Origin of the sequence: Desulforhopalus sp., from assembly GCA_030247675.1 — a bacterium.
Taxonomy (GTDB): Bacteria; Desulfobacterota; Desulfobulbia; order Desulfobulbales; family Desulfocapsaceae; genus Desulforhopalus_A.
In genome coordinates this window covers 173014-217052 of sequence record JAOTRX010000010.1, presented here as the reverse complement: position 1 = coordinate 217052, position 44039 = coordinate 173014, and the positions used below count along the sequence as shown (strand labels likewise).

Genomic DNA, 44039 nt, shown 5'->3' with positions numbered 1-44039 from the left:
CACCCAGAAGTTCACGTTCTTCTTGGGTGAGTGTCACAATGTATTTGTTCATAGTCGAACCTCCTTGGTTGAGTATGAACAAAGTATAACATTATATTACGACATTTCAAGGTTGACGTGACACTAGTGCAAAATGCCGTGATCAAGTTCTTTACCGTAACAGGCCAGTATCCACCATCACTGGACAACCTTGTTCCCAGTTATCTTTCAGAACTACCTAGTTTTGGTACCGCTTTTGAACTTGCTTGGGAACCACCCCAGGTTAAACTCAAACGGCCTAAAAGAAAAAAAATTGTTCAGTAATCACTAATCAGTAATCGGCAGTAACTCTTCGATTTACCTAAAGAACATTAAGATAAATTCTAGGTTACCTGAAAATTCTCGCTAATAGATCCAATCCATATGGGTTTCTCTACCCCCGATCCCCCTTACGGATCACCTCACAAAGCTCATCGGCCATAGCAGTAATTTCATCCAGCTTTTGGCCTTCAACCATCACCCGGATAACCGGCTCTGTACCGGATGGACGAACGAGGATCCGCCCGCCCTTGCCGAGTTTTTGCTCCAGTTTCTGCACCGTCTCGGGAAAACCCGGGATAGAGGCAGGCGCGATCTTACTGGACATCCGGACATTCTTTAAAATCTGCGGAAAACTCTCCATGACCGTGGCCAATTCCGACAATGGCTTTCTTCGCTTTTTCATGATCGCCAGCAGCTGCAGTCCGGCAAGTATCCCGTCGCCAGTGGTGATGTGATCGAGAAAAACCAGATGGCCGGATTGTTCACCGCCAAACGAGAACCCCTTGCGCCGCATGCACTCTACGACATAGCGGTCCCCAACTCCGGTGCGCACTAGGGTCCCGCCCATGCGCTCCATCGCCAGCTCCAAGCCCATATTGGACATGATGGTAGCGACCAGGGTCTTCTTTTTCAGGCGCCTTTGGTGCAGCAATTCTTCCGCGCAAATCGCCATAATATGGTCGCCATCGACGATCTTGCCGTGTTCATCACAGACAATGAGCCGGTCACCGTCGCCGTCCAGGGCGAGACCAATATGAGCACCAAGCTCCTGGACTTTTCGTGCCATGATCTCGGGATGCAGGGCGCCACAATCCTTGTTAATGTTTCGGCCGTCCGGCTCAACGCCGAGTTTTGTGACCTTGGCGCCAAGCTCTTGAAAGACATGCGGGGCTACCCCATAGGTTGCGCCATGGGCACAGTCGAGGACGATATGAAAACCATCGAGGGTGTACTGTTTAGGAAAGGTGTTTTTAAGAAAAACAATATACCGCCCTTTGGCATCCTCGATCCTGGTTGCCTTGCCCACCTCGTCGGCGACAGGCCTTAGGGCTGCCATCTTTTGAGAGAAAATCAGATCTTCGATATCAAGTTCCACTTCATCGGGCAGCTTGAAGCCGTCGCTTGAGAAAATCTTGATGCCATTATCCTGAAAGGGATTGTGCGAAGCGGAGATCACCACCCCGGCATCAGCGCGCATTGAAGTGGTAATAAAAGCAATGCCAGGGGTCGGGAGAGGGCCAACCAGCAGGACATCAACACCCATCGAGCAGATGCCGGCAGCGAGGGCGTTTTCAAGCATATAGCATGACTGCCTGGTGTCCTTGCCAATGACAATCCGGTGCCCCTTTACCTTGTCTTTGACTAAAAAAGCAATGGCTCGCCCTACCTGCATGGCGATTTCTATAGTCATGGGGTAGACATTGGCTACCCCCCGTATCCCATCGGTTCCAAATAGTTTTCTCATTGAGTTAATACTTAACCTTGGTAGCAGTCTTTTTAATTTTTATCGGCGAGGTCTTGTTCACCGGAGCCTTTTCCTCATTCTTCGTTTCGATAATCTTTACTTGCGACCACTGAGAATCAGCGGCCTTCTTCCCTTCCCCAACCGTCGTCTTCACCGGCTCAGGCAAATTCTGACCAGTCACAGCTCCGTTGCCACCGATCATACGTACCACATCCGGATCAACCGTAACGATTTCAACGGGAACATCCAAGTCAGCTCTTGGCACTATACGTACCTTCATGGCCGCATCGCCATCTCGCTTTACGGCAACCGCCGAAAGCAAGGTCTTGAGATCGATTTTCCTGTCGAGAATCACCTTCGGGACATGCGCAACAACTTTAACCTGGGAAGGCTGAATTTCGATATTTTGCAACTCCGGCAAGGTATTTACCCTCAAACCCTCGAAGGTTATCGTTACCGTCTCCAAACCTATCACCAGATCAGTTGTGACCGAGGTTTCGCCGATCAATTCAACAATTGCCGGGTCGAGATCAAGCGGTACCTGCAGTTGCATTGATTGCTTGACACCGTCAAGGTTGATGGCCTTTGTGAAAAACCGGTCAACTTGCGAGAGAATTGTATGCGGGCCGGCAATGGTAATAAGCTCTGGGTCAGTTTTCAGGGACTTTATTTGATAGCCGTTGGCGACCCGGCCTACAGTTCGTGCCTCGACTGGAAACTGTTTCTGAACAAGTTTGTCGAGTGATAAGATCATTGAAGACGGCTGGACCCGCTGCACCGTGACTCCACGGATAACAGGTATGTGTTTATTATCATTTTCGATAACCATCGTACCCGGCGTTGCCGCAGAAAGATCGACCTGGCGGGTTATCGCCCGGCTAGCCATCTCCATGATGAGAGAGCGTGGGCCGCTAACCGTCACCTCAATTTCTTTTTTATATTGATTTGAAATGACCAGGTCACGCGGGAGGTTGATAATCTCAATCGGCACCATGACATTTTTATTTATTCTGTCCTCGCCACCTACGAAATACCAAAGAACAATAGCCAATACCAAAGAGATAAACTTTAAGAGCCAGTCCTTCGACATGAGACGGGTCAATTTTTTGGGCTCGAAGAGCTTGGCAAGTATCTCTTTCATCGTTTGCTCAACAATGTTTTCCAAGACTGTGATGGACCATTGTTAACAATGAATATGGCCCGCAAACTGTTGGTAAGGCTTATTTCGTCTTCGACTGTCGTTAAAGCCCCGTGACGAACTATCGATATCTCCTGGGTTTCCTCCGACACAACCATGACAACTGCATCGGTTTCCTCGGTCAATCCGATGGCGGCCCTGTGCCGGGTGCCATAACGCTTGTTGATGTATGGGTTTTGGGTAAGTGGCAAAATACATCCGGCATGTTGAATCCTGCCTTTGCTGACAATTACCGCACCGTCATGGAGTGGAGAAACCGGCATGAATATTGAGATTAACAGCTCTTTTGAAAGGCGTGCGTCAAGCTTGAACCCGGACTCGATAAAATCACCGAGATTGGTATCTCTCTCAATGACCACCAGGGCCCCGATACGTCTTTTAGCGAGATAAAACAAGGTGCGGATGATTTCTTCAAGATCCTTTTCGGCAACGTCGGTTTGTTTCAGAAAAGGTGATTTGCCTACCCGGGTGAGGGCCCGGCGAATATCCTGCTGAAAAACAATAATTACAATCATCAGAATAGAACTGAGAAAGGTCTGCATGACCCACTTCAAGGCTGCCAGATCCAGGACGCTTGCAAAAAAATAGACAATTGTCAGGATGCCGAGGCCTACCACCATCTGCACGGAACGCGTGCCACTGATGATGGAAATGAGTTGGTGGATAACAAAGGCCACCACCAGGATATCAAGTAAATCCTGCCAGCGGAGATAGTTTAAAAAATCTATCATCGGCGGTTTTGTTTTTACCTCAAGTTAACGCAATTTAGACGACAGATGAATCTTTTATCCTCTACGATAAAGGAGACTATAGCACAGCTCTTTTCAGGAGAAAAAGTGTTTTTCTGCGAGATTCTAAGGTTTATTTTTTAATTTAGGCGGTTTTGACCCTTGAAAAATATAGGCGGTAAGTGCATATCTTTAATTTACAGATTCGCGCCGATGCGATAAGTATACTTTCCTTATTTTTCAGAAATCCATATCAAGGATTCCCCTGCTCCGCTGCAAACCGTCATCCATGATTAACTTGGTCATTTCAAGGCCGGCAACGGCATAAGGAGCCGTAAAGGAAATGGTGAGAATGTTCAAGTTATTTCCTTACGAATCCTAAATAAAAAAACATCGCTATTTGGTAGCAATTGATATGCCTGATCGTTTTGGAAAAATCTCCATCCATAACCCCGCCACCGCTTCTCCTCCCGCTCAAGAGGCAGAAAAACCCAGTCCGGTCCCGCCGCATCATTCGGCCAAACTCAAGAAAAGAGGACTTCCTCAACGAAGAAATCCAGCCATACTGTGGCTTGGGGCCGTTTTGATAGCCTTTGGGCTATACAATGCTCTCGGTTTTCTTGCTGTTCCGTACTATTTGACCAACACCATACCAGAAGATTTCAATAAAAAAACCGGGATGGTCTTCGATCCTGGCCAGATATCCTTTAATCCCCTCACATTTCAGTTTAGCACCGAAAATGCCAAAATTCTTGATGAATCAGGGGCGCCGCTTGCTGCTTTGCAATCCTTATCCGCCGATCTTGCCCCCTTTTCCCTGCTGCGCATGGATCTTGTTTGCAACACGGTTACCCTTACATCTCTTGATCTCAATGTTACCAGGGAACAGGATGGATCGTATAATTTTGACAAACTGATCCGCCCCAAGCAAGATGGACAAGCCACTGACATCCTTAATTTCTCGGACCTCCCTTTTCTATTCTCCCTCAATAATATTGCCCTGAAAAATGGCAAGATACTCTTTCTTGATATACCAACCGGCAAAACCCATTCCATTGAAAATATCCAGCTGGAGTTACCGACATTTTCCAACATCCCTTTCCAGGCAAACCAATATTTACGTCCCAGCTTCTCCGCGGTCATCAACGGCAGCCCTGTTGAATTCTCCGGACAGGCACATATGGGAGACGTCGAAGGTGAGAAAACCGCTCTTACCTGTAATCTGCACGGCATAGATATCCCTGTTTATGCCGAGTACTTTCCTCAGAACCTTCCGCTCATATTCACCGGGGGAAAAGCCGATGGCAAAATCAATCTAATTTTTGATCCAAAATCACAACAGGATGATAAGCTCGCTATTGACTTCGAACTGCAGCTTACCGGCATTGAACTGCAAAACAGCGAGGCGACTGTCGTGATGAACGTTCCGCTAACAGCAGTCAACGGCCAGCTGAAGCCTATCGCCAAAACTATGGTTTTCACAAATGTAGTGTTCAGCGAACCGGTAGTGCAATCCGTCGGCAGTACATTTTTGTCGAGCCTTAGCGGAATATTTAAGCAACCAAAGACAAACCCGACAACAGATCCTGCTCAAACCGGAACTTCTTTCTCAATCACCGTTGGCGAACTGCTCGCCAAAGACGGCACTTTTCATTTCTGGAAAGAAAAAGGTGCCAAGCATCCGGAGGCAAAGTGGACCAATCTGCAGCTGAGCGCAAAAGATTACCCATCTTCCTCACCGGCTGACAGCAAAAAGGAGCCCGGAACCTTTTTGCTGACTGGCGATAAAGCCGGCACGCCATCTTCCTTTTCCTGGCAAGGAAGTTTCGCTGTACCCGAAAGCATTGGGGGCATCCTGACAGTTAGCAAGGTGGACCCCAAGGACCTCCTGATGGCTATGAGTGATAGTGCCAATCCGCAATTAGCTATCACCGGAGTCGCCGGCCTCAAAGGACAACTGACATTATCCCGCAATCAAGACCCAAATACGGCCATCGCCTACAAATTGGCCGATTGTGAACTTACTGTACAGGACTTTCAACTGCTTGAAGACAACTTGACCGTTCTCTCGGCACCATTATTAAAAATTGGTTCTCTGGCAACAGTTTATGAGACTATTCATTTTGGCGACGTCTCACTGGGAAACGCTTCAATACTCCTGTCGACCCACAATCTTCCCAATATCTTCAAACAATTTACTACCGGCAAATATCTGGTTCAGGATATTGATTTCAATGGGCAGGTGACCTTGCTCTCTGATGAAAAAGGCCGGCAAAAAACCATATACCCTGACGTTTCGTTGCAAATAAAAGACCTTGATACCCCGGAGAAGGCCAAAGAAAACTTCTCCATCGCGGCAAAAACTCCTTCCGGAGGTGCTATTCAAGGCCAGGGTGATATGCGGCTCTCCCCTTTTTCTCTTGTGGTCAACACCGAATTCAATGGTTTTGCCGCCTCGGATATATTACCCCTACTATCAAGCGCTTCACTGCTCAACAACTTGACCGGCGTTCTTACAGGTAAAGGATCATTAAGCCTGCCGAAGAAAAATTTTACTGGTGAATTGCAGCTTGCCAAGGCGTCCATTCGAAAAGGCCAGGAATCTATCTTTTCTACCAACGAAATCATATTTGACGGCGTCAATTATACTTCCGATCCATTCCTGCTTGAAATCGCTTCGACGACCATCAACCAACCGCAATTCTCTTGGCAGATAGGTGAAAATGGCCTGGCCCCGATGCAGCATTTTGCCTCTTTCTTCCAGCAGAATCTGGCTATTTCTCAAGATGCCCCCAAGGAGTCAAGCGAGCAAGCAAAGGCCCCTGCTTCACAAATTGCACTTAGAGAAGTAATTTTCAATCAAGGCAATCTCCTCGTGCACGACAACAGATTGAAACCAAAATGGAAGGGCGATGTCTCCGAATTTTCCGGGAAAATTAAAGACGTCCAATTCCCGGTCAATGATGGCAAAAGCGAGTTTTCTTTTACCGGCAAACTGCAAAACAATGCATTTACTCTTAAAGGTGCCATGGATGTCTTCACCAAGGAACGTAACGGCAAGTTCCAGTTCACGCTGGACAGCTTTCCCTTGGCATCCTTTCACCAACAACTTTCAGCAAAAACAGACGTGAATACCAAGAGTGGACTTTTTAACTTGCAGCTCGACTGTGAGGTAAAAGAAGGCAGATTCCAAAACAGCGGTTCTCTCCTTTTTACAGGCGTTAAACCCATTTCCGAAAAGTCTGACTCGGCCCTCCCCCTGGCCCTCCTTACCGATTCCGACGAGAAGTTTCGCCTCGACTTTGATTTTATTCAGAGTGACCCTCCCGGAAAATCAGTGTTTCTTGAGGAAATTCTCGCCCTTTTCCATACAAAAATAGTAAAGGCCTCCGCATCTCCCTTGCTTCTTTTATCCGGAGATTATGCCGATCTGCTTGGCAACGAATTAGCCGAGTTCGAACCCGGCCAAGCCGAACTCACACCAAAAGCTAGAGAAGTTCTTGCCCGGTACGCCGAACTCCTGAATACCCACCCCCGGCTTGGGTTAGAATTTTCGGGCGGTGTCGATAAGGTCATTGACGGCCCTGCCGTCAAAGAACAGCTGGAGGCAGCGGAACAAAAGCGAGTAGATATAGAAAACCAGAAACGCTATGAGGCCTGGCAAGAAGAAAAGGTGCTCTTTGAACAAAAAGTGGCCGAACTGCAGAAAAAGCAGGCAGTGAAAGGCAAAATTGCCGAAAACAATATTCCACCAGCAGTACTGAAGAATTTTATTCCGCTCCAACCCAAACAAATAACTGTAGACGAGGCGACGCTTCTCGACTTGGCGAAAAAGCGTGGCCAGCTCTTGTATCAATTCCTCACCGAGCAGCTCGCAATTCAACCTGAACGCCTTGCCGTCATTCCTGTTAAACGACTTGCCAATGCCCACAATGGACCACCTTCAGGAAATGGCATCAAAATAGCTCCAGTGGCAATAAAATGACCTCCCATGCGCTACAACAATATCCGACGTTTCTGTGTTAGTAAAACTCCCTTGATATCGAATTCATGGATCATTCTGAAAATTTTGTCGCAGCGTTTCTCTCTCTGCAAATCGTCCAAAGCCTGTTAAGCTGGCTTGCCGGTATTTCGCTGGCAACTTTTTTTCTCAGTCTCATTCTGATACCCTATATAGTCAGTAAACTCGATCCTGAGTGTTTTTTGACCTACTGTAAAGAAAAAAGCTCCGCGCAAAAACTCACTTTCCTCTCCCTGCTCATCTTAATTTTGAAGAACATCGCCGGCTTTATTCTCTTGTTAGCTGGTATTGCTATGATCTTTTTGCCAGGGCAGGGACTCCTAACCATATTGCTTGGAATCCTCCTCCTTTCCTTTCCCGGTAAACGTCACCTCGTCATGTATTTGATAAGCTCTCCCAAAATTCGTCATAGCCTTGACTGGATAAGGAAAAAATGCGGCCAACCATCTTTTATATGGCCTGAGCCATAAAATTCCCACCACCAAACAAGAACCGTCCCGGCACCGCCTCCACGCCATCCCGAATATTTCACAAAATAGTTTCATATTTACAAGATGATAGCCTTATAATAAGCCCTTTCATCTCGGCCTAATTTCGGAAAAGAGAAATTTTTCGCAATTCTGGAAAATGCTATTCTTTTTCTCACCCAGGGCTTATAATGGGTGTGATATTCCCGTAAAAGGGGCTTAAAAACAATAAACACATTTTCTCGCGCTCACAGTCGTTATGGAAAAAGGCACACCTGAAGACATTCAACGAGTAGTCGGCAATCAGCGAGTTCTCCTTGATACCGTTCCGGAAATAGTTCTCCTCATGAGAGAAAACCATGGAATTGAGTATATGAACCCAAGTGCCGTGGACTTCTTCGGCGACCTTTGCGACCAGGATATTCATGACGATCCGGAAAAACAAAATGCAATTGCTACACTCTTAAAAATTGTCACCCAAACGATTTTAGAGGATCGTATCGGCAGTACCTTAGAAACAAATTTTCACCAATCGCACCTTGAATATACCCTGGCCCCCTTTAAGGGATACAGGGGAGACCTCCTCTATTGGTTCTTTATTAGAGATCTCACCGATTATAAAAAGCAACTTGAAGAACTTTCCCGGTTCCACAATAGCATTGAGACAATATTATCACATAAAATCAATGAATTAAAAGAAAGTGAGCGAACCAGACTAAAATTAGCCAATGAACTGAATTCGTTAAAAGAGCATCTTCAGGAACAATCCACCGAAGGGAAAATGGTTGGTTCGAGTAGAGCTCTCAGTGAATTGCGGGATATGGTCTTTCAGGTAGCGAAATCAGACGCAACCATTCTTATTACCGGTGAATCGGGAACCGGGAAAGAGCTCGTCGCCAACCTTATCAGGGAAAGCAGCAATAGAAACAACAAGCCTTTTCTCAAGATCAACTGCAACACTATTAACGATTCGCTGCTTGAAAGTGATCTCTTTGGCCATGAAAAGGGGGCTTTTACTGGAGCAGATTGTAAAAGAAAGGGCAAGTTCGAGGTCGTTGATGGCGGCACAATCTTTCTTGATGAAATCGGTGATATCAGTCCGAGAATGCAGGCTGCTTTGCTCCGAGTTCTGCAGGACGGAGATATTATTCGGGTTGGCGGAAACATACCAACAAAAGTCGATGTCAGAGTTATTGCCGCAACCAACCTTGATCTGAGTTCAATGGTGCATAATGGCACCTTTCGCTTAGATCTTTTCTATAGGCTAAACATCATCAATATTTCCATTCCGCCATTACGTGAACGAAAGGAGGATATTATTGATCTCACCACCCACTTCATTAGAAAGTATCGCAAGGCCTTCAAAAAGGACATTAATTTTCTTCCCCAGTCGATCTTAGACCGTCTCCTCCTGCATGACTGGCCGGGGAATGTACGAGAACTGGAGAATGTCATTCAACGTGCCGTTCTTATGGCAAAAAACAATATAATCACCGAGAACGAACTCTTTTTTGACAGCCCCTCAGGTAAAAAGAATCAGGGCTCTCAGAAAGATTATTTACAGCGCGTTGAAGGCCAGTCTCTAAAAAATCTCATCGCCGACATTGAAAAGGATATCATTTTATACGCCCTCGAAAAGAATCATGGCAACGTACCTTTGACGGTAAAACAACTGGATATTGGCAAAACAGCTTTCTATGATAAAATGAAACGCCACAACATCTCCCCGAAGTCACTAAAATGACCGCATCTCTGGCTCATTTTATGCTAGGACGAAACATATCAGGGGGATCGTGAGACTATTTCCATCTCATGGGAAAAAGTGCCATGGCCATAAAATATTATCACCATACCGAGAACTGTCCGTTTTGGTCGGAACTTTCAGCAAAATGTCGAGTCTGTAAAGGCGGCCTTTTTATTCCTCTCGATAATCATATCGAGCTGTACTGCAAAACCCCCGACTATCCCTTATGTCTGCAATATGATGTCCACAAGGAAAAACACTTTAAAATCATAGATAATAAATCTATTACACCCGACAATCGGAGGAAATTTGTCCGATTTGATGTCCGATTACAAATAACCTTGATAAAACACGTTCAATCCGGACAGATTGGTACACACAGTTCCACCTTCGCTAAAACCATCGATCTCAGCAGTGGCGGTATGCGCCTGACTACAAGCAATCCCCTCACCAGCAAGTCCGTTGTTCAATTTTCTTTTGGCGATTCATTTCCCAAAAGCCTGCAGAATTGTTCCGGCAAAGTAGCTTGGTGCAACAAGGAGATTGACGATCCTGGATATCAGGCGGGAATTTCCTTTAATGACGAGCAGCTCATTGAGGCGATAGGCCAGCACCTGGGGTTATTTCACTACGAAATGTAGCACACCAACAACCTCAAATCCTTACCTCCCAGACTATTTGGCCCTCATTCTAATGGCTAGCTATGAGTGCTTCGCCGACAACTTATGCACCATAACAATAAGCAAAAGAACCGGGACCCCCATCACAGCAGTCAACAGGAAGAATTTTTCATAGCCAAAGGCAGAAACCATGGTTCCTGAATACCCTCCCACCATCTTCGGCAACAGGGTCATCATGGAACTGAAGATTGCGTATTGTACGGCCGTAAAAGACACATTGGTAAGACTGGACAGGAATGCGACGAAAGCTGTCGTAGCGATCCCGGCGCTGAGGTTGTCGGCGCCGATAACGATAGTAAGCAGGGTCAAGTCATTTGCGGCACCGGCGAGCAGCATAAATAAAAGATTCGTCGCGGCGGAAAGGAACGCTCCCAAAAATAAGATCCTCTGCACCCCGAAACGGATGGTTAGAATACCGCCTAAAAATCCACCCGCCAGTGTCATACCCAAACCAAAGGATTTGGTGATGCCGGCGATGGCCGTTTTGCTAAACCCCATATCGAGATAAAAGACATTGGACACAACACCAAGCACAATATCAGAGAGCCGGTAAAATCCAATCAGCAAGAGAAGAAGTACAGCTGTCTTTACGCCATAGCGGATAAAGAATTCCTGCACCGGCGTCCAATATGCCTGGAACACCATATCTTTATTAAATAGGCCGGTCACAACTACCACCCAAGCAACCAGCCCACCTGCGCCTGCTGCCAGGGAAAAGCGTAAAAATTCAGAAAAAAATGAGGTTACACCTCCCTCGGCAGCAACAAAAAATGGGTAGACTTTGCCAATATCCGCAAACCAGATGCCTGCTCCAAAAAAAGTCAGGGCAAAAGCCAACAACACCAGGGCGAATAACAACACAAGCCGTAGATATTCAGCAACTGAGTAGCGGTGCCGATCGACACCTCGGGGTGACAAGGGTTCGGCAATACAAAGAGTGGTAATCACCCCGCAAATCATGACTGCCGCCATGGCAAAATATGTTATCCGCCAGGCGTAATAGCTATATCCATCGCCACCACCTATATAATCGGCAAGGAAAAGCGAGCCTGCCCCCGCCACCAGCATACCTACGCGATAGCCGGCAATATACATCGACGAAAGCAGCGCCTGAAGAGTTTGCTCAGCGCTCTCAATCCGGTAAGCGTCGATGACTACGTCCTGGCTAGCTGAAGAAAATCCAAGAAGAACGGCAGCCATGGCCATGAAAGTAAGATTATGCGGGTTGTCTGCCGGATTCACCAACGCCATCCATAGAATCGCGACGATAATGCAGAATTGCGCCAGTATCAGCCAGGACCTCCGCCGCCCAAGGGTAATGGTAAGAAATGGCACTGGCAACAAATCTATTATCGGTGCCCATAAAAACTTAAAGGAATAGCCAAGGGCTGCCCAACTGAAAAAAGTCACCGCAGATCTGTCAACCCCAGCCTCCCGTAGCCACACTGACAGGGTTGAGAAAATTAGTAATATGGGAACCCCAGCGGAAAACCCAAGAAAAAGCATAGCAATGGCCTTTGGGTGTCCCCAGGCTTTGAAGCTATCACCCCAAGAGCGAATTTCTAACTCTTCTCGGCTCATTGTTGCCTTTCCCTTGTAAGAAGATTATGCTATTTTATCTGGATAATATGTAATTTTGACTTCACCTTATCGCTTGAGCTGTACTTAATACAAGAATTCCGAACTGTCCACATCCAGTTCTACTGATGATGACCATACAAATTCACAACACCTTGACCGGGAAAAAAGAACCCTTACGACCCATCGAAGAGGGCCATGTCAAACTGTATGTCTGCGGCATAACTTCCTATGACTATTGCCACATAGGCCATGCCCGTTCGGCACTCGCCTTTGATATGATCGTTCGCTATCTGAAATACCGAGGATTTAAAGTCACCTATGTCCGTAATTTCACAGATATCGACGATAAAATAATTACCCGGGCCAATGAACAAAGAACCACCTCCGAAGAACTTGCCAACCGGTTTATCAATGAATTTTATACCGACATGGATAGACTAGGGATCGATCGCCCGGATATCGAGCCGAAAGCCACTGAGCATATCGGAGAGATGATTAAACTTATCGAAGAACTCGTCGCCGAGGGGAAGGCCTATCCATCAGGCGGGGATGTATATTATATAGTCGATAGTTTCCCGGAATACGGCAAGTTATCTAAAAGAAATCTCGAAGATATGCAGGCCGGAGCGCGAGTTTCGGTAAACGAGCAAAAACACCATCCTATGGATTTTGTTCTCTGGAAAGGATCCAAGCCCGGCGAGCCCACATGGGACAGCCCATGGGGACCTGGCCGGCCTGGCTGGCATATCGAATGTTCGGCGATGAGCCGAAAATATCTCGGAGAAACCTTTGACATCCATGGCGGCGGACAGGATCTCATCTTCCCCCACCACGAAAATGAGATAGCCCAGAGTGAGGGTGCAAATAAAAAGCCTTTCGTAAATCTTTGGATACACCATGGTTTTGTCACAATTCGTGACGAGAAAATGTCTAAATCTCTGGGGAACTTTTTAACTATCCGGGACATCCTCAATCACTACCATCCTGAGATCCTCCGCTTTTTCATCTTCTCCACCCACTACCGAAATCCACTGGATTTTTCCGAGTCGGCTATGCAGGATGCTACTTCCGGCCTTGAAAGACTCTACGATTGCGTGGCGGCTATTGATGCTCTAAAACCTGAGACAGGCCTTGTTGATGCCCCAAGTGTGATTTCTGACAAAGATCACCAGCTGCTTGGTGAAATCGAGGTTCGCTTTCAACAGGCTATGGATAATGACTTCAACACCGCCCAGGCCCAGGGCATTTTCTTTGATGCAGTCAAGATGCTCAACCGTATTCGTCAGAAATTACTCGCTGTCCCGGCAGCCAGCGATATCGAACAGTTGCAAAAAAGTGTGGCAACGCTGAAGATGCTTGGCAACGTTATGGGGCTGCTGCGAGAAGATGCTCAACAATTTCTTGCCGCGAGAAAATCCAAATTGATCTCTGAGAGCGATTTTGACGTTGCCGCCATCGAGGCGCTGATTGCCGAACGCAACCTCTGCCGGCAAACTAAGAACTGGGCACAAAGCGATGCCATCAGAGACCAGCTCCTGAAAATGAATATTGAGCTGATGGATGGTCCAGGCGGAACCACATGGTCGGTAAAACTGAGTTGACGGGTTTGTCCACTCAAACGAAATGTATACCCCAGCGGTACAAATACCAATGAGGAGCCGTTAAGAGAAACCAATGAGACAGCCCGCAGTTGCCGACCGTTTCTATCCGGGATCGCCGGAAGCACTTGCCCTCACTCTCGCTGAACTCCTGCCGGCAAGTCCTCCATCCGGAAGACAAAAAGCTTTAGCTGTAATATCTCCACATGCCGGTTATATGTACTCCGGCGCACTTGCAGCTACTACATTCGCTTCAGTTGCTATTCCCGAAACGGTGATACTGCTCGGCCCAAATCATCGGGGCCTCGGTGTTCCAATCGCACTTTCAACTACCACTTGGAACATGCCCCTGGGTAGTGTACCGGTTGATCAGGAGATGTGCACACTTGTGCTCAAACATTCACAACTGGTGAAAGTGGACGAGTTGGCCCATAAACATGAACATTCTCTGGAAGTTCAGATTCCATTTTTGCAAGTGCTCCAGAAAAAGCTACGCATTGTGCCCCTGACAATTTCCCACATTTCCTATAAGGATTGCCAAGCACTGGCCGAGACACTATCCATGGCAATCCACGAATCGTCCAGGGATGTCTTGATAGTTGCCTCCAGCGACATGAACCATTACGAATCGCGAAAGACCACAGACAAGAAAGACGGCCTCGCCCTGCAATGTATCCAGCGAATGAATCCCTTCGATCTCTACAACACCGTAATTGAAAATCGCATCACCATGTGCGGGGTAATTCCCGCAGTGATAGCCATCCTCGCCGCCAAGGCACAAGGCGGCAAAGAGAGTCGCCTTGTCGGCCACACTGATTCAGGGTATGTATCAGGAGACATTGGCCAGGTGGTAGGCTATGCGGGAGTGGTAATAAATAGCTGAGTTGAGCTGCTTATCTGAGTAAACGAAACTTAGGCCCTTGCGGTAAAAACTGAAATTCGCTTGACACACATTCCCAAATCTTTTATAAATCCGCGACCATTTGGAAGAGTTGGGGGATGGTCTAATGGTAAGGCGGCGGACTCTGACTCCGCTTATCGAGGTTCGAGCCCTCGTCCCCCAGCCACGACGATTCAAGCACCTGTTGGTTTTCCGACAGGTGCTTTTTTTGTTTTTCTATGTCTTTTAGCCCCTCCCCGGTCCCTAACAAAGTTGACAACCGACAAAACAGCCCCTTCTTTGGAAATAGGTTTGTAAGGCTTCTCCTAAAAAGCTATACTTCTTACATATCTCGACAAACTCACCAGAGGCAATATATGTATCTGCCACTCACTGCTAAAAATGAGTTTATCACAAGGAGCAGGAACATGAAAAAAGCGCTAAAAATGGTTGTCACAATTGCTTTCACGTTGGCTCTCTTTGCCGTCACAAGACAGGTAATTGCCGAAGAAACTGACTATTTGCAAAAACTAAGCGCCCCCGACTACGATACAAGAATTGGCGCCCTGAAATCCCTCGAGGACTCTCCCGCCGATTCTCCAGAAGTATATGATTTTATCAAAACAAAGCTTATTAATGGGTTTGCGCTAAAAAGAGGCAAGCATCACACCAATGAAATGTCCTGGATTTGTACGGCACTGGCCAGCACAGGTGATGAACAATACCTGCCAATACTGAAGCAGGTTGCCGAATCTGAGTACAATAAAAAGTTGCGTCGGCATTGCAAGGAAAGCATTACTTTACACAAGGAAGTTGCGCAGAAGCTTGGGGGTGCACCAATTACTGGTTATTCGAAAGTAATGAGCAGAAACATCCGTATGCTGCAATCCGGAAGGTCTTCATGGATGCGGACTTCTGCGATCAATATCGAAAAATCAGAGGAGCGTACTGAGCAAGTCTTCGACATGGTCCGTGACACTCTCTTGGCGGAAGTCACACGTATCGGAGGCGATGATTCTTTATTGAGTGATGTAAAGCGATTTAAGAGAATGTATGAAATTGATACTCTTGGCTATTTGTGCCATTGCCTAGGAACCTCAGGAAAAGCAAAATACAAAGCTGATCTAGAAAAGGTTATCGCTGCAACTGTTCATGTAAACCTGAAGTCTCACGCAAGAAAGGCGATAGCCGCCCTGCCGAAGAAATAAAGTTGCTTTGAGCAACTTACTTGCTCAAACGAAACGTATTCCCTTGCGATGCAAGAATCATTCAGCATGCAAGACGTAAGGATGGGTTTTTAATTTCCACAACCGATATTGTCAGACAATTCAATGTGTTATAATATATATTATTTGGATTTTCTTGCGAGGTACTTCCAAGAGACTGCTTCTTTTCGCCAGCACATGAATCCACTTCATGTTGCAAATCTCTTTACAGACTCCTCTGCCAATTCTTTATCGAAGTTGACATGCACGCTAAAATCGCCATAGAGATGGAAGGAGACCCTTACCACTCTGCTGCGAGTTGATATTGTTACCGGATTCTGTTCCTGGTCTCCGGCAATCACCAGGAACAGATGCCTGGCGAGAAGTGCCCTGGCCGTAGACCTTTTTGCGCATCGCATGCTAAAACACGCACCACTCACTGAAATATCTGACAGTCCACCGCCAAAAACGACATCCGACTTACTCCCATCTTTGGTTAAAAGAATCGCCTTGACCCGACCGGAAGCCGGGAAACGATGATGGGTTCTTTTTTCCAATTTTTTGTTGCGCAGGATCTCATCCACCTTGCCTTCCTTCATGCAGAAGTCGATGAGCTTTTCATACAAACCTGGAAACCTATCCTCCCAGCCATCAGCAGCCTTACTTTCCAAGCACATCAGCTGCACCTCCGTATGGCTTATTGCCGAGGCTGAGCAAAGAGAAATTGTCGAAAACGTATATTCTCCAAGGATATCTCCCGGTCCCAACTGAGCAAGAACATAGCTTTTTCCGTCTTTTTTGAAAAAAATCGTTATTTGCCCTCTTTCGATTAAAAATAACCGGTTGTTGACTTGGCCGTGCGTCAAGATCATCGTCTTCGGCCGCAGCACATACCGTTTCATGCTGTAGTACAGGCAGTTACGCTCCTCGTCACTGAGCGAATCATAGAGCTTGCCCCACAAAGCCAGGTGCACCTGATCGATTCCAGCCGTCTTTTCGTCTTCAATTATCCCTGAGGCCTTAATAATCTCCCTGAGAGCCATCGGATAGTTGACTACCAGGCTCTCGTGCAACTCCTCCGCCAGTTTAAAATTCCTGGCCCTCGCAGCAGCTTCGATTTCACTGAGCATCTTGCTGATAATCTGCGATATATCTTCAGTACTTGGCGGATGGGATGGGGGAGAATCTTGGGACACGATGTACCTCCTTTCCAGGTTGAAAGCAAAAAATCCAAATGGTAAGGCTTGTGCCTGACCTCCCCTCCCATAATAGTTGGAAAATTCTGAAATATCAAATCGGCGGTGCAATGGTCACCACAATCCGCATATCAGTTGTTGCGCGAACTCCATGGGGTTCGCGGATTTGCGAGATGAGGATATTGCCGGTTTTGGCAGGCATCTCCATCCCATTGTCACCAAGGAAATAGCCCTCGCCTTCGATAACCTGGATCGATAATTCGCCATCCAAATCGTGAGAATGCACCGGAAAGGTAACCCCGGCTCGCAGATTAAAATTGATTATCTTGAAATATTCAGAATCTTCAACAAGAAAAAATCGTTTCATTGCCCCTTCGGTAAATTCTCGAGTTGTATTGAGATCCAGCAATTTCATAATGCCTCCATGAGGTTAAATATCACATCCTGTTTTCTTTACGTGCCATCATGTTCTTATCCCCTTTCACCTCTACTATAACACAACTTAGCATCCACGCTTTGACCTCAGTCAAATATCAAGAAATTTCAAGGCTCCCAGATATCTCTTTAAAGAAATACCCTTTCACCAACAATCCCTGGAAAAAATACTCCATTTGCCGTATTAGTGGTGCAGTGGCAAGGATGGCTTAACCGGTTATTCTTGATCTCAACCCGCGCCTCCGCCGCTTCTATGACGAACTGGCCTTCTTCATGCGGCGGAGGCGCTCATTTTTTGTTCTAAAACAAGGATATTTGATGGCTGGAGATAATAAAGCGTTGGCAAATCCGAAGCTTCCTCAGGGAGTTGATGACGATACCATTCTCAAGATCGCCAAAGAGATTACGGTGAAATTCATAGAGGTCGGCAGGATAACACCGACAACCTTTGCAACAACATTCTCAAATATTTACAGCACGATAGACAAGACGGTGCGAGGGAATAAATCATGAATTCGATGGTCGCGGAAAATCTCAATTCTGCACCGGCAAAGATCAAACATGTTCATTTGATGGGGATCTGCGGCACAGGCATGGCGGCTCTGGCCGGCATGCTGCAGCAGTCGGGCTATACGGTTACCGGCAGTGACAACCATGTCTATCCACCGATGTCGGTTTTTCTCAGTTCCTTGAAAATCCCCGTGCAAAGCGGCTATGACGGAAAAAACCTGCAACCGGCTCCTGACCTGGTAATCGTCGGCAATGTTATTACCCGTAAAAACCCGGAAGCGGTAGCACTGGCTGAAATGGCCATCCCTTATTTGTCGTTTCCCCAGGCACTGGCCTATTTTTTTATTCAATCGCGCACCTCTCTGGTGGTCGCCGGCACCCACGGCAAAACCACCACCTGTTCACTGTTGGCGACCTCTTTGTATAAAGCCGGACTAGACCCGTCCTTTATGATTGGCGGCATTGTCCGCCAATTCGGCACCAATTTCCGCCTGGGCAACGGCCGGTTCTTTGTTGCTGAAGGCGATGAATACGACACCGCTTTCTTCGACAAAGAATCCAAGTTCCTCCATTACCGGCCCCACGTGGCAATCATCACCTCTCTCGAATTTGACCATGCCGATATCTTCGCCGACCTGGCTGCCATAAAAAAAGCCTTTAGAAAATTTGTCGCCCTTCTACCCAAAGATGGCCTCCTCGTTGCCCATCTCGACGATCCAAACGTTGCCGAAATTGCTGCTGAAGCCCCTTGCACTGTGCACGGCTATGGCTTCAGCAGAGAACGCACTTGGGCCATTGACGATCTCCATACCGAAAATAATGCTACTCTTTTCAGGGTATTGAAAAACGGTTCTCCCTGGAAGCAAATGACGGTGAACCTTTCCGGTCGCCATAACGCTCTCAACAGTCTAGCGGTCTGTGCGGTACTCGATCACTTGCAGGTTAGATTCGAGGCAATTGATGCCGGTTTACGGGGTTTTGAGGGTGTGAAACGGCGCCAGGAGGTGCGAGGAATAGAAAATGGAATTACGGTGATCGATGATTTTGCCCATCACCCAACCGCCGTCAAAGAAACCCTTGATGGATTGAAGGCGGCCTATCCGGGCCAGCGACTAATCGCGGTGTTCGAGCCGAGAACCAACTCGTCAAGGAGGGCGGTTTTTCAAAAAGACTATGTCCTGGCCTTCGACGCAGCTGATCTGGTTCTGTTACGGGAACCTCTTCCCATCGACGGTTTATCTGCAGATGAACTGTTTTCTTCAGAGCGCCTGGCAAATGATCTGGTGAATGAGCGGAATTTGACAGCAGAGGCACTCCCTGAGACTGACGCCATTCTGAAAAGGCTTATCAGTCTCCTTCGCCAGGGTGATGTGGTGGCAATTCTCTCAAACGGTGGTTTCGATAATATTCATGAACGTCTGCTGGAGCAACTCAAGTCACTACCTTGAATCCATCTTGGATGGTGACCGTCTGTAGCGTAGCCTATTCAAGCACGGGTTGAACCAGCAACCGCAGATCTTCGATAAGCTTTTGGAAATCTGATGGATTACAGCCCTGCTTGCCTTTTTCCTCGATGGAAAGGGCAATCTTTGCGCAATCCTGCAAGCCAAGATTGAGAAAGGCACCCTTGATGGTGTGACCTACCTTTCCAAGCTGAGCTGGATTTTTTTCGGCGAAGGCGCTTTCCAGATTGAACATATGCGTCCCCAAGGTTGACAAGAAGCTCGGTAGCAGCATATCAATCTGTTCCATGGGGAGATTGAATTGTTCGGTAAGATGCAGTCTGATATTTTCAACACTCTGTTTTTGTTTCACAATGTTGCCAATCGTAGGTTGAATTATCTATCGTTGTATGATGGTCAACAGGACCACTCAATCAAGTGCAGGGTACGAAGATGCTCCTCAAGGTGCAAACGACTCACCGGCTTGGTCATATATACCTCGCAACGTCCGAGTACCAAGGCCTCCATTATATTTTTTGCATCGTCGAGATTAGTTACCATAAACACTTTTGTCGAATTCACACCATAAATCCCCTTAACATTCTCAAACTGGCGAAGTTCTCTCAGCACCTCGTGGCCGCTTTTTCCGGGTATTAAAATGTCCAGGCAAACAAGATCGTACCTGCTCCGGGGATCTTCATAAGAAAGCTGCAAGACAGAGACAGCGTCATCACCATTGGTGACCGTATGGCAATCACCAAAGGGCGTAAGCATTTCTTTCAGCAGAGTCCTGCTGATATACTCATCTTCGACAATAAGGATATTCAGCTTCTTGCCCATATGCCGCAAACTCCCCGTGAATAGAGTCGTGCCAGATGTTTCATCGCATGGTAGTATCCGTACATATACCAACCTGATAGCAATAATTAAATGAAAACTGCATATCTGAGCAACAAAAAATACCGGAAATCGTCGACACCGCAGATCATTCACCGGGTGGCCACCGTCATTCGCACTAACCGCCTGGCCGTCCGGGGAGACAAGGTGGTCGTAGCTGTGTCCGGAGGTGCCGATTCCCTCGCCCTCCTGCACATCCTTGCAACTGTCGACCTGCAATTGCAACTTTTTGCAGTCTATGTCAACCATGGCCTACGCCCCCTGGAAATCCCTGAAGAACGTGTTACCATCGCTCGATCTTGCCAGGCGCTAGGTGTACCCTTTTTCACCAGAGAGGTTGATGTACAGCAAATGGTCGCTGAAGAAGGCCGCTCACGTGAGGAGGCAGCAAGAATTCTTCGATATGCCGCCCTGGAAGAGCTCCGCCAAGTGTGTGATGCAGAGCATATCGCCGTAGGACACACAGCCGATGATCAAGTCGAAGAATTTTTTCTCCGCCTCATCCGTGGAAGCGGCATGAAAGGATTGTCCGGCATGCAAATGCGCCGAGATACCGTCATTCGTCCCCTCCTCAAAGAAACCAAAGCCAGCCTCGTTGCCTATCTGGAGATGCAGGGCGTTCAATGGTGCCAAGATTCATCCAATCTTGACAGGCACATCCTCCGTAACCGGGTACGGCTTGAGCTCTTGCCCTTGCTCACCAGGGACTTCAATCCGGCGATCCGGCACACGGTCCTGCAAACAATGGATATTCTGAGGGAAGAGGAAGACTTCCTGCAACAACAGATGGAGGCTGCCTTTGCCCGATGCGTGGAATCCAGCCAGCCACCATTTACAACCTCATCGGGTATAGAACTGATCATTGATTGCCGGATATTTTGTCAACTCCATCCGGCACTTGGCAGAAGGATCCTCGAACGCTGCTGCTGGCAAATGGCGGCTCCGCCAAGCTACCGGCAAATTTCTGTTCTCACCGATCTTTGCAAAGGGAGAAACGGGCTGGAGATTCACCTTGAAGACGGTGTTCGAGCGGAAAGGCGTGGCTCGCAGCTGATTCTGTGCCGGCCACTGGACAAAGGCCGGACACGCGGCTCCAGGACGCCTTCGAAGACTATTTATCTGTCCATTCCGGGGACCGGCAGGTATACAGTTCCTGAGTCGGCAAAACAGCTGGTTATCGAGGAACGGCCGGCTTCCCAGCTCGAGAAAGATACCGGTGGACAAATCTTTATCGATCTGGCTAAGGTCTCTTTCCCGCTTGTGCTGCGGACATCGCTTCCTGGAGAGGTGTTTCATCCCTGCAATGGACCCGGCCGAAAAAAGGTCAGCCGGTATCTGAACGACCGGAAAATCCCGGCGAAAGACCGGCCTGCCTGGCCTGTCCTCGTCTCCGGAAGGGAAATCATCGCTCTTCCCGGGCTGCAAATCGACCACAACTACCGGATCACCGAGGAAACAAACACCATGCTGGCAATCAGCTGGCTGGAACAACAAGGATGAAGGGGAATCTGCAACGATTCCCCTGACTGCTTGGCAAAAAGGTAGACTTGACTAGCTTTTTCTGCGGAGAACCCGTTTGTCACCGATGCGCATGGTGATTTTTACCCGATCAAGGTACTCAAGAATCGGAATGGAAAATTTCCTTGTCAAACCGGTGAGATCCTTAAAGGCCGGGGCGTCAATCTCACCGTTTTTCTCCATATACTGCAATACCGAGGCTATGAGCGGTTCAATCAAATCCCGGGTATAGTACAGCGATTCACTGATTTTGAAGAGCTGACCGTCTCGCAGCTGCAGGTCGAGCATCTCTTTAACCAGCTGAGGTGGATATTCGCCAAATTGTTCCATCGTTTCCTTGATGGTCGGCGTGGAAAGCCCTCGTGACCGATACCAGGCATCGATATCCTTGCGCAGCTGTTCTTCATCCGCCTTGAGGGCAACTTGGTGCCCCTCAAGGCGGACCAGAGAATCCTCCTGGACCACAACATTTTTGCGAAGAAGCTCATTGAGACAGTATTGGAAGACCTTTGGGTCGATCTTCCGGCCGAGCCCGGTACGCAGCTCTTCCTTGGCAATCCCTTGATATAAAGGGTTATTCTTATGGTAAGCCACCAGATGTGCAATGAGCATTTCTTTCATCTTTTCGGAAATTTCAACGGACACATAGCGTTGAGATGCCGAATCGACGACAACCATTTTTTTGGTGGAGATCGGTTCGTTCAGGGCCTTTTTCAGGTGCTTACCAAAGAGGCCGATACGTATCGCTAGTTCGTCGGCGGTAAGCCCCTGCTCGCCACTTTCCCGGAGGAGAAAGAGCACTTTTTCTTCTATCGTGCCATCTTTGAGGATCGGCATGATCTCCCTGTTATATGCACGATCATTTTCCGACAATCTCTTGCGCTTGCGCGGCGAGACATTGCCGAGCACCATGCCGCCGCCGATGGTTGCTACCGGAGAATAACTCCGTATAACATACCGGTCACCGGGCCAGACCGATGCAGTATTTTCAAGAAGCAATTGAACTATGGCCTCATCGCCGGGTTGCAGTTCATCCCGGTCAAGCAGCGACACCCGGCCGAGTATTTCCGAGGTGCCGAGATGAACCCGTACCCTGGCCCGGTGTTTTAAGGGTTTGGCATTGGCGGCCAGATACAGAAACTGGCAGTCGAGAATATAATTGGCCTGAAGCGAACCGGGTGTGGCAAGGACCATGCCCCGCTCAATGTCAGCCACATCAACGCCCTGCAGATTGATGGCGGTCCGGTGTCCAGCCTCCACCTCGTTTACCGCCTGAGAATGCACCTGAATACCGCGGATCTTGGCCACCTGCTCGGTCGGATAGATTCGCAGATCCTCTCCCACCGAAATCCGCCCGGAGACCGATGTGCCAGTGACGACGGAGCCGAAGCCCTTCATGGCAAAGACCCTATCGACCGATAGTCTGAATGGGCCGAACACCTCATGAAAATCGTGTTTTCTGACGATCCCGTCCAGGGTATCGCGAACCACATCGATCCCTTCACCGGTGGTTGACGAGACATGGATAACCGGCGCCCCTTCGAGAAAACTGCCGGCGCAGAAATCGGTTATCTCTTCTGTCACCATATCCAGCCATTCTGGTTCCACCAGATCCTTTTTGGTAATGATGACTATCCCCTGCTTCACCCCCATCAAACGACAGATCTCAAAATGCTCTATAGTCTGGGGCATTATGCCTTCGTCGGCGGCGACGATAAAAGCGAGAATGTCGATGCCAGAAACTCCGGACACCATTGTCTTGACAAATTTCTCATGGCCCGGCACGTCGACGATACCGATCCGGTGGCCACAGGGCAGATCCAGATAGGCAAAGCCAAGTTCAATGGTAATGCCGCGCTGGATTTCCTCTTTTAGCCGATCGGTTTCAAAACCGGTCAGGGCGCGAATAAAACTGGTTTTGCCATGATCGACATGGCCGGCGGTACCAAGGACAATTTCTCGCATACGTTACAAAGAGGCAGAGGGAATGGAGGAAATGCCGATTGCCGGAAAAACCATGGTATCATGATATCCGTTAACCGGCGGTAAATCAGAAGAACGGATTGGAGTTCTTCTCCTGGCCAATGGTCGAGCAATCCCCACCATAGCCGTGACCGGGCCATACCACCGTTTCTTGTGGCAATACCAGGAGTTTGGTGCGGATCGAGGCCAGCAGCTCCTCGTGCGAACCGCCGGGAAAATCGGTCCTGCCAAGGCCACCGACAAACAGGGTGTCGCCGGTCAATAGATCGGGAGCATTGTACAAACACATACCGCCGGGGGTGTGGCCAGGGGTGTGGATCACCTTTAGTGAGGCTTCGCCGATAGCGATGACATCGCCGTCTTCGACCTCAAGGTCAACCGGCGGCGAGGGCTCAAGACCGAGCATGGAGAAATATTCCTGCACCTCGGGATCACCAAAAAATCGAGAGTCAGCCCTATGCATGACGATCTTGGCACCAGTCGCTTCCTGGATCTTTCGATTACCACAGACGTGATCGGGATGGCCATGGGTGGCAATTATATACTCGACCGTATAGCCCTTGTCCTTGATGGCATCGAGAATCTTTTTTTCGTTGCCACCAGGATCGACAACTGCAGCCTTGCCGGTTTTTTCGCAGGCAACGATATAACAGCAGACTGCCATGGAGCCAACTATCATCTGATGTATTTTCATAGCGTGGTACTCTTTCCTGTCGATGTTGAGAGGGGGCTGACAGAACCGTGCCGTCAACCCCCTATTTCTCAGCCCGCTATACCGGGCCTGCTGTAACTACTTGGCTTGAGGCGAACAACTGCCGCCGCATGCGCATCCCCCGGCACTAGCCGGGGCAACCTTCAGGGACACAGGAGGTACCGGTGCGGCAACTGCCGGCAATCGCCTCTCAACCGCGTCAACAACCCTGGCAAAAGCCTGACTAGCCGGACTTTCGACATTGGTGGTCAAATACGGTGCGCCCTCATCTCCGGCCATGACGACCTTCGGATCCATGGGAATCTTACCAAGAAAGGGCAAATCCAACTCGCGGGCCAGGGACTCTCCGCCTCCGGCACTGAAGATGTCGACGGTCTGGTTGCAATGGGGGCAGACGAAACCGGACATATTTTCAATAACTCCGGCAATTTCCACCTTTACCGTCTTACAGAAGCTGATCGACTTGCGCACGTCGGCCAGGGCCACCTTTTGCGGAGTGGTCACGACAATCGCCTTAACGTGGGGAATGGTCTGAGCGACGGACAGAGGCTCGTCGCCGGTACCTGGAGGGGCATCGATTACCAGATAGTCGAGATTACCCCAGTCCATGTCGGAAACAAACTGCCGGATTGCCTGAATTTTCAAGGGCCCTCGCCAAATGATCGCCTCGTCCCTGTCACGCATCATATACTCAAGGGAAACCACCTTAAGGTTATCATTGTACTTAAGCGGCGGAACCAGTGCATCCGGGGATTCCGGGGGGGTGAGCGTCCCCTTCAGATTGAGCATCCGGATAACATCGGGACCATGGATATCGACATCCATGAGGCCGACCTGATATCCTTTCTGAGCAAGGCCCAGAGCCAAGTTGACCGATACGGTTGATTTGCCGACGCCGCCCTTGCCGCTCATTACCAATATCTTGTTCTTTATCTTGCCAAGAGACCGGGTTATCGCAAGTTCCTTCTGTGCAGCGGCAGCTTGCTGAGCCTCTTTTGTTGTTGTTCCACAGGATCCACCACATGATCCAGCCATTGCCAATCCTCCTTATCCTCAATAATAAACCAAATAACTATTCGATCAGGCTAATCAATAGCCACGAACGCACAGCCAAAAACGACAACCACTACAGTAATGTCATTGCCCGGAATTGCAATCACTTTCCTGAACCGCCTCCTATGGCCGGTTGCTGCAGATAATTACCCTGCAGCAACTCTTGCAGGGGACAGAAGGCCAGCAACCATGAGACTTTTTGTTGCTTATTTCGCTATCTCTCCTTAAGATACATGGTTCATTGGTACACTTTTATCCATTTCCAGCTCCTTATCCCCGACAAACGGGTCTGCACTGTTTGAAGAATTTTCATGCCTGCTTTTGCAATCCCCTCACGGGGGTTAATAACCAGACGTAGAAGTCTTCGCAGATGCTAAAAACTCCAGGAATAAACAATGCTAGGTTGGTTTAAAAAGAAATTTAAAAAACAGGATGATACTCAACTTCAGCAGGAGGATCTCATTGACGAATCGCCTGGTGATGTCCCCCTTGCAGGTACAGAACAAGCGGAAATCATTCCAGAACATGCAGTACCTTTGACCCAGGAAGGACAGAATGCCCCTGAAACAGCAAGCAATCAAGAGTTAGCTGCAGAGGACCGGCAATCAGCAACTACATCTGGAGAAGTAACAGGAGATGCGAAAACTATCACTGAGGGTCCTGGCTCTATCACCCCTGTTATCAAGGTAATTAAAGAATCAGAACTTGTGGCGGACAAAGAAAAGAAGAAGAAATCGCTCTTTACCAGGCTGGCCGAAAAGCTCAGCAAGACCCGCGAGACCTTCACCTACCAGATTGATGCCCTGTTTCTCGGTAAAAAGGAAATCGACGCTGCTCTGCTCGACGATCTCGAAGAGATCCTTATCACAGCCGACCTCGGGGTCGAAACCACCATGGAACTCCTTGAATACGTCCGGCGCAAGGTGAAGCGCCAAGAATTGTCCGATCCCAACTCCCTGAAAGAGGTTTTAAAAGACAAGATCAAGGCCTTCATCTCCGAAAACGATGATGATGCCTGCATGGTAATGCCCGACAAAGGCCCCTTTGTCATCATGGTTATCGGCGTCAACGGTGTCGGCAAAACCACGACGATCGGCAAAATCGCCCATAAATTTAAGCAGGCCGGTAGTTCCGTCCTCCTGGCGGCCGGTGATACCTTTCGGGCAGCGGCGGTCTCCCAGCTGCAAATCTGGGGTGAGCGGAATAATGTCCAGGTGGTCGCCCATAAAGAAGGGGCCGACCCTTCATCGGTGGTCTTTGACGCCCTCGGCATCGCCCAATCGAAAAACATCGACGTGGTCCTCGTTGATACCGCCGGCCGCCTGCACACCAACAATAACCTCATGGAAGAATTGAAGAAAATAAAAAGGGTAATGGATAAAAAGTTGCCCGGTGCCCCCCATGAAGTCTTACTGATAATCGATGCGACGACCGGCCAGAACGGTATTTCCCAAGCCAAGCTTTTTAACGAGGCAATTGGCGTCACCGGCCTTACCCTTACTAAATTGGACGGCACCTCCAAGGGCGGTATCGTTGTCAATATCTGCAAGGGAATGAAGATACCCATTCGTTTCATCGGGATCGGCGAGCAGATCGATGACCTCCGCGATTTTAACTCCGCTGACTTTGCCGACGCACTTTTTCAATCGAAAAGAAAAGATTCTTAAACCCGCAGCTGAGGCACCAAAAAAGGCATAACTTCCCTGGGTAATCGCTCAATCCTGCCCAGGGAAAGCCAACACCTCACTTTTAAAGAAGAACCTGATCAGCCCCTCGGAGCCCCTTCTATGCACTATCAACGTCATCAACAGCCAGGCTGTGGAGGATGTTTACTTATCATCCTTTTCCTGATCTTCGTATCTGGAGGTGCACCGGCCCTGATTTCCTTTCTCGGGGCGCTCGTCTACACCGGTCTGGCCAGTGTTCTGCTTTTTGTCGCGCTGTTTTGGGGATTTACCTTTTGGGCGAGAAAGAAGGTCGCCACCTACGAGCAGTCGCAAACGGAGAGCCATAACAGCTTTGTCTCACTCCTTGTTCAGATTCTCATCTATATTGCCAAGATTGACGGACGGATAAGCCGCGAGGAAATCCAGACCATTCACCGCTTCTTCCAGTATTCCCTGCATTACAATCAAACCCAGATGCTTTGGGTGAAGGATTTGATCAAAGAGGCGACTAATACTGACCAGTCCCTTGATGCCTTATTGAATGAATTCAAATCGACCTTCGCTTACGAACCGCGCATCATCCTCCTCGAACTGGTGTACCAGATGCTCTTCACCAAAGCGAGCGTACCCGAAGAGGAGCTGGAAATTGCCCGGTATATTGCGGTATTTCTTGATATTCCCAGCTATGAGCAGCGGACTATGGAGGCAAAATACCGTTATCGCGGCCAGCAGGCCGGGGCGCCAAGCCAAGACATGGCCGAGCAGCATTACGCCACTCTCGGTTTGCCCAAAGGTGCCGACTTTGAAGAGATCAAGAAGGCGTATCGCAAGTTGAGCATGCAGTATCATCCTGACAAAGTTCGCCACCTGGGAGATGAATTCCGGGCCGTCGCCGAGGAAAAGATGAAGGAAATCAACCATGCCTACGACTATTTCAAGAAACAGTAACCGCATGCAAAATACCTTCCTGAATGATTTACCGCTCAGGGAGATACGAAAAATAATTGAGGATCAACAAGGAGAATATCAATGGCCGTTTCTGAAAAAATGAAACTCTTTGCAGCGAAATCTTCCTGGATACGGAAGATGTTTGAAGAAGGCGCACGGATGAAGGCAGACCATGGAGCGGCAAATGTCTGCGACTTCAGCCTCGGCAATCCGGATGCCCCCCCACCACCCCAATATAATGAAGTGATTCAGGAAATCATCAAAGACACCAGCCCCGGCGTGCATTCCTATATGCCCAACGGAGGTTATCCCTGGGTGCGGGAGGCCATCGCCGGGCGGATGTCCGCCGAGCAACAGATAGCCATCAGTAACGGCGACATGCTTATGACCTGCGGCGCGGCCGGCGGTTTGAATATCGTCCTCAAGGCAATCCTCAACCCCGGCGACGAGGTCATCATTCTCGCCCCCTATTTTGTTGAATACGGTTTTTATATCGACAACCATGGCGGGGTCGCCAAGATTGTCAAAACCGACGAGGAATTCAATCTCGACCTGGAGGCCATCGAAGCAGCCATCTCCGAAAAAACCAAGGCAATCATCATCAATTCCCCCAATAATCCCTGCGGACAGATCTATTCCGCCGAGGCATTGTGGGCACTCGGTGAACTGCTCACCCTGGCAGGAGACCGGCTCGACAGTACCATCTACCTCATAGCCGATGAACCCTACCGGAAAATTATCTTTGATGGCCACGAGGTGCCCAGCATCTTCACCGCCTACAGAAACAGCATTGTCGTCTCTTCCTATTCAAAGGACCTTTCCTTGCCGGGCGAACGTATCGGCTACCTGGCTGTACATCCGGAGATAGACGAGAAAGCCAGCCTCCTTGACGCCTTGACCCTTGCCAACCGCATCCTCGGCTTCGTCAACGCCCCGGCCCTCATGCAGCGGGTGGTGGCGGAACTGCAGGACGCAAGCGTCGATATCTCCCTGTATGCCAGGCGCAAAGAAATGATATGCGCCATTCTCAGCGATGCCGGCTACGATTTCACACCGCCCAAGGGGGCATTTTACGTTTTCCCGAAGACCCCCCTGGCCGATGATGTACGCTTTGTTTCATTGCTGCTTGAAGAAAAAATTCTTACCGTTCCCGGCATCGGCTTCGGCTCTCCCGGCCATATGCGCATTGCCTTCTGTGTCCCCGGCGAGGTCATCGCCAGGTCCGCGGAAGGTTTTAAACGGGCCCTCGCCAAGGCAAAATCACTGTAATATCAACGACAAAGGGGAGGCCGCATGGCCTCCCCTGGTATTCCTCTCCAGCAACACCTTCCGCTCACCCTCCCGATTTCTGCCGCTGTTCGGTTTTATCCTTGAAAATCAGCTTAATGGGCACCTTATCAAGGCCAAGTCCCTCCCGGAACCTGTTCACCAGATACCGTTCATAGGAGAAATGCACCCCTTTTGAGCTGTTGGTCATAACCACAAATTTCGGCGGGCGGGTACCGATCTGTGCCGTATAGTAGAATTTCAGACGTTTATTCTTATAGATAGGTGGCGAATGGGCATCCACCGCCTCCTGCAGCAACCTGTTCAGGGCAGAGGTTGGGAAGTTGGCGGTATATTGACGAAAAACCGAACCGATGACCGGGAAAAGGCGCTTAATCCCATAACCGGTGAGGGCCGAGACATTGAGCACCGGAGCAAAACCGATAAACGGCAAGGCCCTGCCGACCTCAGCCATAACTGCCTGCTGGCGCTTTTTGTCATTCTCAAGCAGATCCCATTTATTAACGAGGACAATGAGCCCCCGCCCCTCTTCAAGGATGTAGCCGATCACCTTGGTGTCCTGTTCGGTAATGCCCTCATCAGCATCGATGAGCACTGCCGCCACATCGCACCTGCTCATTGCCGCGAGTGATTTGAGAATGCTGAATTTTTCAAGCTTCTCGGTGGTCTTGCCCTTGCGGCGAATTCCCGCCGTGTCGATAAACAGATAGCTGTATTTGCCGTGGGTCACCATGGTGTCGACAGAATCCCGTGTGGTCCCAGAGATTTCCGAAACCACCATGCGGTCTTCACCGAGAATCTTATTGATCATTGACGATTTGCCGACATTCGGACGGCCGAAGAAGGCAACCTTCACAGTACCTTCCGGCAAAATAATATCCTGGTATTCGTCACTTTTAATAGCGGCACACAGGCCATCCATCAAGTCTGTAAATCCATAAGTGTGTTCAGCCGACAGCGGCCACAGCTCCTCAACCCCCATCTCGTAAAATGGTGCCAGGCGTTCTTGTTCCTTGTCCGGTCCATCAATCTTGTTGACCACATGGAACACCGTCTTCTTAGAGCGGCGGAGGATTTCCACAACCTCCCAATCGGCTGGGGTAATCCCCTCTTTACCGTCAAGAAGAAAAAGGACGATATCCGCCTCTTCGATGGCAAGCATGGCCTGGTCGCGAATATGCTGGACCATGGCATCCTCGGAGTTGTCATCAATGCCGCCGGTATCGACGAGAATAAAGCCTTTGTTCTCCCAGACCACCCGATCGTAGTGGCGGTCGCGGGTAACCCCGGGGGTGGGATCGACAATGGCCTTGCGCGACTTGGTAATACGGTTAAACAAGGTAGATTTGCCGACATTTGGGCGTCCGATAAGGGCGACGATGGGTGAATGCGAGGTAGATGACATTGGGTAACCTATTATGAACTGAGCCTGCCCTAAACCGGCAGTGTGCTACAAGGGAAAACTGTCTATGACTTGGGGACTAAGCGATCCTGCAGTTTCCTTCAGTGATTCACAAGGACAGCTAGGCCTTGATCGACCAGATTGTGCAGCCGCCGATATCCGGAAAAATGGCTATCTTCCAGCCGATCGCGGAGCGACACCAAGGCCGGAAGTAAGAATTTAGCAAAAAACACCTTTCCCCTCACCTTTGATAAAAAGGCGAAGGCGCCAACAATCTGTAAATTTCTTTGAACTGCCAAGAATTTGTAATATTTATTAAAATTAATTTCACAACCGGAGCACCTGCTGGCAATAATACCCACATACTGGTCCAGTAGCTCTTCTTGAAACTGCAGTGGTAGAGAAGTATAAGGATCGATGAGTAAAGACGCCAGGTCATAGCCGAGCGGACCAAATCGGCCACCCTGAAAATCGATAAACCTCACTGTTCCTTCCTGTACCATGATGTTCCTCGACTGGAAATCGCGATGGAGAAAGAATTCAGCCGGTGCACTGCCTGCTATTACCGCGATATCTTGGAACTCTTCCTCAACCCTGCCGGTATCTTCCTGCCCTACAACCCCATGACAAAAGGCCCTGAGGAAATACCCCGATTCCCGTTCGAGCATCAGCGGCACATCGTAGCGCCCGGTATCCCAGCACCAAGCCGGATCAAAGCCTGTGGCGCCAACAATCTGCATATTGGCAAGATTACGCAGCACCTCCCGATAGAGGTTTGATATTTGTTCGGCATTCTGAAAATACTCGCCCTTTTGCTTTGCGGCAAGGTCATGGAGGCGGACATCGCCAAGATCCTCAAAGGCCAAGATCCCTTTTTCTTCATCCCATCCGTAAAGCTCCGGCACCGGCACGGCACAAGAACGAAGGTGGTTACCGATCAACCAGGCCGAACGCGCTTCGGCGAGTTCAGCAGGGCTTCCACCGGCCGGGGCAACAATGATGCAGAGGGGCTTGCCGTCTACACGCAGTCGCCAAAATCTTCTCGTCGAACCATCGCTGCGAATCGCTTGACAGGAGTCACCGACCAGAGCTCTTTCCGCCTCGTAGACAGACAACATCCCACTGCTTACCAAAAGTTGGGCGGCGCATTGCAGAATCTCAGGATCAGACAATTGGTTCACCATCGGAAGGAGGTACCTTGTATTTCGCTCAATAATTGGAAGAGATAATTGTCTGGGCCAGCCGGCTGCCATCTGCAATCACGACATCATCCCAAACCACCACCCGCTGAAGCTGACAACCATCACCGATATTGGCACATCCCAGACTCACCCAATCCCGCATGGTAACCTGCCTGCCAAGCCTTGCCTTATGATCGACACAAAAAGGCCGGCGCAACGTGCCGATCTCTTCCCAGGCGGGAATGGTCCCGGTCAGGAGTCCCTGATGCAGCAGGAGATAGTCATCCGGAGTCCCCATATCTGTCCAGAAACTGCCGTCGGTCCGGTAGCAGGCAATCTCAACTCCTTTCTCAACAATACCTCGGTAATGGTCGATTATACATGAATATTCACCATCAGCAATACCCTTGAGTATAACCGGGTCGATGACATGCAGACCGGTAAAGGCTAAACACGAGAAATCGACAAGCCCGGTGAACCTGACAATCTTCCCATCTGCAACCTGCAACGAATTAAACCGGGGAAAGTCATGCAGCGCGAGAGTAACAGGCCGGCCGCCGGCGCAATGCCATTGATACAAATCAAGGAGATCGACGGTATGATAGATATCACCATTACAAATCAGCAGTGGTTCGTCATGCATCAGGGCAAGCGCCCGGCGAAGCCCGCCGCCGGTACCGAGAATACGCTCTTCCTCCTGGACAACCACACCCTTCATGCCCTGGAGAGCGACGACAATCTGCTGGCGCAGGTGGTGGCAGTTGACGATAATATGGTCGAAACCCAGGTTCTGTAACCGTTTGATGATAAGGAGCAGCAGCGGCTGGTTGACTATCGGGAAAAGGGGTTTTGGACGAATCTGTGTATGTGGTAACAGCCTGGTGCCGAAGCCCGCGGCCAGAATCATTGCTTGCATCTTTCTCCTGACAATGACGAGCTATTCCATGCGCAGGGAACCGTCCTCGCTTTCAGTTACGCCGACCACGACAATCCCCGCTTTATTGGCCTCGGCAATCATCGCCACCTTGTCAAAAAGCAGCGATTGTCCCGCCTCTACCGCCAGAACCGCCCCCTTCACCTGCTGGAGGGTCTTGATTGTGGTGAGCCCGGTTGCCGGCAGATCGAAGCGGAAATCCTGGCCTGGTTTCTTCACCTTGACGACAACCGCCTTTTCTTTGGCGAGCGTGCCGCCGCGAAGGATGGCCGCATCGGTACCCTCGATCGCCTCAACCGCCAGGACCGTGCAATCGCGAACGACGACGCATTGCCCAATATCGAGCTTGCCGATGGCCCGGGCATTCTGCCAGCCGAAGGCGATGTCCTGCCGCTGGGCCTGGGAGGGTTTCTTCTTTGTCAATACACCCGCCGGAAAGAGCAGGTGTCGAAGGTAAATGGTCGATTCGAGAACCTTTATGCCTTCTTTTTCAAGGGCCATGGCAAAGGCCCGGAGAATGGCGTCGTCCTGCTTCCGGTCGATTTTATTCCACAATGACAAGGCCTTAAAATCCGGCAGGACATCGCGGAAGATCTTGGTCTTGGTGATGGTGCCGAGAAAAACCGTCTCTCCCGCTCCCTCCTTGTGCAGAAAGTTAATCACCTTGCCAAGCTGCCCGAGCTTTACCCAAACAACGGCATCGGCCGCGGCAGCGACCTGTTCATCGGTTTCGCCCTTGTGGGCAACGACAACTACCCGTCGTCCCTCTTTATGGGCCGCGTCAATGAAAAGCCGGGGGAATTGCCCACCACCGGCAATAATCCCAATTGTCTGCGGATCACTTGCCATGCCAACCGTACCGCTTAATCCTCAACTGTCTGCTTGACCACGCCGCGTTTCGAGTCTTCGAAAAACTTCACCAGGGTCTGTACCTCCGGGCATTCCGGATACTCGTTCTTCGCCACCTCGATGGCATCTTTCATCAGCAGATTCGGCGTTCTGAAGATTATCCTGAAGGCCTCGTCGAGATTTTTAATGGTCTCGCGGCTGAAGCCATTACGCTTTAACCCAACCTTGTTGACACCGGAGATTCGCGTCCGGTTTCTCGTTCCAGCGATAATGACATAGGGCGGCACATCGAGACTGATCCCCGACACACCGCCGATATAGCTGAAGGTGCCAATGCGGCAGAATTGATGAATGGCGACGAGACCCCCAATGGATGCCCGGTCGCCGACCTCAACGTGACCGGCGAGGGTAGCAACGTTGGCCATGATGACGTGGTTGCCGATAACACAGTCATGGGCCACATGGGTGTAGGCCATGAGCAGATTATGGTTGCCGATAACCGTTTTCTTATGACCGCTCGGGGTCCCGCGATGGATCGAGGCAAATTCACGGATCTGGTTGTCCGAGCCGATAATCAATTCGGTCGGCTCCCCCTTATAGCTGAGATCCTGAGGGGCACCGCCAATTACTGAAAACGAGCCTATGAGATTTCGCTCGCCGATGGTCGTCGGGCCATTAATGACGGCGTGGGGCTCCACCTTGGTGCCGGCGCCGATGCGCACCTGAGCACCGATAACGGCATAGGGCCCAACGATAACGGAGGAATGAAGTTCGGCCTGGGGATCAACTACTGCTGTTGGATGTATGGGCATATTTTCTCTTCTTATAAAGGACGAGAACGGGTCGAGTTCTCGAAATTGATACCTTATTATGACTTTCGGGGAAGGAGAGCTGCTCTCCTTACTTGCTCCGCTCTACTATTGCAAGTCTTTTCGGCCCGGCCATAGTACACCAGTTATGAAAACGACGCCATGAGTTCGGCCTCAGCTACCAGCTGGCCATCAACGGTGGCAGTTGCCCCCATCATCATGATCGATCGCTTTTCCTTAAGGAGTTTCAAGGTAAAAATCAGCTGATCGCCGGGCACAACCGGTCTTCTGAACCTGGCCTTATCGATCCCGGCAAAGAACAGTAATTTATTGCCGATGGCCTCAGGACTGCCATAGTAGGCCATGATCCCACCCACCTGGGCCATCCCTTCAAGGATCAATACCCCGGGCATTACCGGCCTTGCCGGGAAATGGCCTTGGAAAAACGGCTCGTTGATCGTCACGTTTTTCAGGCCGACAATCTCCTTGCCGAGCTCAAGGGAAAGTATTCTATCAACCATGACAAAGGGATAACGATGCGGCAACAGCTTGAGAATCTCTACGATATCAATTTTTTCAGGTATTACAGTTTCACTCATCAGATGCTCTCCTTGACTCTTCTTCATCCTTCGCCCGGCCGATCATTTCGGCAATGGCCTTGGTATTAGCTCTTACTTGACTTTGCAGCTCCGGCAGTTTTGCATACACCGCACTGCATTTTGCCCACTGGCGGATGGGGATGGCCGGGGCTCCGCCAACCACCGCCCCTTTCGGTTGATTATTATGGATTCCACCCCGTGCGGCAACCATTACCTGATCGCCGATGACCAGATGGCCGGCGGTGCCGGCCTGTCCACCCAGAACCACATTGCGACCAAGGGTGGTTGAACCGGCGATTCCCACCTGCGATACCAGCAGGCTGTTCTCGCCGACGACGACATTGTGGGCGACCTGTACCAGGTTGTCTATTTTTGTCCCGGATTTGATCCAGGTGATCCCAAAAGTCGCCCGGTCGATGCAGGTGTTGGCGCCGATCTCCACATCATCGTCGATCCTGACCGTACCCACTTGCGGCCTCTTGATGTGCTCGCCCCGCTCGTTGGCGGCGTAGCCATAGCCGTCACTGCCGATGACTGTCCCGGAGTGGATAGTGACCCTCTTGCCGATCACTGAACCTTTATAAATAGTGACATTGGCCTTGATGGTGGTGTCGTCGCCGATCTGTACATCGTCGCCGATAACGACTCCGGCCTCGATAGTGACCCGTTCGCCGATCCGCACCCGCTCACCGAGTACCGCCAGAGGGGCGATGGAAATCGCATGACCCAGCGCACAATCTACACCGACAAAGGCGCGGGGATGGACACCGGTTGCGACAAAAGGTTCGTCCAAGAAATGGTTGTGAATGATCGCCACCGCCAGATAGGGATCGCGGACCTGAATCACCGGCAGATTGTCTTTCCCGGTAACCCCGCGTGGCACGAGCACCGCTCCGGCGCCGGTGACCTCTAACTGGTCGGCCTGATTTGCCTTGGCAAGAAAGGAAATATCCCTTGGCCCGGCACTTTCCAGGGGCGCAACACCGCTAATAACCAGCGTTTTATCACCGACCACTTCCCCCTGCACCATGGCGGCGAGGGTATCCAAAGTGAGTTGTTTTTCGTTCATACCGTTCACGAATAAAGAAAATAGTTTTTTCTGGTACCTTCAAAGCTGTTCAGTTCATCCTGCCAGGTAGCCTCAAGTTCCAGCACATCCTGCCCCCCTTCCAGGGCCTCGCGAACCCTTCGACTGCCAAGGATCAGATCAAGCGGTAGCCGCTGATATTCGTATTCATAGGGTGGCTCCTTATAGCGGAAATCCTTTCGGTAAAGATGCATTGCCGCCTGCAAAAGAGCGAGACTGGTGCGATAGGACTGATACGTCCTGGGATCGGTGACATGGATCTGAAAGCCATGACACGCCTCACCGGCCCATTTGCCGGAAGTCGGCTGGAAGACAATCGGCCGCAGGAAGCACCCCGGCAGGTCAATGCCCGTCAATTGATGCAGCATGGCATCATGGCGCCAATACGGGGCGCCGACAAATTCAAAGGGAAGGGTCGTCCCCCGGCCCTCACTGACGTTGGTTCCTTCCCAAAGCACCTGTCCGGGATACACCAGGGCCGTCTCGGGGGTGGGCATATTCGGAGATGGTGCCACCCAGGGAAAGCCGGTGTCGCGGAACAGCATATTGCGCCGCCAGCCGCGCATCTTCACCACCGTCACCTCGGCGCCGATGGTAAATTCCTTGTTGATAAAAAGGGCAAGCTCACCAAAGGTCAGGCCGTGACGCATGGGCAAGGGATACAGGCCGACAAATGAAATGCAGTCAGCCTGCAACAGATTGCCTTCAATTCTGTCGCCGCCGACAGGGTTGGGCCGGTCAAGGACAACAACCTGTTTACCGAGCTCGGCGGCCACTTCAAGACAATAGGCCATGGTATATAAAAAAGTATAGACCCTGGTGCCGACATCGACCAGATCAATGAGCAGCACATCAAGACCGGCAAACATCTCCGCCGTTGGTCGGCGGTGTTCACCGTACAGGCTGAAGATTGGCAATCCGGTGGCGGCATCAAGCGAATGCTCGGATTCGATCATATTATCTTGTTTTTCCGAGAAAAAACCGTGTTGCGGGGAAAACAGGCAGGTCAGCTGCTTGTCGAGCTTTTTTTGCAGAAGGATTCGTCCATGCACCAATCCGCGGACGGTGGATGCCTGATTGGCGAGATACCCGAACCTTTTGCCAAGCAGGGAGTCGGGTAGGGATTCGTTGAGAAAGACCTCAAGGCCTATTTGTAACATAGTTTCCGCAGGAAGAATGAGTAGGGACGATTTCTGAGCGAGCCTGCTATCTTACCGGCGGAAACAAGAAATGTCAAAATGAAGATGGTGATGGGGAAGGATCAAGACCCGGTAAAACGATCATAATGGACAAAATCCCCTATCTCCCGCCGCTTCGGGGCCGGCGGATCATGATCCGGGTAACCGAGGGCGATGAGCGACACTAGTTCGTACCCTTCCGGCACACCGAGCAGCGCCTCGGCGGCCTTATGGTCGAAGGAACCGACGATCACCGACCCCAGGCCCAGCTGCCAGGCCTTGAGACACAGGGTTTGGCTGATGATGCCGAGATCGTAGAGAAACCAGTGTTGGTATCTGGTCACCTGCACCCCTTTATAGTAGCCTGATTTTTGCGGATTGCCGCAGATGGCAAGAATAACCGGCGCGGTCTCGGTGCATTTGGTAGCGGGATTCTTGGCCGTGAGCAGACCCGCCAGCTGGAGTTTGTCCTCCGGCTGGCGGACCACGATAAGCTCCCAACACTGCAAATTTCCCCACGAAGGGGCAAAGCGCGCTGCATCAAAGAGCTCAGTGAGAGTCTCGCTCGCCACCTCTTTATCCTGAAAACGCCGGATGCTCCGCCGGCTCCTGATGATATCGTCCATCTCCTTCCCTCCTGAGCTTTCCTGTGACAGGGTTGGAGTTTGCCTCACAACCCGGATCAATTGTCCCTATCAAGAAAATTCGTTCAAAATCTCTCTGGCGATGATGAGCCGCTGGATCTCACTGGTTCCCTCGTATATCGCGGTAATCCGGGCATCACGGGCGTAACGCTCAATGGGGAATTCGCGGGTGTAGCCGTAGCCGCCGAAGATCTGCATTGCCTCGTAGCAGGCCCGGTTGGCCGCTTCCGAGGCAAAGAGTTTGGCCATAGAGGCCGCCTTGGCATAGGGTCGGCCCTGTTCCTTTTTGAAGGCGGCATGGAGCAGCAAAAGTCTTGCCGCCTCAAGATCGGTGTACATGTCGGCGATCTTCCACTGGATGGCTTGAAACTGGCTGATCTTTTTGCCAAACTGGGCACGCTCCAAGGAGTAGCGGGTGGCCTTGTCCATCGCCGCAAGACCGATACCAAGCGCCAGGGAGCCAATTCCGATCCGTCCTCCGGCCAATTCGGCCACAGCCGCGCGAAAACCGTCGTTTTCTTTGCCCATCATGGCCGAAGCGGGAATACGGCAATCCTGAAAAAGTATCTCGTTGGTGGGCGAGGCATGCTGCCCCATTTTTTCCTCTTTTCTGCCGACAATCAGCCCCTTCGTCCCTGCTTCAACGAGGAAAAGGCTGATCCCCTTTCCTTTGGCGGCTGTCTGGTCGGTCACCGCCCAGACGACAAAGACCCCGGCACAGGAGCCGCTGGTGATAAAGATCTTCGAACCATTAAGAACCCAATCCTCACCATCGCGCACCGCCGTGGTGGTCATCCCGGCCGGATCGGAACCGGCACCCGGCTCGGTAAGCCCAAAGGCCCCGGCAGGATATTCACCGCTACAGATCCGGGCTATGTATTTTTTCTTTTGTTCATCGTTGCCGAGGGCCTGAATGACCTCGCCGACCATGTTATTTACCGACACCGTGACCGCCGTCGAGGCGCAGGCCCGGGCAATCTCGGTCATGGCCAGGCTGAAGGCCACGGTGCCCGCCTCAGAACCGCCGTACTCATCACGGATATTAAGGCCCATAAAACCAAGCTCAGCCAATTTCTTGAGATTGGTATAGAAAATGGCGTCGTCTTCACCGCGGTCAAGCCCGGCCGCCGCCGGCTCCAATTCGACGGCCGCAAACTCCCGTGCCGTTTCCTGGATCAGCCGCTGTTCTTCGCTTAGATCAAAGTTCATAGGTGTTTATCCTATCGTTTTTGTTATTTGTCCTGAAAATTCGGGGCACGCTTTTCAAGGAAGGCGAGCATCCCTTCCCGCTGATCGGCACTGCTGAAACACTGGGTAAAAAGGTCGGCCTCATAGACACAGGCCCGGGTGAGATCAAGCTCCATGCCGTTATTGACTGCCTCCTTGCACAGACGTACCGCCCCCGGACCGCGCGAGGCAATTTTTGCCGCTAGTGCACGGCACTCAATCATCAGGTTCTCCGGGGAGAAGACCTTGTTGACCAGGCCGATTCGGCAGGCCTCTTCCGCATCGATGATGTTGCCGGAAAACAGCAATTCGTTGGCCAGGCCCTTGCCGACAAGGCGCGGCAGACGCTGCGTGCCGCCGAATCCGGGGATTATTCCGAGATTCACCTCGGGCTGACCGAACTTGGCGTTACTGGAAGCAAAGCGAATATCGCAGGCAAGGGCCAATTCACAGCCGCCACCCAGAGCAAAGCCGTTGACGGCGGCAATGACCGGCTGGGGCAGGTATTCAATGGTGCGCAGCACCTCGTGGCCAAGTTTGCCGAAGATCTTCCCCTGGGCCGGTTCAAGCGCCTGCATATAGGCGATGTCGGCACCGGCGACGAAGGCCTTCTCCCCTCCTCCGGTGATGATAACCACCCGAATCTGCCGGTCTTCGCCAAGCTCCCTGAAGCACTGGCGCATCTCCATCAAGGTGTCCAGGTTCAATGCGTTCAGCGCCTTTGGCCGGTTGATGGTCACCGTGGCGATTGCCTCTTCCTTTACCAGCGTAATGTTTTGAAACTCCATCCTCTGCCCTCCAAGAATTAAAAACGTCAAGAAATATCAGTGGTCTTCGGCCTCGGAACCAGCATCAGCATGCGGTTTTGGGCGAGCCGTCCCGTGCCAGCCTCTTCGCAACACGCCATGGGCAAGTTCCCTGGGAGTATCTCTTAGCCTTTTTCCGCTACAGAACAAATCCCGTCCGGGAACTTGCCCAAGGGATCAAGCCCGTTTTCGGTAACCAGATGGGTATTCTCAATACCGACGACCCCGAGGCCCGGGAATATCGTTTTCGGTTCAAGAGCGATGACCATCCCCGCTTGCAGGGGTAATTTCTGGCCTTTGGCAAGGAAGGGATATTCATCGAGTTCCAGGCCGACGCCATGGCCGGTAAAGCGGATCCGTCTCTCACCGACCCCCATGAAATATTCGCCATAGCCCTTTTCCTCGGCCATGGCGACCATTAGGTCGTAGATCTCACCGGTAATCGCCCCCGGTTTTGCCTGCACTTTAATCTTCTCTTGAATGTCGAGCATGGCATCGTGCGCCGCGAGCAGTTCTCCGGGTAGCAGGCCGATGGAAAATATCCTGGCATGATCGGAGATATAGCCGTCGAGAGCAAAGACATAATCGACAAGAAGCGCCTCGCCGGCGGCGATTTTCTTGTAGCCGGCGCCCTGGCCGACAACGCTGCTCACCCCCGACCCGCCGGTCGGCGAGGCAAGATAGCTCGGCACCGCTGCTGCGTCCCCGGACATCAGGTGGCCATAGTAGAGTTCGGCACCAAACATGCGCATGCGCACAATCCCCTGATGACCAAGGCTTCTAGCATACCCCTCAAGCTCTCCGGCAAGGGCCACCTCGGTCTTCCCGGCAACGAGCAGCTCCGGCACCCGCGCCGCGACCTTATCCGACAATGCCGCCGCCGCCCGCAGTTTGCCGATCTCAAATTCCGACTTTACCGCCCGGATCAGCCGGATGTCGCTGGAAATATCCTGGATCCGGGCCTTCTCAAAGACCTTCTGATACTGAAAAAATAGGCTGACCGGCAAGACATCGAATTCCATGCCGATCGAGACCGGCTGGGGATAACCGAATCCGGCGATAGTTTCGGGTATCTTTTTAATGCCGACAATGCTGACAATCTGCCCAAGAGACGACTCGGCCAGGGCCCGCTCATATTCCTTGTAAACCATGAGAATCGGCTTGCCAGTGACGGGAACATACAACCATCCCTGCTGGGAGGTACCGGAGAAATAAAACAGATCGGTTTTCTGGACGATCAGGGCGCTATCCAGACCGTTTACAGCGATAGCCTGCTGTAAATTCTTAATTCTTATCTCAAGCTCTTGAACCGGTACGCTCTTATCGATAGTATGCATACTTCCTCCCCGGTATGTTGAAGCGAGTCAGTCCCTTTTGCTGCGTTAATATTGGTAAAAACCCTTGCCGGTCTTTCGGCCCAGCCAACCCGCCTCAACGTATTTGCGAAGCAGCGGACAGGGTCGATATTTCGAGTCTTTGAAGCCGTCATAAAGGGTTTCCATGATCGCCAGACAGGTATCAAGGCCGATGAGGTCGGCCAAGGCCAGCGGCCCCATCGGATGATTCATGCCAAGTTTCATGACCGTGTCGATATCCTCGACCTTGCCGACGCTCTGATACAGGCAAAAGATTGCCTCATTGATCATCGGCATGAGGATACGATTAGCAATAAATCCCGGAAAATCGTTGGCTTCCGCAGGAGTCTTAGAAAATTTCTTGCAAAGCTCCCAGGTGATATCAAAGGTTTCCTGACTGGTAGCCAGGCCTTTGATGACCTCGACCAGCTTCATCACCGGCACCGGATTCATGAAATGCATGCCGATGACCTTATCCGGCCTCTTGGTCTGGGCGGCTATCCGGCCGATGGGGATGGAAGAGGTATTGGTAGCAAGAATGGTATGGGGCGGGCAGAAGGTATCAAGATCCTGAAATATCTTAAATTTCAGATCCTGCCGTTCAACCGCCGCCTCAACGACATAATCAACGCCGGCCATGTCGGCAAGGTTCGTGGTGGTGGTTATCCGGCCAAGAATGGCATCGCGCTCGGCGGCGGTGATTTTCTCTTTTTCCACACTCCGGGCAAGATTCTTGGCTATCAATGCCAGACCCTTTTGGGTGAATTCTTCCTTGATGTCACTCATCAAGACCTGCAGACCGCTGGTTGCGGCAACCTGGGCAATGCCGCCGCCCATCTGTCCGGAACCGATAACCCCGAATTTTTCTATCGCCATTTTTTCCTCTCTGCGCGCAATTATCGTTTAACCACTAAAGCCACAGCCTCACCACCACCAAGACAAAGCGACGCCAGTCCCCGCTTGGCATCTCTGCGGATCATCTCGTGAAGAAGGGTGGTAAGCAACCGGCCGCCGCTGGCACCGATCGGATGACCGAGAGCGACGGCTCCACCGTTGACGTTTACCTTCTTCGTATCCAGTTCCAGAACCCGGTTGATCGCCACCGAGGTCCCGCTGAAGGCCTCGTTGATCTCAAAGAGATCGACATCGCCCAGGGATATTCCTTCTTTTTTCAATACTTTGGGAATCGCCAGGATCGGCGCCATGAGCACGTAGCGCAGTTCTATTCCGGCGGATGCCTGGGCGCCGACCTCGGCCATTATCGTGCACCCCAACTCCTCCGCCTTTTCGCGGCTCATAAGGAGCAACGCCGCCGCCCCGTCACTGATAATCGATGCGTTGCCTGCTGTGCCAACCCCGTCTTTTTTAAAGGCCGGCCGCATCTTGGCTAGGCTTTCGTAACTCGTTTCAGTGGGGCATTCATCCTCGGCAAAGAATTTGATTTCACCTTTTTTCTGGGGAATGGGCACCGGCACGATCTCGTCTTTAAAGACTCCATCACCTATCGCTTTCAGCGCCTTGCGGTAGGACTCTTCGGCAAAGCGGTCCTGGTCGGCCCTGTTTACCTGCCAATTTTCGCAGATCAGTTCATTGGACATGCCCATATGAAAGTCGTTGACGACGTCCCACAGTCCGTCATGCACCATATGGTCTTCGATCTTGCCCGGCCCCATGCGGTGTCCCCACCTGGCCTTTTCGAGGTAATAGGGAGCCATACTCATATTCTCCATACCCCCGGCGACAACGACATCGGCATCGCCGCACTGGATCGCCTGGGCGGCCAACATGACTGCCTTAAGCGCCGAACCGCAGACCTTGTTGACGGTCACCGCCTCCACCTCCTGCGGCAGTTCGGCCTTGATCGCCGCCTGTTTGGCCGGGTTCTGCCCATAGCCGCATGGCAGCACCATGCCCATGATGCACTCATTGACCTGACTCTTGTCAATACCTGCCCGGGCCACTGCTTCTTTGATAACCAAAGCACCCAGGTCGGTTGCGCCAATCTTGCTGAGACTACCGCCAAAACTTCCAAAAGGGGTCCTTACCGCACTGACGATCACCGCTGTTCTCATTTTTTTCCTCATCTGGCAGGTGGCTGAAATTCCCTCTGACTTTTCTTTTTTGGCAGAGTATGATTATCACGTCGTCGAATTCTTCGCCACACAGTTGGTATTGAGCAAGGTATCTGCTTGAGAATTTATTAAAGAAATATTATGTTAGCAATTCTGACCAAGCGCTCGATCGGTTTTATCCTGACCCAACCGATGCAATTTGTCAATTTCTTTATGCGCTCAGATGTACTGTTGTTGTAACAAAGAACTTCGGCAGGCCGCCCGCACTTGAAATGTGATGGAGTTTGCCGGTTCGCAACCGAAAACAATGTGTTCGTGAAAAAACCTGTTGGCAATTACCAACACCTTGTCGGGAAGAGATTTTTCTTTTGTTCTGCGTCT

At 50.6% G+C, this 44039-nt stretch carries 38 protein-coding genes and 1 tRNA gene; 14 read left to right on the top strand and 25 right to left on the bottom strand.

Annotation, left to right across the window (positions count from 1 at the left end; genetic code table 11):
- Window positions 1-412 precede the first annotated feature (412 nt).
- Genes glmM through cdaA form a run of 3 tightly spaced genes read right to left on the bottom strand, consistent with a single transcriptional unit; the run spans window position 413 to window position 3694 of the window.
- Window positions 413-1765, bottom strand: coding sequence for a phosphoglucosamine mutase (gene glmM / locus OEL83_19245; protein ID MDK9709184.1), 1353 nt, complete (start codon window positions 1763-1765; stop codon window positions 413-415).
- A gap of 4 nt (window positions 1766-1769) precedes the next feature.
- Window positions 1770-2906, bottom strand: a complete 1137-nt coding sequence (locus OEL83_19240; protein ID MDK9709183.1) for a CdaR family protein — start codon at window positions 2904-2906, stop codon at window positions 1770-1772.
- Entirely contained in the window at window positions 2903-3694 is a 792-nt protein-coding gene (gene cdaA, locus OEL83_19235) for a diadenylate cyclase CdaA (GenBank protein MDK9709182.1), read from the bottom strand. Before cdaA ends, OEL83_19240 begins: the two co-directional genes overlap by 4 nt.
- 412 nt (window positions 3695-4106) lie before the next feature.
- Between cdaA and OEL83_19230 the strand changes: the two genes are divergently transcribed.
- The 4 genes from OEL83_19230 to OEL83_19215 all read left to right on the top strand — a co-directional run bounded on the left by OEL83_19230 (window position 4107) and on the right by OEL83_19215 (window position 10564).
- The gene (locus tag OEL83_19230; GenBank protein ID MDK9709181.1) at window positions 4107-7676 is read left to right on the top strand and encodes a DUF748 domain-containing protein; all 3570 of its coding nucleotides are present in this window, start codon (window positions 4107-4109) and stop codon (window positions 7674-7676) included.
- 65 nt (window positions 7677-7741) lie between these two features.
- Window positions 7742-8182 (top strand): hypothetical protein, encoded by a 441-nt coding sequence (locus tag OEL83_19225; protein MDK9709180.1) that lies wholly within the window; start codon window positions 7742-7744, stop codon window positions 8180-8182.
- A 256-nt stretch (window positions 8183-8438) separates the two neighbouring features.
- On the top strand, window positions 8439-9923 hold the full coding sequence (locus tag OEL83_19220) for a sigma-54 dependent transcriptional regulator (protein MDK9709179.1): 1485 nt from the start codon (window positions 8439-8441) through the stop codon (window positions 9921-9923).
- Between the two features lie 83 nt (window positions 9924-10006).
- Window positions 10007-10564, top strand: coding sequence for a PilZ domain-containing protein (locus tag OEL83_19215; GenBank protein MDK9709178.1), 558 nt, complete (start codon window positions 10007-10009; stop codon window positions 10562-10564).
- 60 nt (window positions 10565-10624) lie between these two features.
- On the opposite strand, the gene OEL83_19210 is transcribed toward OEL83_19215, so the two are convergent.
- Window positions 10625-12184, bottom strand: coding sequence for an MFS transporter (locus OEL83_19210; protein MDK9709177.1), 1560 nt, complete (start codon window positions 12182-12184; stop codon window positions 10625-10627).
- A 128-nt stretch (window positions 12185-12312) separates the two neighbouring features.
- On the opposite strand from OEL83_19210, the gene cysS reads away from it, so the two are divergent.
- The 4 genes from cysS to OEL83_19190 all read left to right on the top strand — a co-directional run bounded on the left by cysS (window position 12313) and on the right by OEL83_19190 (window position 15870).
- Window positions 12313-13785 (top strand): cysteine--tRNA ligase, encoded by a 1473-nt coding sequence (gene cysS, locus OEL83_19205; protein ID MDK9709176.1) that lies wholly within the window; start codon window positions 12313-12315, stop codon window positions 13783-13785.
- A gap of 73 nt (window positions 13786-13858) precedes the next feature.
- Complete coding sequence (amrB, locus tag OEL83_19200; GenBank protein ID MDK9709175.1) at window positions 13859-14665, top strand: AmmeMemoRadiSam system protein B; 807 nt, start codon at window positions 13859-13861, stop codon at window positions 14663-14665.
- Between the two features lie 110 nt (window positions 14666-14775).
- A tRNA-Gln gene (locus OEL83_19195) sits at window positions 14776-14849 on the top strand.
- Window positions 14850-15090: 241 nt separating this feature from the next.
- Entirely contained in the window at window positions 15091-15870 is a 780-nt protein-coding gene (locus OEL83_19190; protein ID MDK9709174.1) for a hypothetical protein, read from the top strand.
- Between the two features lie 206 nt (window positions 15871-16076).
- Here OEL83_19190 and OEL83_19185 read toward each other — a convergent pair whose 3' ends face one another.
- A complete protein-coding gene (locus OEL83_19185) occupies window positions 16077-17063 on the bottom strand; it encodes a cyclic nucleotide-binding domain-containing protein (GenBank protein MDK9709173.1) in 987 nt (328 codons plus the stop codon).
- Between the two features lie 94 nt (window positions 17064-17157).
- A complete protein-coding gene (locus OEL83_19180) occupies window positions 17158-17478 on the bottom strand; it encodes a cupin (protein MDK9709172.1) in 321 nt (106 codons plus the stop codon).
- A 338-nt stretch (window positions 17479-17816) separates the two neighbouring features.
- Between OEL83_19180 and OEL83_19175 the strand changes: the two genes are divergently transcribed.
- Together OEL83_19175 and mpl are read left to right on the top strand one after the other, a co-directional pair.
- A complete protein-coding gene (locus OEL83_19175) occupies window positions 17817-18011 on the top strand; it encodes a hypothetical protein (protein ID MDK9709171.1) in 195 nt (64 codons plus the stop codon).
- A complete protein-coding gene (gene mpl, locus OEL83_19170; GenBank protein MDK9709170.1) occupies window positions 18008-19456 on the top strand; it encodes a UDP-N-acetylmuramate:L-alanyl-gamma-D-glutamyl-meso-diaminopimelate ligase in 1449 nt (482 codons plus the stop codon). Before OEL83_19175 ends, mpl begins: the two co-directional genes overlap by 4 nt.
- Window positions 19457-19490: 34 nt before the next feature.
- Here the strand turns inward: mpl and OEL83_19165 are convergent, their stop codons facing one another.
- Complete coding sequence (locus tag OEL83_19165; GenBank protein MDK9709169.1) at window positions 19491-19823, bottom strand: Hpt domain-containing protein; 333 nt, start codon at window positions 19821-19823, stop codon at window positions 19491-19493.
- Window positions 19824-19867: 44 nt separating this feature from the next.
- Window positions 19868-20290, bottom strand: coding sequence for a response regulator (locus tag OEL83_19160; GenBank protein MDK9709168.1), 423 nt, complete (start codon window positions 20288-20290; stop codon window positions 19868-19870).
- Between the two features lie 90 nt (window positions 20291-20380).
- Here OEL83_19160 and tilS point away from each other — a divergent pair, with 90 nt between their 5' ends.
- Entirely contained in the window at window positions 20381-21847 is a 1467-nt protein-coding gene (tilS, locus tag OEL83_19155; GenBank protein MDK9709167.1) for a tRNA lysidine(34) synthetase TilS, read from the top strand.
- Window positions 21848-21898: 51 nt separating this feature from the next.
- Here the strand turns inward: tilS and selB are convergent, their stop codons facing one another.
- The 3 genes from selB to OEL83_19140 all read right to left on the bottom strand — a co-directional run bounded on the left by selB (window position 21899) and on the right by OEL83_19140 (window position 25595).
- Complete coding sequence (gene selB, locus OEL83_19150) at window positions 21899-23830, bottom strand: selenocysteine-specific translation elongation factor (protein MDK9709166.1); 1932 nt, start codon at window positions 23828-23830, stop codon at window positions 21899-21901.
- Window positions 23831-23915: 85 nt separating this feature from the next.
- A complete protein-coding gene (locus OEL83_19145; protein MDK9709165.1) occupies window positions 23916-24542 on the bottom strand; it encodes an MBL fold metallo-hydrolase in 627 nt (208 codons plus the stop codon).
- A gap of 96 nt (window positions 24543-24638) precedes the next feature.
- Window positions 24639-25595 (bottom strand): Mrp/NBP35 family ATP-binding protein, encoded by a 957-nt coding sequence (locus OEL83_19140; protein ID MDK9709164.1) that lies wholly within the window; start codon window positions 25593-25595, stop codon window positions 24639-24641.
- A 413-nt stretch (window positions 25596-26008) separates the two neighbouring features.
- On the opposite strand from OEL83_19140, the gene ftsY reads away from it, so the two are divergent.
- The 3 genes from ftsY (at window position 26009) to OEL83_19125 (ending at window position 29497) form a co-directional block, all read left to right on the top strand.
- Window positions 26009-27280, top strand: coding sequence for a signal recognition particle-docking protein FtsY (gene ftsY / locus OEL83_19135; protein ID MDK9709163.1), 1272 nt, complete (start codon window positions 26009-26011; stop codon window positions 27278-27280).
- Between the two features lie 120 nt (window positions 27281-27400).
- Window positions 27401-28228 (top strand): DnaJ domain-containing protein, encoded by an 828-nt coding sequence (locus OEL83_19130; protein ID MDK9709162.1) that lies wholly within the window; start codon window positions 27401-27403, stop codon window positions 28226-28228.
- A gap of 81 nt (window positions 28229-28309) precedes the next feature.
- Window positions 28310-29497, top strand: coding sequence for a pyridoxal phosphate-dependent aminotransferase (locus tag OEL83_19125; protein MDK9709161.1), 1188 nt, complete (start codon window positions 28310-28312; stop codon window positions 29495-29497).
- A gap of 64 nt (window positions 29498-29561) precedes the next feature.
- On the opposite strand, the gene der is transcribed toward OEL83_19125, so the two are convergent.
- The 14 genes from der to OEL83_19055 all read right to left on the bottom strand — a co-directional run bounded on the left by der (window position 29562) and on the right by OEL83_19055 (window position 43658).
- Window positions 29562-30920, bottom strand: a complete 1359-nt coding sequence (gene der / locus OEL83_19120; protein ID MDK9709160.1) for a ribosome biogenesis GTPase Der — start codon at window positions 30918-30920, stop codon at window positions 29562-29564.
- A gap of 98 nt (window positions 30921-31018) precedes the next feature.
- Window positions 31019-32089 (bottom strand): phosphotransferase, encoded by a 1071-nt coding sequence (locus OEL83_19115; GenBank protein MDK9709159.1) that lies wholly within the window; start codon window positions 32087-32089, stop codon window positions 31019-31021.
- A gap of 37 nt (window positions 32090-32126) precedes the next feature.
- Window positions 32127-33014, bottom strand: coding sequence for a sugar phosphate nucleotidyltransferase (locus OEL83_19110; protein ID MDK9709158.1), 888 nt, complete (start codon window positions 33012-33014; stop codon window positions 32127-32129).
- A 21-nt stretch (window positions 33015-33035) separates the two neighbouring features.
- Window positions 33036-33881: a UDP-2,3-diacylglucosamine diphosphatase LpxI gene (gene lpxI / locus OEL83_19105; protein ID MDK9709157.1), complete on the bottom strand. Its 846-nt coding sequence runs from the start codon at window positions 33879-33881 to the stop codon at window positions 33036-33038.
- A 14-nt stretch (window positions 33882-33895) separates the two neighbouring features.
- Window positions 33896-34693, bottom strand: coding sequence for an acyl-ACP--UDP-N-acetylglucosamine O-acyltransferase (lpxA, locus tag OEL83_19100; protein MDK9709156.1), 798 nt, complete (start codon window positions 34691-34693; stop codon window positions 33896-33898).
- Between the two features lie 143 nt (window positions 34694-34836).
- The gene (fabZ, locus tag OEL83_19095) at window positions 34837-35289 is read right to left on the bottom strand and encodes a 3-hydroxyacyl-ACP dehydratase FabZ (protein ID MDK9709155.1); all 453 of its coding nucleotides are present in this window, start codon (window positions 35287-35289) and stop codon (window positions 34837-34839) included.
- Complete coding sequence (gene lpxD / locus OEL83_19090) at window positions 35282-36358, bottom strand: UDP-3-O-(3-hydroxymyristoyl)glucosamine N-acyltransferase (protein MDK9709154.1); 1077 nt, start codon at window positions 36356-36358, stop codon at window positions 35282-35284. Before lpxD ends, fabZ begins: the two co-directional genes overlap by 8 nt.
- 5 nt (window positions 36359-36363) lie before the next feature.
- The gene (locus OEL83_19085) at window positions 36364-37536 is read right to left on the bottom strand and encodes a DUF1343 domain-containing protein (GenBank protein ID MDK9709153.1); all 1173 of its coding nucleotides are present in this window, start codon (window positions 37534-37536) and stop codon (window positions 36364-36366) included.
- Window positions 37537-37637: 101 nt separating this feature from the next.
- Window positions 37638-38180, bottom strand: a complete 543-nt coding sequence (locus OEL83_19080) for a nitroreductase family protein (GenBank protein ID MDK9709152.1) — start codon at window positions 38178-38180, stop codon at window positions 37638-37640.
- Between the two features lie 69 nt (window positions 38181-38249).
- Window positions 38250-39407 carry an acyl-CoA dehydrogenase family protein gene (locus OEL83_19075; GenBank protein ID MDK9709151.1) on the bottom strand — a complete coding sequence of 386 codons (1158 nt, stop codon included), beginning with the start codon at window positions 39405-39407 and terminating at the stop codon, window positions 38250-38252.
- A gap of 23 nt (window positions 39408-39430) precedes the next feature.
- On the bottom strand, window positions 39431-40213 hold the full coding sequence (locus OEL83_19070) for an enoyl-CoA hydratase-related protein (protein MDK9709150.1): 783 nt from the start codon (window positions 40211-40213) through the stop codon (window positions 39431-39433).
- A 143-nt stretch (window positions 40214-40356) separates the two neighbouring features.
- Window positions 40357-41568 carry a Xaa-Pro peptidase family protein gene (locus tag OEL83_19065; GenBank protein MDK9709149.1) on the bottom strand — a complete coding sequence of 404 codons (1212 nt, stop codon included), beginning with the start codon at window positions 41566-41568 and terminating at the stop codon, window positions 40357-40359.
- Between the two features lie 45 nt (window positions 41569-41613).
- Entirely contained in the window at window positions 41614-42462 is an 849-nt protein-coding gene (locus OEL83_19060) for a 3-hydroxybutyryl-CoA dehydrogenase (GenBank protein MDK9709148.1), read from the bottom strand.
- A 20-nt stretch (window positions 42463-42482) separates the two neighbouring features.
- A complete protein-coding gene (locus OEL83_19055) occupies window positions 42483-43658 on the bottom strand; it encodes an acetyl-CoA C-acetyltransferase (GenBank protein ID MDK9709147.1) in 1176 nt (391 codons plus the stop codon).
- Window positions 43659-44039 lie beyond the last annotated feature (381 nt).

Bases quoted from the DNA above. Each gene is read 5' to 3' on its own strand.
- OEL83_19130 (MDK9709162.1), top strand. From the start codon at position 27,401: ATGCACTATCAACGTCATCAACAGCCAGGCTGTGGAGGATGTTTACTT.
- OEL83_19190 (MDK9709174.1), top strand. From the start codon at position 15,091: ATGAAAAAAGCGCTAAAAATGGTTGTCACAATTGCTTTCACGTTGGCT.
- cdaA (MDK9709182.1), bottom strand. From the start codon at position 3,694: ATGATAGATTTTTTAAACTATCTCCGCTGGCAGGATTTACTTGATATC.
- OEL83_19140 (MDK9709164.1), bottom strand. From the start codon at position 25,595: ATGGCTGGATCATGTGGTGGATCCTGTGGAACAACAACAAAAGAGGCT.
- mpl (MDK9709170.1), top strand. From the start codon at position 18,008: ATGAATTCGATGGTCGCGGAAAATCTCAATTCTGCACCGGCAAAGATC.
- OEL83_19180 (MDK9709172.1), bottom strand. From the start codon at position 17,478: ATGAAATTGCTGGATCTCAATACAACTCGAGAATTTACCGAAGGGGCA.
- lpxA (MDK9709156.1), bottom strand. From the start codon at position 34,693: ATGCCCATACATCCAACAGCAGTAGTTGATCCCCAGGCCGAACTTCAT.
- OEL83_19220 (MDK9709179.1), top strand. From the start codon at position 8,439: ATGGAAAAAGGCACACCTGAAGACATTCAACGAGTAGTCGGCAATCAG.
- lpxD (MDK9709154.1), bottom strand. From the start codon at position 36,358: ATGAACGAAAAACAACTCACTTTGGATACCCTCGCCGCCATGGTGCAG.
- lpxI (MDK9709157.1), bottom strand. From the start codon at position 33,881: ATGGCAAGTGATCCGCAGACAATTGGGATTATTGCCGGTGGTGGGCAA.
- OEL83_19080 (MDK9709152.1), bottom strand. From the start codon at position 38,180: ATGGACGATATCATCAGGAGCCGGCGGAGCATCCGGCGTTTTCAGGAT.
- OEL83_19085 (MDK9709153.1), bottom strand. From the start codon at position 37,536: ATGTTACAAATAGGCCTTGAGGTCTTTCTCAACGAATCCCTACCCGAC.
- OEL83_19175 (MDK9709171.1), top strand. From the start codon at position 17,817: ATGGCTGGAGATAATAAAGCGTTGGCAAATCCGAAGCTTCCTCAGGGA.
- OEL83_19055 (MDK9709147.1), bottom strand. From the start codon at position 43,658: ATGAGAACAGCGGTGATCGTCAGTGCGGTAAGGACCCCTTTTGGAAGT.
- tilS (MDK9709167.1), top strand. From the start codon at position 20,381: ATGAAAACTGCATATCTGAGCAACAAAAAATACCGGAAATCGTCGACA.
- ftsY (MDK9709163.1), top strand. From the start codon at position 26,009: ATGCTAGGTTGGTTTAAAAAGAAATTTAAAAAACAGGATGATACTCAA.
- amrB (MDK9709175.1), top strand. From the start codon at position 13,859: ATGAGACAGCCCGCAGTTGCCGACCGTTTCTATCCGGGATCGCCGGAA.
- OEL83_19060 (MDK9709148.1), bottom strand. From the start codon at position 42,462: ATGGCGATAGAAAAATTCGGGGTTATCGGTTCCGGACAGATGGGCGGC.
- OEL83_19075 (MDK9709151.1), bottom strand. From the start codon at position 39,407: ATGAACTTTGATCTAAGCGAAGAACAGCGGCTGATCCAGGAAACGGCA.
- selB (MDK9709166.1), bottom strand. From the start codon at position 23,830: ATGCGAGAAATTGTCCTTGGTACCGCCGGCCATGTCGATCATGGCAAA.
- fabZ (MDK9709155.1), bottom strand. From the start codon at position 35,289: ATGAGTGAAACTGTAATACCTGAAAAAATTGATATCGTAGAGATTCTC.
- OEL83_19145 (MDK9709165.1), bottom strand. From the start codon at position 24,542: ATGAAAATACATCAGATGATAGTTGGCTCCATGGCAGTCTGCTGTTAT.
- OEL83_19225 (MDK9709180.1), top strand. From the start codon at position 7,742: ATGGATCATTCTGAAAATTTTGTCGCAGCGTTTCTCTCTCTGCAAATC.
- OEL83_19065 (MDK9709149.1), bottom strand. From the start codon at position 41,568: ATGCATACTATCGATAAGAGCGTACCGGTTCAAGAGCTTGAGATAAGA.
- OEL83_19215 (MDK9709178.1), top strand. From the start codon at position 10,007: ATGGCCATAAAATATTATCACCATACCGAGAACTGTCCGTTTTGGTCG.
- OEL83_19125 (MDK9709161.1), top strand. From the start codon at position 28,310: ATGGCCGTTTCTGAAAAAATGAAACTCTTTGCAGCGAAATCTTCCTGG.
- cysS (MDK9709176.1), top strand. From the start codon at position 12,313: ATGACCATACAAATTCACAACACCTTGACCGGGAAAAAAGAACCCTTA.
- OEL83_19210 (MDK9709177.1), bottom strand. From the start codon at position 12,184: ATGAGCCGAGAAGAGTTAGAAATTCGCTCTTGGGGTGATAGCTTCAAA.
- OEL83_19240 (MDK9709183.1), bottom strand. From the start codon at position 2,906: ATGAAAGAGATACTTGCCAAGCTCTTCGAGCCCAAAAAATTGACCCGT.
- der (MDK9709160.1), bottom strand. From the start codon at position 30,920: ATGTCATCTACCTCGCATTCACCCATCGTCGCCCTTATCGGACGCCCA.
- glmM (MDK9709184.1), bottom strand. From the start codon at position 1,765: ATGAGAAAACTATTTGGAACCGATGGGATACGGGGGGTAGCCAATGTC.
- OEL83_19070 (MDK9709150.1), bottom strand. From the start codon at position 40,213: ATGGAGTTTCAAAACATTACGCTGGTAAAGGAAGAGGCAATCGCCACG.
- OEL83_19160 (MDK9709168.1), bottom strand. From the start codon at position 20,290: ATGGGCAAGAAGCTGAATATCCTTATTGTCGAAGATGAGTATATCAGC.
- OEL83_19110 (MDK9709158.1), bottom strand. From the start codon at position 33,014: ATGCAAGCAATGATTCTGGCCGCGGGCTTCGGCACCAGGCTGTTACCA.
- OEL83_19230 (MDK9709181.1), top strand. From the start codon at position 4,107: ATGCCTGATCGTTTTGGAAAAATCTCCATCCATAACCCCGCCACCGCT.